Origin of the sequence: Mycobacterium shigaense, from assembly GCF_002356315.1 — a bacterium.
Lineage (GTDB): Bacteria > Actinomycetota > Actinomycetes > Mycobacteriales > Mycobacteriaceae > Mycobacterium > Mycobacterium shigaense.
In genome coordinates, this window is sequence record NZ_AP018164.1 from 1,724,134 (window position 1) to 1,781,804 (window position 57,671).

Genomic DNA, 57,671 nt, shown 5'->3' on the forward strand with positions numbered 1-57,671 from the left:
CGGGCTGGACTGGAAGACCAGCCTGCAGGAGCTGACCGCCGCGCGCGGCCTGGGCGCACCGACCTACGTCGTCACCTCCACCGGCCCGGACCACGACAAGGAATTCACCGCGGTGGTCGTCGTGATGGAAACCGAGTACGGCTCGGGCGTGGGGCGCTCGAAAAAGGAGGCCGAGCAAAAGGCCGCCGCGGAGACGTGGAAGGCGCTGGAAGTGATGGACACCGCGGGGAAAACTTCTGCCTAGATGCCTGAGCTGCCCGAAGTCGAGGTGGTGCGCCGCGGCCTGGCCGCCCACGTGGTGGGCAAGACGATCACCGCGGTGCGCGTCCACCACCCCCGCGCGGTGCGCCGCCACGAGGCCGGGCCCGCCGACCTCACGGCGCGGCTGCTTGGCGAGCGGATCACCGGGACCGACCGGCGCGGCAAGTACCTGTGGCTGCTGCTGGGCCCGGACCCCGAGCCGGCGACCGCGCTCGTCGTCCACCTCGGCATGAGCGGGCAGATGCTGCTCGGCGAGGTGCCGCGAGCCGACCACGTGCGGATCTCCGCGCTGCTCGACGACGGAACCGTGCTCAGCTTCGCCGATCAGCGGACCTTCGGCGGGTGGATGCTGGCCGACCTCGTCGAGGTGGACGGCAGCGTGGTGCCTCAGCCCGTGGCCCACCTGGCGCGCGACCCGCTGGACCCGCGGTTCGACCGCGACGCGGTGGTGAAGGTGTTGCGCGGCAAGCATTCCGAGATCAAACGCCAACTGCTGGACCAGCAGGTGGTGTCGGGTATCGGCAACATCTACGCCGACGAGGCGCTGTGGCGGGCCAAGGTCAACGGCGCCCGGATCGCGGCCATGCTGAGCCGCCGCCGGCTGACCGATGTCCTGGACGCCGCCGCTGCCGTGATGCGCGAGGCGCTCGCCAAGGGCGGGACGTCGTTCGACTCGCTCTATGTCAACGTCAACGGCCAATCGGGCTACTTCGACCGGTCCCTGGATGCCTACGGCCGCGCGGACGAACCCTGCCGGCGCTGCGGCGCGGCCATGCGCCGGGAGAAGTTCATGAACCGGTCGTCGTTCTACTGCCCCAGGTGCCAGCCGCGGCCCCGCCGTTGACTTTCTCAGGAAAAGCCGAGCCTATCCTCAGCGGCGTGAGGTTATCCTTACCAACATGATGAACCTCTGGCTGCAGGGTGGGTGAAGGGCGGGCGATGCGCGGATCTGCGCACAACGGGAACGGCGGTCCGGGTTCGCCGACGGCGCTGGCCGAGCTGGCCCCCGGCCAGCGGGCAACCATCGTGGGCGTGACCTCGGCGACGCCGTCCGTCGTGGCGGGCCGCCTGCGGCAGTTGGGATTTCGGCCGGCCGCCCACATCGAGGTCATTCGCCGGGCCCCGATGGGTGACCCGACCATCTATCGCGTTCAGGACACCGAGCTGTGCCTGCGCCGGCGCGAGGCGCGGCTGATCGAAGTCCATCGGGACGGCCGCGCATGACGTCGTGCCACGAGGAGGGCGGCGGCGCGGTCGCCGTCGCCGGCCGGGCCCGCGTCGCGCTGGTGGGCAGCCCCAACGCCGGCAAGACCTCCGTGTTCAATCACCTGACCGGGCTGCGCGCCAAGACCGGTAACTACCCGGGCGTCACCGTCGGGCGCAGCGTCGGCATCGCCAAGGTGGACGGCGTCGAGGTCGCCATCGAGGACCTGCCCGGCACCTACAGCCTCGACCCCATCAGCCCCGACGAGCAGGTGGTGGCCGACCTGCTGGCCGGCGAGGTCTACGAGGACGGCCGCCCCGATGCGATCGTCATCGTCGCCGACGCCACCACGCTGCACCGCTCAATCATCCTGATAGCCCAGGTGCTGCGGCTGGATCTGCCCTGCCTGCTGGCGCTGACCATGACCGACGAGTTGACGGCGCGCGGCGGCGGCATCTCGGTCGACGCCCTGTCCACGGCGCTGGGGATCCCCGTCGTCGCCGTGGTGGCCAACCGCGGCGTCGGCATCGACACGCTGCGCGCCCGGCTGACCTCCTTCGGCCGGTGGCAGCGGCCCCCGATCCTGCCGCCGGGCGACGACGCCGCCATCGACGCATGGGGCCGCTCGGTGCTCGATGCGGCTGATTACGTTGCGCCCCAACCGGATCGACGCACCCGCGGAATCGACCGGGTGGTGCTGCATCCGCTGTGGGGATCCCTCATCTTCTTCGCGGTGATGTTCTGCTTCTTCCAGGTCGTCTTCACCGTGGCGGCGCCGCTGCAGGACCGGGTGGGCCAGGCGCTGACTTGGCTGGGCGCCCTGGTCAGCGATCACGTGGGCAATTACGTCGTGCGCGGGCTGCTCGGCCAGGGGCTGATCGGCGGCGTGGGCACGGTGCTGCAGTTCATCCCGCAGATCGTGTTGCTGTTCCTGCTGATCGCGCTGCTGGAAAACGTCGGCTACATGGCGCGGGCCGCCTTCTTGATGGACCGGGTGATGGCCGCGACGGGCCTGGAGGGGCGCGCCTTCGTCGCGATGCTCTCGTCGTTCGCCTGCGCGATCCCGGGCATCATGGCCACCCGCACGCTGCCGTCGTCGCGCGACCGGATCGCCACGATCATCACCGCGCCGCTGATGACGTGTTCGGCCCGGCTTCCGGTGTTCACGCTGCTGGTCGGGATGCTGGTGTCGCCGCGGACGCTGTGGGGACCGCTCAGCGCGCAGGGCGTCGCGATGTTCGCGCTGTACATGTGCGGCGGCACCTCGGCCCTGATCGCCGCGACGGTGTTCAAATCGACGATCCTGCGCAGCGATCTGCTTCCGTTCACGATGGAGCTGCCGCCGTACCGCTTCCCGTCGGTCAAGACGGTGCTGATCACGATGTGGGATTCGGCAAAGATGTTCCTGCGCAAAGCCGGAACCATCATCCTGGGCACGTCGGTGGTGCTATGGGTGCTGCTGAACCTGCCCGCGCGCCCCACCGAAACCGCGCAGCTGTCGCCGACCGACACCACCGCCTACGTGATGGATCACAGCTTCGCCGCCGACGTCGGCAAGGCGGTCGGGCCGGTGTTCAAGCCGCTCGGCTTCGATTGGCGCGTCAACATCGCCCTGCTCGGGTCGATGTCGGCGCGCGAAGTGTTCGTGTCCACCCTGGGCCAGGTGGCGGCCGCGACGGACCCCGACAACCCGCGCGAAGCGCTGGCCACGATGACCGACGACGCCGGCCACAAGGTGTTCACGGCGCCGACCGTGATCGCGTTGATGGCGTACTTCATCTTTGCGCTGCAATGCATGTCGACCGTCGCGGTGATGCGCCGCGAAACGAACTCGTGGCGGTGGCCCGCGATCGCGTGGTCCTATATGTTCGCCCTGGCCTGGGTGATGGCGTTCGCGGCCCGGTCGGTCGCGATCGCCGCGGGCGCATGACTCCCCTGCACGCCGTCGCCACCGCGGATCCGCGGCAGCTGCGCTGGGTGGTCGCGGCCGACCGGCTGCCGCCGCGCGGCACCGTCCGGCACGCCCCGGGCCGGTTGGGTGCCCTGCTGGACGCGGGCGTGCTCGACGAGATCGTGGTGGGCGCGACCGACATCGCGATCACCGTCGGCCCGTCCGGCAGCTGGCGCGCGGTGGGCGACGACGTTCGCGACGCGCTCGGCGCGGCACTGCTGGACCCGGCGGGCTGGGTGCTCGACGGCCCGGACCTTAAAACCGTTGCCGCCGAACTGCTTTCCGGCTCGGTCGGCGCGCTGGCGGCCTCGCACGGCGGTTCGATCGAGCTGGTCTCGGTGGCCGGCCACACCGTGACCGTGCGCATGTCGGGAGCCTGCGACGGATGCCCGGCCGCGACCTCTACGCTGCGCGACGTGTTCGAGCGCGAACTGCGACGAACCGATCCGGCGGCGGTCGTGTCCTGTGAAAACGATTCGGCGGCAATATCTCTGGGCAAGAAGCTGCTGTCGTTGATAGTCCGCTGAGGGCGCGGCCGGCGGCCCCGGTAGAAATGAGCCATGACGCAACTGTGGGTCGAGCGCACCGGAACGCGCCGCTACACCGGACACAGCTCGCGCGGCGCGAAGGTGCTGGTGGGCTCCGAGGACATCGACGGAGTGTTCACGCCCGGCGAGCTGCTGAAGATCGCGCTCGCCGCGTGCAGCGGCATGTCGAGTGACCAACCCCTGGCCCGCCGGCTCGGCGACGACTACCAGGCCGTCGTGCGGGTCTCCGGCGACGCCGACCGGGAAGAAGAGGTCTACCCGCTGCTGAGCGAGACGCTCGAGGTCGACCTGTCGGGCTTGTCCGCGGAAGAGGCGGAACGGCTGCTGGTCGTCGTCAACCGCGCGATCGACCTGGTCTGCACGGTGGGGCGCACCCTGAAGTCCGGCACGACGGTCACCTTCGAGGTCGTGTCCAAGGCCCCCGATGCCGGATCCTGACGTTCGGCTGACCGCGTGGGTGCGCGGCGCCGTGCAGGGTGTCGGTTTCCGCTGGTGGACCCGGTGCCGGGCGCTGGAGCTCGGCCTCACCGGCTACGCGGCCAACCTGGCCGACGGCCGGGTGCGGGTGGTCGCGCAGGGACCGCGCGCGGCGGGGGAGAAGCTGCTGGCGCTGCTCGAGGGCGCGCCGTCGTGGCCGGCGCAGCCCGGCCGTGTCGACGACGTCGCCGCCGAGTGGTCGGACCCGGACGGGCAATTCGACGGGTTCGTCGAGCGCTAGCACCCCGCGCTAGCAGGCTCGAGACGGCAGTACGCCCCGGCTTGTCGTGACTGATGTGGCCGCTGTTACTCGTGCGTCGGGCGGTGAACGATAGGCGAATTTCGTGTGCGCCGACACCCCGCGAGGAGCGTGGACCCGGCAATTTCAGCGGTAGTCTGGCTCGCCGTGTACCTCAAGAGTCTGACGCTGAAGGGCTTCAAGTCCTTCGCCTCGCCGACGACTCTGCGTTTCGAGCCGGGCATCACCGCCGTCGTCGGGCCCAACGGTTCGGGCAAATCCAACGTGGTCGACGCCCTGGCGTGGGTGATGGGCGAGCAGGGCGCCAAGACACTGCGCGGCGGGAAGATGGAAGACGTCATCTTCGCCGGCACGTCGTCGCGGGCCCCGCTCGGCCGGGCCGAGGTCACCGTCACCATCGACAACTCCGACAACGCGCTGCCGATCGAATACTCCGAGGTGTCGATCACCCGGCGGATGTTCCGCGACGGCGCCAGTGAATACGAAATCAACGGCGCCAATTGCCGATTGATGGACGTACAGGAGCTGCTCAGCGACTCCGGCATCGGCCGCGAGATGCACGTGATCGTCGGGCAGGGCAAGCTCGACGAGATCTTGCAGTCGCGCCCGGAGGATCGGCGCGCGTTCATCGAGGAAGCCGCGGGCGTGCTCAAGCACCGCAAGCGCAAGGAAAAAGCGCTCCGCAAACTCGACTCGATGCAGGCCAACCTGGCCCGCCTCACCGACCTGACCACCGAACTGCGGCGGCAGCTCAAGCCGCTGGGCCGCCAGGCCGAGGTGGCGCGGCGCGCCCAGACGATCCAGGCGGACCTGCGCGACGCCCGGCTGCGGCTGGCCGCCGACGACCTGGTCAGCCGGCAGGTCGAGCGAGACGCGATCTTCGAGGCCGAGGCGGCGATGCGCCGCGAGCACGACGAGGCCGCCGCCCGCCTGGCGGTCGCGGCCGAGGAGCTGGCGAACCACGAGAACGCGCTCGCCGAGCTGTCGGGCCGCGCAGAGAGCGTCCAGCACACCTGGTTCGGGTTGTCTGCCCTCGCCGAGCGGGTCAGCGCCACCGTGCGCATCGCCAGCGAACGCGCGCAATACCTGGACATCGAGCCGGTCTCGACCGGCGACACCGATCCGGACGCGCTGGAGGCCGAGGCTCAGCAGGTGGCGATCGCCGAGCAGCAGCTGTTCGCCGAGCTCGCCACCGCGCGGTCCCGGCTGGACGCGGCTCGCACCGAATTGGCCGAGCGCGAGCGCGAGGCCGCCGAGGCTGACCGCGCCCACCTGGCCGCGGTGCGGGCCGAGGCGGACCGCCGGGAGGGTCTGGCCCGGCTGGCCGGGCAGGTCGAGACGATGCGGGCGCGCGTGGAGTCGATCGATGACAGCGTCGCGCGGCTGTCCGAGCGCATCGAAGAAGGCGCCGCCCGCGTGCAGCAGACGCGGGCCGAGTTCGAAACCGTGCAGGGCCGCGTCGGCGAGCTGGATCAGGGCGAGGTCGGCCTCGACGAGCACCACGAGCGAACCGTCGCGGCGCTGCGGCTGGCCGACGAGCGCGTTGCCGAGCTGCAGGCCGCCGAGCGGGGCGCCGAGCGTCAGGTGGCGTCGCTGCGCGCGCGCATCGAGGCCCTCTCGGTCAGCCTGGAACGCAAGGACGGCGCGGCCTGGCTTAACCAAAACCACGGTGGCGCAGGGCTTCTCGGGCCGATCGCCAACCTGGTGAAGGTCAGTTCGGGGTATGAGGCGGCGCTGGCCGCGGTACTCGGGCCCGCGGCCGACGCGCTGGCCGCCGAGAGCTTCGGCGCGGCCCGCTCGGCCGTCGCCGCCCTCAAGGAGGCCGACGGTGGCCGCGCGGCGCTGGTGCTGGGCGACTGGCCGGCCGAACCCCCGGCCCGCAGCGAGGTGTTGCCGGGCGGCGCCCTGTGGGCGCTGGACCTGGTCGAGGCACCGCACCGGCTGCGCGGCGCGATGGCGGCCATGCTCTCCGGCGTCGTGGTGGTCGACGACCTGGGTCAGGCGCTGGATCTGGTGGCGGCGCACCCGCGACTGCGCGCGGTCACGCTCGACGGCGATCTGGTGGGGGCCGGCTGGGTGAGCGGCGGCTCGGACCGCAAGGTTTCCACGCTGGAGCTGATCTCCGAGATCGACAAGGCCAGCAGCGAGCTGGCGGCCGCGGAGGTGCAGGTCGCCGAGCTGACCGCGGCGCTGTCCGGCGCGCTGGCCGAGCAGATCTCCCGGCAGGACTCCGCCGAGCAGGCCCTGGCCGCCCTCAACGAGTCGGATACCGAAATCTCCGCGATGTACGAGCAGCTGGGCCGGCTGGGCCAGGAGGCGCGCGGCGCCGAGGACGAATGGAACCGGCTGGTGCGCCAGCGTCAGGAGCTGGAAGCCGGGCGCACGCAGACCCTCGAAGAGGTCACCGAACTCGAGACCCGGCTGCTCAACGCCCAGCAGAACCAGGATGTGGACGGCGCGCAGCCCGACCACGCGGAGGTTCGTCAGCGCATCGCCGCCCAGGCCGAAGCCGCTCGCGGCGTCGAGGTCGAGGCGCGGCTGGCGGTGCGCACCGCCGAGGAGCGGGCCAACGCCGTGCGGGGTCGAGCGGATTCGTTGCGCCGGGCCGCCGCCGCCGAACGTGAGGCACGGCTGCGAGCCCAGCAGGCGCACGCCGCCCGGCTGCGGGCCGCGGCGGTGGCAGCGGCCGTGGCCGACGCCGGCCGGCTGCTGGCCGAGCGGCTGAACGGGGTGGTCGCGGCGGCGTCGCAGATCCGCGACGCGCTGGCCGCCGAACGCCAGGAGCGCACGGCCGCGATGACGGCCGTGCGCGGCGAGGTGAACACGCTGAACGCGCGGGTCACGGCGCTCACGGATTCGCTGCACCGCGACGAGGTGGCCAACACCCAGGCGGCCATGCGCATCGAGCAGCTCGAGCAGATGGTGCTCGAACAGTTCGGCATGGCGCCGGCGGACCTGGTCGCCGAGTACGGGCCCGAGGTGGCGTTGCCGCCGACGGAGCTGGAGATGGCCGAGTACGAGCAGGCCAAGGAGCGCGGCGAGCAGGTGTTCGCGCCCGCGCCGATTCCGTTCGACCGGCTCAGCCAGGAGCGCCGCGCCAAACGGGCCGAGCGGGAGCTGGCCGAACTGGGCCGGGTCAACCCGCTGGCCCTCGAAGAGTTTGCCGCGCTGGAGGAGCGCTACAACTTCCTGTCCACCCAGCTCGAGGATGTCAAGTCGGCCCGCAAGGACCTCCTCGACGTCGTCGCCGAGGTCGACGCCCGCATCCTGCAGGTATTCAGCGACGCGTTTGTCGACGTGGAGCGCGAATTTCAGGAAGTCTTCACCGTGCTGTTCCCGGGCGGCGAGGGTCGGCTGCGGCTGACCAACCCGGACGACATGCTGACCACCGGCATCGAGGTGGAAGCCCGTCCGCCGGGCAAGAAGGTCACCCGGCTGTCTTTGCTGTCCGGCGGCGAAAAGGCGCTGACCGCGGTGGCCATGCTGGTGGCGATCTTCCGCGCCCGCCCGTCGCCGTTCTACATCATGGACGAGGTCGAGGCGGCACTCGACGACACCAACCTGCGCCGGCTGATCTCCCTGTTCGAACTGCTGCGGGCGCGCTCGCAGCTGCTGATCATCACCCACCAGAAGCCGACCATGGAGGTCGCCGACGCGCTCTACGGCGTAACGATGCAGGGCGACGGCATCACGGCGGTGATCTCGCAGCGGATGCGCGGCCAGCAGGTGGAGCAGCTGGTCGGCCAGCCGTCGTGAGGACAGTTGGGATCGGTAGCGGCGCGACGCCGCTGAACTTGCGGTGGGCCCGCTCCGCGGGCAGAAAGGAATCCGCAATGGAGATCAACCGCATCACGGCAGGTGCCGTAGCGGCGGCGGCGCTGGCGGCGACGCTGGTCGGCTGCAGCAGCGCTGGATCGTCGTCGAAGTCAGGCTCGGCCACACCGGCCGGCACCGCCGCGGCCACGACAACCGGGACCTCAGCTCCGACGTCTTCGTCGCAGGCACGGCCGAGCGACTACACCGGGCTGTTGATCCAGACGGCGGACATCGATGCGCCGATTCCCTTCGTGGCCGGCCCGCCGACCACCAACCCCAATGGCCAGCCTGGCGCCACGATCACCTTCAGCAGCCAACCTCACCCCGCAGATCAGGACGGTGTGACGGTCAAGGAGGTCCAGATCCGCGACACCATTCAGGTCCTGCCGGATGCGGGCGCGGCCACGAGCGCGCTGAACGCCGCAAAGGTGGGACGGGGCATCGTTGCGGATCCCAAAGCGGACCCGGCGAATGTCGGCACCGGCGGAACCACATTGACGGGCACATCGCCGGACGGATCCAAGGGGGTGACGGCCTTGCTGTTCACCGAGGGCCGGGCCTTCGTCACGCTGGAGTTTGTCAGCGCGCCTGACTCGCCGCCGCCGCCGCCGGACTTCGTCATCGACATGGGCAAGAAGCAAGACGCGGCAGTCAAGAAGGGGCTCGGCGGCTGACGGCGACGTGATTTCGGCCGGGACTTCGGCACCTCCGTTTTCGGGGCTCCCAGGTGCCCCTGGAAGGATGTCGACGTGCCCCAAGGTCTTTGGATCGCCGTCGCGGTCGTCGCTGCCCTGGTCGTCATCATCGCGCTGGTCTGGGGTCTGGCGCGCTACCGCCGGCGCCAGATCAGCCTGTCGACCCGGCCGGAGCCCACCGGTCTCGACCGTTCGGGCGGCTATACCGCGTCGTCGGGCATCACTTTCAGTCAGACCGCGACGCCGCCCCAGGAGCGGATCGACACCACCGGGCTGCCGGCGGTGGGCGACGATGCGACCATCCCGCGCGACGCGCCGCGGCGCACCATCGCCGACGTCGAGCTCCCGGAGCCCGTCGTCGAGGCCGCGCCCGCACCGGAAACGCCGCCGGCGCCCGGGATCGAGGAGATCGCGCCGACCGAGGGCCGGCTGGAGCGCCTGCGCGGACGGCTGGCCCGCTCGCAGAACGCCTTGGGCCGCAGCGTGCTCGGCCTGATCGGGGGCGGCGACCTGGACGAGGACTCGTGGCAGGACGTCGAGGACACGCTGCTCATCGCCGACCTGGGTCCGGTGGTCACCGAGGCGGTCGTCGCGCAGCTGCGCAGCAGGCTGGCCGGCAGCAAGGTCCGCACCGAGGCCGATGCGCGGGCCGTGCTGCGCGATGTGTTGATCAAGGAGCTGCACCCCGACATGGACCGCACTATCCGGGCGTTACCGCACGCCGATCACCCGGCGGTGCTGCTGGTCGTCGGGGTCAACGGCACCGGGAAGACCACCACCGTCGGCAAGCTGGCGCGCGTGCTGGTCGCCGACGGGCGCCGCGTCGTGCTGGGGGCCGCCGACACGTTTCGGGCCGCGGCGGCCGACCAGTTGCAGACCTGGGCATCCCGGGTGGGCGCGGAGGTGGTGCGCGGCGCGGAAGGCGCCGATCCCGCGTCGGTGGCGTACGACGCCGTCGACAAGGGCATCGAAAATGGCGCCGACGTCGTGCTCATCGACACCGCCGGACGGCTGCACACCAAGGTGGGCCTGATGGACGAGCTCGACAAAGTGAAACGGGTCGTGACCCGGCGGGCAGCCGTCGACGAGGTGCTGCTGGTCCTGGACGCCACCATCGGCCAAAACGGATTGGCCCAAGCGAAAGTCTTCGCCGAGGTCGTCGAGATCACCGGGGCGGTGCTGACCAAGTTGGACGGAACTGCCAAGGGCGGCATCGTTTTCCGCGTCCAACAGGAACTCGGGGTGCCCGTCAAATTGGTCGGGTTGGGCGAAGGCCCCGACGATTTGGCGCCGTTCGAGCCGGCCGCATTCGTGGACGCCCTGCTCGGCTGAAATCGCTTACACGGGGATCGCGACGTTAATACCCCGGAAACACGGCGGCCCCCTCTGCGAAACAACGATTGCGCAAGGTTCTGGATCAAGCCGTCAGGCACATGTCTGATGGCCGTTCAGGCCGACCGGAGGTGAGCGAGTGAGTTTCCCGCAATTGGGCCAACCAGATACGGGTGATACCGCCTGGATGTTGGCGAGTTCCGCGCTGGTGCTTTTGATGACGCCGGGTCTGGCGTTTTTCTACGGCGGCATGGTGCGCACCAGAAGCGTGCTCAACATGATCATGATGAGCATCAGCGCCATGGGCGTGGTCACCGTGCTGTGGGTGCTCTACGGATACTCATTGTCATTCGGCAACAGCAAGGGCGGAGTCGTCGGCAGCCCGGGAGACTACTGGGGGCTGAAGGGGCTCATCGGCGGCAATGCCGTCAAGGCCGATCCGAGCAAGGCACAGGCGGCCGTTGACATCCCGCTCGCCGGCACGATGCCCGCCACCGTGTTCGTGGCCTTCCAGCTGATGTTCGCGATCATCACCGTCGCCCTGATCTCCGGCGCGCTCGCCGACCGGCTGAAGTTCAGCGCCTGGCTGGTGTTCTCCGCATTGTGGGCGACCATCGTCTACTTCCCGGTCGCGCACTGGGTGTTCGCGGCCGACGGGTTCGCCTCCGAGCACGGCGGTTGGATCAACAACAAGCTGCACGCCATCGACTTCGCCGGCGGGACAGCGGTGCATATCAACTCCGGTGCGGCGGGCCTGGCGCTGGCGATCGTGCTGGGTAAGCGCAAGGGTTGGCCTACCACGCTCTTCCGCCCGCACAACCTGCCGTTCGTGATGCTCGGCGCCGGGTTGCTGTGGTTCGGCTGGTTCGGATTCAACGCCGGATCGGCGACCACCTCCAACGGTTCGGCGGGTGCGACGTTCATGACGACGACGATCGCCACCGCCACCGCCATGTTGGCCTGGTTGCTGGTCGAGCGCATCCGGGACGGGCACGCCACCACGCTGGGCGCGGCCTCGGGCATCGTGGCCGGGCTGGTGGCCATCACGCCGTCCTGCTCGTCGGTCAATGTGCTCGGTGCGCTGGTGATCGGCTTTGTTGGCGGTGCGGTGTGTGCGTTGGCGGTGGGACTGAAGTTCAAGTTCGGCTTCGACGACTCGCTGGACGTAGTCGGTGTCCATATGGTCGGCGGTTTGACGGGCACGCTGCTCGTCGGTCTCGTCGCGGCCCCTGAATCAACAGCGATTAACGGGGTTACTGGGGTCTCCAAGGGCCTGTTCTACGGCGGTGGCTGGGCGCAGCTCGAGCGTCAGGCGGTCGGCGCGTTCACCGTTCTCTTCTACTCCTTCATCGTGACGCTTATCCTGGCCCTTATCTTGAAATACACCATCGGGATTAGGCTGAGTGCCGAAGACGAGGCCGGCGGCATCGACGAGTCGGAGCACGCAGAAACCGCTTACGAGTTCGCAGTTGTCGGGGCCTCGTCCATTCCTCACCGGATCGGTGGCGAGGAAAACGCTAACGGACAGGACGACGCAGTCAAGAAAGTGGAGGCAGAGACTTCATGAAGCTAGTCACCGCGATCGTGAAGCCGTTCACCCTCGACGACGTCAAGACCGCCCTTGAGGAGGCGGGCGTCCTGGGGATGACGGTCAGCGAGATCCAGGGCTACGGACGGCAGAAGGGTCACACCGAGGTCTACCGGGGGGCGGAATACTCGGTCGATTTCGTGCCGAAGGTGCGCATCGAGGTCGTCGTCGACGACTCGATCGTCGACAAGGTGGTGGACGCCATCGTCCGGTCGGCGCGCACCGGCAAGATCGGCGACGGCAAGGTCTGGGTCAGCCCCGTGGAAACCATTGTGCGGGTGCGCACCGGTGAACGCGGGACCGATGCCCTCTGAGGCCAGCCGCACAACGCTGAAGCAGGCCGGACGGGCCGGGAGGGTATGACAAACCCACCCGACCCGTCCGGGTCATCTGGAGCAGGAACGCAAAGCGCCAGCGGGGCAGCCGATCTGGCTGCCTCGCGGCGCCAGCTGCTGTCGGAGGGCCGCGAGCTGGGCGCCGCCGAGATGCGCCAGGCCTGGTTGGATCTGCACGAAACCTGGCTCACCGCAAAGGCCGCCGAACTTGGCATCACCGACGACGGCGACTTCGCGCTCGCCGGGGTCGGTGGCCTGGGCCGTCGCGAGTTGTTGCCGTATTCCGATCTGGATCTGGTGCTGTTGCACGACAACGTGTCCGACGACATGCTGCAACGGGTCGCCGACGGGCTCTGGTATCCGTTGTGGGACGCCAATGTTCGCCTCGACCACAGTGTGCGCACGGTCTCCGGGGCGCTGGGCGTCGCGAACGAGGACCTGACGGCCGCCCTGGGCCTGCTGGATGCCCGTCACATCGCCGGTGCGCAGCGGTTATCGGACGAGCTGATCGCCGGGGTTCGCAAGCAGTGGCGCACCGGGATCCGGACCCGGATGGACGAACTCGTCGAGACGACATACGCCCGCTGGCAACGGTGTTGGCGGATCTCGCAGCGTGCCGAGCCGGACCTCAAGTCGGGCCGCGGCGGCCTGCGCGACGTCCAGCTGCTCGACGCGCTGGGCGTCGCGCAGCTGATCGACCGCCGCGGCATGGGCCACGTCGACGCGCCCGGCGGTTCGCTGGACGCCGCGTATCTGACGCTGCTGGATGTGCGCACCGAGCTGCACCTGGTGTCCGGCCGCGGACACGACCAGCTACTGGCGCAGTTCGCCGACGAGGTCAGCGCCGCGCTGGGCGTAGGCGACCGCTTCGCGCTTGCGCGGGTGCTGTCAAATGCCGGGCGTACCATAGCCTTTCACTCCGAGACTGGGCTGCGCACCGCGCAGAACGCGCTGCCGCGACGCGGTATCTCCGCGCTGGTTCGGCGTCCGAAGCGCCGCCCGCTGGACGAGGGCGTGCACGAATACGACGGCGAGATCGTGCTCGCCCGCGAAGCGCAACCGGAAAAGGACCCCGGTCTGGTGCTGCGGATTGCCGCCGCGTCGGCCAGCACCGGTCTGCCCATCGGGGCGGCCACGCTGAGACGGCTGGCCGACAGCGTGCCCGACATGCCTACGCCGTGGCCGCGGGAGGCCCTGGACGATCTGCTGGTGGTGCTGCTGGCCGGCCCCACCCTGGTGGACACCATCGAGGCGCTCGACCGCACCGGCCTATGGGGCCGGCTGCTGCCGGAGTGGGACGCCGTCCGCGATCTGCCGCCGCGCGATGTGTCGCACAAGTGGACCGTTGACCGTCACATCGTCGAAACCGCCGTCAACGCCGCGCCGTTGACCACTAACGTGGCCCGCTCGGACCTGCTCGCGCTGGGGGCCCTGCTGCACGACATCGGCAAGGGCCGCGGCGTCGACCACTGCGTGCTGGGCGCGGATCTGGTGGTGCCGATCTGCGAACGGCTCGGGCTGCCGCCCCAGGACGTCGACACGCTGTCGGACATGGTTCGCCATCACCTGCTGTTGCCCATCACGGCGACCCGCGGCGACCTGAACGACCCGAGCGTCATCGAGGCGGTTTCCGAAGCGCTGGGCGGGGATTCGCAGCTGCTGGAGTTGCTGCACGCGCTGGCCGAGGCGGACTCGAGGGCCACCGGGCCCGGGGTGTGGAGCGATTGGAAGGCCTCCCTGGTGGCCGACCTGGTGCGCCGCTGCCGGCTGGTGATGGCCGGTGAGGCGCTGCCGCAGGCCGAACCGACCACGCCGCACTACCTCTCGCTGGCGGCCGACCACGGGGTACACGTCGACATCACGCCGGGCGAGGGCGAGCGCCACCATGCGGTGATGGTCGCGCCCGACGCACGGGGACTGGTGTCGAAAGCCGCTGCGGTGCTTGCCCTTAACTCGCTGCGGATTCACTCGGCGACGGTCAACGTCCACGAGGGTGTGGCGATCGCTGAATTCGTGGCGTCGCCGCTGTTCGGGTCGCCGCCGGCCGCCGATCTGTTGCGCCAGCAGTTCGTCGGCGCGCTGGCCGGCGATATCGACGTGCTGGGCATGCTGGAACGGCGCGAGACCGAGGCCGCCAACACGGCACAGGCCCGTGCCGGCGAGATCCAGGCGGGCGCGCCGCTGACGCGGTCGACGGCACCGCCGCGCATCCTGTGGCTCGATGCCATCGCGCCCTGTCAGCTGGTGGTCGAGGTGCGCGCGATGGACCGGATCGGGCTGCTCGCCCTGCTGGCGCAGGCGCTGGAGCGGGCCGGCGCCGACATCGCGTGGGCAAAGGTCAACACCTTCGGCTCGACGGCCGCCGACGTGTTCTGCATGGCGATACCCGCGGACTCGGACGCCGTTGCCGCGCAGGCCGAGGTGGAAAAGCAGCTGTTGGGCGTGCTGGGGGTCTCGCAAGAGGCCGTGGTGCACGAGGCCGCCGCCGAATGAGCGTCAGGAACGCTCCGAATTCAATTGGTGCAGAGCAACAATGCGCTCCTTGAGCTGATCGCGGGTGGCCGCGGCGATCGGCGGCCCGCCGCAACGCCGGCGCAGCTCGTTGTGAATCCAGCCGTGTGGTTTGCCGGTGCGGTGATGGGCTATCGACACCAACGTGTTGAGTTCGCGGCGCAGCTCGCGCAGCTGCCCGTGCATGGCCCCGGATGTCGCCGGCGCCGGCGCGGCGTGGCCGGAGGCGGCACGCTTTTGTAGCTGCTCGTCCTGGCGGCGGCCCAGCAGGGCGCGCATCTGGTCGACGTCGAGCAGCCCGGGGATGCCGAGATAGTCGGCCTCCTCTTCACTGCCGGCCGGGGTGGCGGTGCCGAACGAGGACCCGTCGAAGATGACCTGATCCAGCTCGGCGTCGGCGCCCAGGGAGGTGAAACCCTTTTCCTCGTCCGTCTTTTCGGTCTGCTCGCGCACGGCCGGATCGCTGAGCAGCGGGTCGTCGAGCGACTCGCGATGTGGTTGACCCAGCACGTGATTGCGCTGCGCCTCCAGCTCGCTGGCCAGCTGCAGCAGGTTGGGCACCGAGGGAACGAAGATGCTGGCGATCTCGCCGGGGCGGCGCGACCGCACGAATCGCCCGATGGCCTGCGCGAAGAACAGCGGTGTGGAGGCACTGGTGGCGTAGATCCCGACCGACAGGCGCGGCACGTCGACGCCCTCGGAGACCATGCGGACGGCGACCAGCCAGCGGCTGGTGCCATCGGCGAATTGGCTGATGCGCTCGGAAGATCCGGGGTCGTCGGACAGCACGACGGTGGGCGCCTCGCCGGTCAGCTTCGTCAGCAGGGTGGCATACGCGCGGGCCGCGGTTTGGTCGGAGGCGATGATCATGCCGCCGGCATCGGGCACGTGTGTGCGCAGCTGCCGCAGCCGTTGATCGGCGGCCGTGATCACCGCGGGCATCCATTCGCCGGCCGGGTCCAGCGCGGTGCGCCACGCCCGCGCCGTCTGCTCGGCCGACAGTGGCTCGCCGAGGCGGGCGGTGTGTTCCTCGCCGGCGCTGTCACGCCAGCGGGCTTCCCCCGAATAGGCGAGGAACACCACGGGACGGACCACGCCGTCGGCGAGGGCCTCGGAGTAGCCGTAGGTGTGGTCGGCTTCGGATCGCGCAATCCCGTCGGCCCCGCAGGTGTAGGTGACGAACGGGATCGGGCTGTCGTCGCTGCGAAACGGCGTGCCCGTCAGGGCAAGTCGGCGGGTCGCGTCGGAAAACGCTTCGCGGATGGCGTCGCCCCACGTCTTGGCGTCACCGCCGTGGTGAATCTCGTCGAAGATGACCAGCGTGTTGCGCTGCTCGGTGCGCACCCGGTGCAGCGTCGGGCGGGACGCGACCTGGGCGTAGGTCACCATCACGCCGTGGTACTCCGGCGACGTCGCGGCGCTGGTGTTGGAGAACCTCGGGTCCAGCGCCAGGCCGTGACGCTGCGCGGCCTGCGCCCACTGCACCTTCAGGTGCTCGGTGGGCACCACCACGGTGACCTGCTCGACGACGCGCTGCGCGAGCAGCTCGGCGGCCACCCGAAGCGCGAAGGTGGTCTTGCCGGAACCCGGCGTCGCCACGGCCAGGAAGTCGCGGGCCTGTCCGGTGAGGTACTTGACCAACGCGCGGCGCTGCCAACCGCGCAGCGGGCTCCGGCCGGCGGCGTGTCCTTCCAGGGGCGCGTCGGCGGTGCTGACCGGCTGCATCGACTGCGTCCCCCGTAGCTGATCTGGCGCGCCGTCGACGGCCACGCTCCGACAAGTCTTGCGCCCGGCCCGCGATGCTAGCTCGCCGCGGCGACGAGTGTGAAATGTAGCATGGCAACGCTTTTCGGCGGGGCAACGACGCAAACGGATCTGGCGAGGTTATCGCGAGAGCTGGGACGGGCCGGCCAGGTCGCGGCTGCGCAGCCAGGTGTCGATGCGCTCGGCGACGTCGGCCCAGCCCGGTTCCAGCATCATGTTGTGCCCCATGTCGAAGAATTCCGCCTGGGTCGCATACGCGCGCGCCGTGGCGAGTACCGAGCCGACGCTGACGAAGCCGTCGCGCGCCGCGCCGAGCACCAGCATCGGGGTCGTCACGCGTTGCGTCTTGACCCGGCGGAACATCGGGTCGGTCCTCGCCGCGCGGATGCTCTCCGGCCCGGCGCGGTGCCAGCAGGATGCGACGATGTGTTCCGGCGTGTCCTTGCAGAAGAGGTACTGGCGGGCCAGCTTCTGGGTGCGCAGGAATCTGACCAACGTGGGGTCGTTGAACGAGTGCACGGTCATCCACGGGCGGCGGCGCCAGACGCGCAGCGAGGCCCCGAGCACACCCGACGGCGGTAGGGAGCCCACCAGCACCCCGGCCGCGGCGGTCCGGTCTTCCAGGTAGCGCTGGATCGTGTAGCCGCCAAGGGAATGACCGATGAGCACCGGCGAGCCACCCAGGTCGTCGGCGACCGTGCGGACGTCGTCGATGTAGTCCTCGACCGAAACCCGGTGCAGGGGCTTGTCCGTGGGGCTGGTGCCGTGCCCGCGCAGGCTCATCGCGACCGCGCGGTAGCCGGCGTCGGCGAAGTAGTCCAGGAAACCGTCGTCCCAGCACCAGGCGCCGTGCCAGCCGCCGTGCACGAACAGCAGCGGCACCGGATGCGCCTGGGTGGCCGATCCCTTGTCGATCACCTCGAGCATGATGCAGACCTTTGCTGGCGGGCAACCGGCCGTCAAGGTGGCCGGCCAACCAGCGGGACACTGCTGCGACGGTCGTGCCCGCTAGGCTTGCGGGGTGTTTGAATCGCTGTCCGACCGGCTGACCGGTGCCCTCGCGGGTCTGCGCGGCAAGGGTCGACTGACCGACGCCGATATCGATGCCACCACCCGCGAGATCCGGCTGGCGCTGCTGGAAGCCGACGTATCGCTGCCGGTGGTGCGCGCGTTCGTCGGCCGGATCAAGGAGCGCGCGCGGGGCGCGGAGGTGTCCGGCGCGCTCAACCCTGCGCAGCAGGTGGTCAAGATCGTCAACGAGGAACTCATCGGCATCCTCGGCGGCCAGACCCGGCAGCTGGTCTTCGCCAAGACGCCGCCGACGGTGATCATGCTCGCCGGTCTGCAGGGTTCCGGTAAGACCACGCTAGCCGGCAAGCTGGCGTTCTGGCTGCGCAACCAGGGACACACGCCGCTGCTGGTGGCCTGCGACCTGCAACGCCCCGCCGCGGTCAATCAGCTGCAGGTCGTCGGGCAGCGGGCCGGCGTCCCCGTCTTCGCGCCGCATCCAGGCGCTCCGCCTTCTGGCCCGGACACCGGGCCAGAAGGCGACCCGGTCGCCGTCGCGGCCGCCGGCCTGGCCGAGGCGCAGGCCAAGCACCACGACGTCGTCATCGTCGATACCGCCGGACGCCTCGGCATCGACGACGAGCTGATGAGCCAAGCCGCCGCCATCCGCGACGCCATCAACCCCGACGAAGTGATCTTCGTCCTGGACGCGATGATCGGTCAGGATGCGGTCACCACCGCGGAGGCGTTCCGCGAGGGCGTCGGCTTCACCGGCGTGGTGCTGACCAAGCTCGACGGCGACGCCCGGGGTGGCGCCGCGCTGTCGGTCCGCGAAGTCACCGGCGTGCCAATCCTTTTCGCCTCCACCGGCGAGAAGCTGGAAGACTTCGACGTCTTCCACCCCGACCGCATGTCCAGCCGCATCCTGGGCATGGGCGATGTGCTCAGCCTGATCGAGCAGGCCGAGCAGGTCTTCGACGCCGAGCAGGCCGAGGCCGCCGCCGCCAAGATCGGCTCAGGCGAGCTGACGCTGGAGGACTTCCTCGAGCAGATGCTCGCCATCCGCAAGATGGGGCCGATCGGCAACCTGCTGGGCATGCTGCCCGGCGCCGGCCAGATGAGGGACGCGCTGGCCGAGGTCGACGACCGACAGCTCGACCGGCTGCAGGCGATCATCCGCGGCATGACGCCGCAGGAGCGCGCCGACCCCAAGATCATCAATGCGTCGCGGCGGCTGCGGATCGCCAACGGCTCGGGCGTGACGGTGGCCGAGGTCAACCAGCTGGTCGACCGCTTCTTCGAGGCCCGCAAGATGATGTCGTCGATGCTGGGCGGCATGGGCATCCCGGGCATCGGCCGCAAGTCCGCGACCCGAAAGGCCAAGGGCGCGAAAGGCAAGAAGGGCAAGAAGGGCGCGCGCGGCCCCACCCCGCCGAAGGTCAGAAGCCCATTTGGGCCCGGGGCGCCTGGGATGCCGGGCTTGCCGGCCGGGTTCCCCGACATCTCGCAGATGCCCGACGGCCTCAACGAGCTGCCGCCCGGGCTGGCCGACTTCGACCTGTCCAAGCTGAAGTTCCCGGGCAAGAAGTAGCCGCGCGGTGCGGATGCACGTGCGGGGCCGGGGGCTGCCCGACGAGACCGAGCTCGAACTGTGGATCGTCGACGGCCGCATCAGCGTCGAGCCGGTCGCCGGCGCCGTCACGGTATTCGGCTCATCGGGTTTTCAAGGCTGGATCTTGCCCGGGCTGGTCGACGCCCACTGCCACGTCGGCCTCGGCGAGCACGGCGAGATTCCGCTCGACGACGCGATCGCCCAGGCCGAGATCGAGCGCGACGTCGGCGCGCTGCTGTTGCGGGACTGCGGCTCGCCCACCGACACCCGCAGCCTCGACGACCGCGCCGACCTGCCCCGGATCATCAGGGCCGGAAAACATCTGGCACGACCCAAGCGGTACGCGGCCGGCTTCGCGCGCGAGCTGGACGACGAATGGCAGTTGCCGGAGGCGGTGGCCGAGGAGGCCAGGCGCGGCGACGGCTGGATCAAGCTGGTCGGCGACTGGATCGACCGAGAGGTCGGCGATCTCGCGCCGCTGTGGTCCGACGACGTGCTCAAGGCGGCCATCGACACCGCGCACGCGCACGGCGCCCGCGTCACCGCGCACGTCTTCAGCGAGGACGCGCTGCCGCCGCTGATCACGGCCGGCATCGACTGCATCGAACACGGCACCGGGCTCACCGACGACGCCATCGCGCTGATGCTGGAGCACGGAACCGTGTTGGTGCCCACGCTGGTCAACATCGTCGAGAACTTCTCCGGCATCGCCGGGGCCGCCGAGCAGAAGTATCCGAGATATGCCGCGCACATGCGCGACCTGCGCGCCCGGGGCCTGGCGCGCATCGGCGCGGCCCGCGAGGCCGGCGTGCCGATCTACGCCGGCAGCGACGCCGGCACGATGGTCGCGCCGGGGCGCATCGCCGACGAGGTCGAGGCACTCAGGGAAATTGGGATGAGCGCCACCGAGGCACTGGGCGCGGCGTGCTGGGATGCGCGTCACTGGCTGGGCCGGCCTGGCCTCGACCACGGCGCGTCCGCCGACCTGCTGTGCTACTCGCAGGACCCGCGACTGGGACCCGGCGTGCTGAGCCGACCTGATCTGGTGATCCTGCGCGGCAAGACCTTTCGCCCATGAACAGGTCAAGTGCTGGCCGCGCGCGGTGCCGCGCCGGCGGATAGGATCGCGGGATGGCGTTAGCCAGCGGCGCGACGTTCGCCGGTTACGTCGTCGCACGGAGGCTGGGGTCCGGGATGACCGGCGATGTGTACCTGGTCCAAGACCGACGATCGGCGCGCTGGGCTGCGCTGAAGATCCTCGCGCCCGCGTGGTCGTCAGACAGCGAGTTCCGCGGGCGGTTCCACTGGGAGACCCCGCTCGCGGCGAATCTGCGGCACCCGCACGTCGTCGAGGTGCACGACCGCGGCGAGTTCGAGGACCGGCTGTGGATCGCGATGAACTACGTGGAGGGCATCAACGCCGCGCAGCTGATGACCGATCGCTTCCCGGCTGTGTCGCCGCTCGACGAGGTGCTGGCCATCCTGACCGCCGCGGCCGACGCCCTCGACGAGGCGCACCACCGCGGGCTGCTGCATCGCGACGTCAAGCCGGCCAACATCGTGCTGACCGGCCGCGGCGAGGGCGAGCAGCGGATCCTGCTGACCGATTTCGGGATAGCCCGCGGGCCGGACGACGCCACGCCCGGTGACCCCGTCGGCTACACCGCGCCGGAACAGTCGGCGGGGGCGGTGATCGACGGGCGCGCCGACCAGTACGCGTTGGCGGCGTCCGCCTTCCACCTGTTGACCGGTGCGCAGCCGCGGCCCGGCACCGACGCCGCACCGCCGCGGCTCAGCGACCAGCGCCCGGAGCTGGCGGGTCTGGACGCCGTGTTCTCCCGGGCCCTGGCCGCCGATCCCGCCGACCGGTTCCCCAGCTGCCGCGCGTTTGCCGACGCCGCAAGTGAACGCGGCGGTATCGCGCTCGGCGACCACGGCCCCGGCTCCGCGTCCGCCGCCGAGTACCTCACCTGGCCCGACCTGGAGGACCTGGCGGATGTCCGCTCGGCGGCCAAGCCCGCGGCGCGGCAAAAGGAGGCGACCGGCCCGGTCAAGCGGCCCGCGCCCAAAGTGGTGACGCCTCGCCCGACCGACTCGACGGCGGGTCCGGCCGCGTCGGGTCGGCAACCGGGGGAGCGCCGCCCCGCGTCGCCGCGCAGACGCAGCCCGCGCCGGGTCGTGCTGACCGCCGTCGCGGTGCTGCTCGTCGCCGCGCTGTTCGTCGTCGCCTTCCTTGCCGCGCGCCGGATGGATGTGAAAGCCGTCCAGGCCGCCGATGCCACCTCCGGCACGCCGGCACCGACCCCGGCCGCCGCGCCCACTTCCCTGGATCCGCCCGCGCAGCCCGCCCCGCTCGACGGCACGTACCGCCTCGAGGTCGACCGCACCAAGCAGACGTACAACGACATCCCCGACCCGCAACCGCCCGACGTCACCAGCTGGTGGGCGTTGCGCTCCTCGTGCACCCCCAGCGCGTGCAGCGCGGCCGGGGTGCAGATGGACGACGCCGACCGCAGCCGGGTGAAGGCGCTCGACGGGCAACCGGTCATGTTGGATTTCCGCGACGGCAGCTGGGTGTCGCGCCCGACGACCGGCAGGTTTGCCTGCGTCGGGCTCACCGGCGTGCCGTCCAAGCAGGTCTCCACCCAGGTGTTGACGCTGCGGCCGCAGCCGTCCGGGGAGCTCACCGGTGAGATGACGCTCACCGTGCAGAGCAATGCCTGCCGCCAGCAGGGAGCCGTGATCCGCGCCCCCGCGGTCGCCACCCGCACCGGCGATGCGCCGCCCGACATGATGCTGCCGGACCCGGTGACGATCTCCGACACCGCCGCGCCGAGCCCGCAGGGCCCGCACCGCTGAGGCGCTCGAGAAAAAGATTGCGAGCACTTGCTATCTATGTTAGCGTCGGGGCATCGCCAGCCCTGGAGGTAGCAGTGACGTACGACGTGATCATTCGCGATGGATTGTGGTTCGACGGCACCGGCAGCGCGCCGCAGACCCGCACGCTCGGTATCCGCGACGGCGTGGTGGCCACGGTCAGCGCCGGGCGGTTGGACGAGTCCGGCTGTCCCGAGGTGATCGACGCCGCCGGCAAGTGGGTCATGCCGGGCTTCATCGACGTGCACACCCACTACGACGCCGAGGTGCTGCTGGACCCGGGGCTGGGCGAGTCCGTGCGCCACGGCGTCACCACCGTGCTGCTGGGCATGTGCTCGCTGTCGACGGTCTACGCCGACTCCGAGGACGCCGCCGATCTGTTCAGCCGGGTAGAGGCGGTGCCGCGCAAGTTCGTCCTCGGCGCCCTGCAAGCCAATCGGACCTGGACCACCGCCGCGGAATACATCGACGCCATCGACGCGCTGCCACTGGGGCCGAATGTCAGCTCGCTGCTTGGTCATTCGGACCTGCGCAGCACGGTGTTGGGCCTGGATCGCGCCACCGACGCGACGGTCAAGCCCACCGACGCCGAGCTGGAGAAGATGGCCGGGCTGCTCGAGGACGCGCTCGAGGCCGGGATGCTCGGCATGTCCGGCATGGACGCGGCCATCGACAAGCTCGACGGCGAGCGGTTCCGCTCGCGCGCGCTGCCGTCGACCTTCGCGACGTGGCGGGAACGGCGCAGGCTGATCAAGGTGCTGCGCAAGCGCGGCCGGATCCTGCAGAGCGCGCCCGATGTCAACAACGCGATCACCGCGGTGCTTTTCTTCCTGGCCAGCAGTCGAATCTTCAACCGGCGCAAGGGGGTTCGGATGAGCCTGCTGGTCTCTGCCGATGCCAAGTCGAATCCGCTGGCGGTCTACATCTTCGGGCCCGCGGTGCGACTGGCGAACAAGCTGCTGGGCTCGAGCGTCCGGTTCCAGCACCTGCCGGTGCCGTTCGAGTTGTACTCCGACGGGATCGATCTGCCGGTCTTCGAGGAGTTCGGCGCGGGTACCGCCGCCCTGCACCTGCGCGACCAGTTGCAGCGCAACGAGCTGCTGGCCGACACGGAGTATCGCCGCAAGTTCCGGCAGCAGTTCGACAAGATCAAGCTCGGCCCGTCGCTGTGGCACCGCGACTTCCACGACGCGGTCATCATCGAATGCCCCGACAAGTCGTTGATCGGCAAGAGCTTTGGCGCGATCGCCGACGAGCGTGGCCTGCACCCGCTGGACGCCTTTCTCGACGTGCTGGTCGAAAACGGTGAACGCAACGTGCGGTGGACCACCATCGTGGCCAACCACCGGCCCAAGCTGCTCAACGCGCTGGCCAACGAATCCAGTGTGCACATGGGCTTTTCGGATGCCGGTGCGCACCTGCGCAACATGGCCTTCTACAACTTCGGAGTGAAGCTGCTCAAGCGGACCCGCGACGCGGCCCGGGCCGGCGCGCCGTTCATGTCCACCCAGCGTGCGGTGTACCGGCTGACCGGCGAACTGGCGGAGTGGTTCGGGCTGGACGTCGGGACCCTGCGGGAGGGCGACCGCGCCGACTTCGTGGTGATCGACCTGGCCGGCCTCAACGAGGCGGTCGAGGGCTATTACGAGGAAGCGGTGCCCTTCTACGGTGGCCTGCGGCGCATGGTCAACCGCAACGACGACGCCGTGGTCGCAACGGGGGTCAACGGGGCGGTGGTCTTCCGCGCGGGTGAGTTCCGCGACGGGTACGGCCGGACCGTGCAGTCCGGCCGTTACCTGCGGGCCGGCCAACGGCGGCCCGCGGCCGCGAAGATGCCCGCCTGAGATGGCCCGCACCCAGCAACAGCGCCGCGAGGAGACGGTCGGCCGGCTGCTCGAGGCCGCGATCGCCAGCATCGTCGAGGTGGGCTACGCGCGCGCCTCGGCGGCGGTGATCACCAAACGGGCCGGGGTGTCCGTGGGCGCCTTGTTCCGGCATTTCGAGACGATGGGCGACTTCATGGCGGCGACGGCATCGGAGGTGCTGCGCCGCCAGGTGGAGTCGTTCACCAAGCAGGTCGCCGAAATCCCCGCCGACCGGCCGGCTTTGGAGGCGGCGCTGGTGATTCTGCGGGATCTCACCAGCAGCTCCACCAACGCGGTGCTGTACGAGCTGATGGTCGCCGCGCGCACCGACGACAAGCTGGGTGCCCATCTGCGCGACGTGCTGGGGGAGTACGCCACCAAGATCCACGACGCCGCGCGCGCACTGCCCGGCGCGGAAGCCGTCCCGGCCGAGACGTTCCCGGTACTGGTGGCGTTGCTGACCAACGTCTTCGACGGGGCCGCCCTGGTGCGCGGCCTGCTGCCGGACCCCGGTATCGAGGAGGACCGAATCGTGTTGCTGTCGAAGCTGATCGGCGGCCTGGTCCCGGATGAGCAACGCTAGAGCGAGCCGATGCTCGACGACGGGTCGAGGGCGAAACCCCAGTCGAACAGGCTGCCCGCCTGATCCCAGTACGTCGGGCCGCCCGGCTTGAGCAGCCCGTACATCATGGCGACCACCAACCGGCGGCCCCCGCGGGACGCGGCGCCGACGAAGGTCTTGCGGGCCGCGTTGGTGAATCCCGTCTTGCCGCCGATGGCGCCGGGGTAGCGGGTCAGCAGTTCGTCCTGGTTGGTGATCAATTCGTCGCCGTGGTCGCCGGGGAACATCGCCGACGGCTCGGCGGTGATGTGGGCGAACATCGGGTTGGCCATCGCGGCGCGGAAGATCACCGCCAGGTCGTGCGCGGTCGATGCCCCGGAGCCGCCGAGCCCGTCCAGGCCGGACGGCGTCACCGCGTGCGTGTTGACCGCGCCGAGCGAGGCCGCCTTGGCGTTCATCTTGGCGACCGTCGCGTCCGGACCGCCCAGCAGGTGGGCCAGCGTGTTGGCGGCGTCGTTACCCGAGACCAGCAGCAGGCCGTCCAGCAACTGGCGGGCGGTGTAGGTGCGGCCGGGTTTGACGCCGACGCAGTTGCACTCGACCTGGGTGTCGGCCACGTCGGCGACCACGGTGGAGTCCAGGCTGACTTCGTCCAATACCACCTGCGCCAGCAGCGTCTTGATGGTGCTCGCCGGAGGGTGCGGCACGTTCTGGTCGCGGCCGGCCAGCACCTGACCGCTGTCGAGGTCGGCCAGGATCCAGGTCTGGGCCGGGCCGTCTGGGATGGGCACCGAGCCGATCGGTTGCATGCTGTCGGCGGACGCGGTAGCCACCCCGGCGGCCAGAGCGCAGGTTACGACGGCAACCTGGGCTGCGATCGCGGCGATGAGTTTCCGCATGGGGCCAAAGTTTAACGTCCGGCCGACGTCGCGGGCGCCACGGCGGGGCCGTGCACAAGGATTCGGGTCGCGGTGGGCGATGTGCCGTGGGGTGCGGTTTGGTTCGAGTGGTCATGAAGGCCGCCCACGCCTTCCTTGCCGACGCACTCGGTGGTGGTCAATGACGGTCAGTGGAAGCATATTCCGCGCGAAGCTGACGGTCGTCGCATCATTTGCACAGCACTTCTTCCTCGAGAATCTCGCGGTGCGCCGCGACCGTTCAATCCTGGTGACGGTGGTGGCGCACGGCAGCATGGCCGACGACTTCTACATCGACGAAACGCCGGTGTCGCCTATGTGACCAACCATCGCGAGAACACCATCGACCGAGTGCCGTTGGAGCCGGCCGGGCGTCGCCGGGCGCGCGTCGTCGTGGTGGGTGATCCGTTCGATGAGGACTGCATCGGACCGTCGAGCGCCGCGTGGGGACGCGGACCCGACGACTTCGGTCGCCGCGCCTATGTCACCAGCGATGGAGGCACCACCGCGCCGCTCCCCGACGGCACGGTGCGGCCCGCCAAACTTTTGCGGGTCGAATTCTGACCGCTGCCCGGGGTGGCGTTCAATCGAGGCATGTTGAGCCTGGCCGAAATTTCCGACCGTCTAGAGATCCAGCAGCTGATGGTGGATTACTCCACCGCCATCGATCAGCGCCGGTTCGACGATCTGGACAAGGTGTTCACCCCGGACGCCTACATCGACTACACCGCCCTGGGCGGTATCGAGGGGCCCTATCCGGAGGTCAAGAAGTGGCTGTCGGAGGTGCTGCCGACCTTTCCGGTGTACGCGCACATGCTGGGCAATTTCTCGGTGCAGATCGACGGGGACAAGGCGTCGTCGCGGATGATCTGCTTCAACCCGATGGTGCTGCCCGGCGACTCCGACCAGGTGCTGTTCTGCGGGCTCTGGTATGACGACGAGTTCGCCCGCACCCCGCAGGGCTGGCGGATGACGCGGCGGGTCGAGACGAAGATCTACCAGAAGGTGCAGTAGCGATTTCTGTCGGAAGCCGCTGTTCTGGCACAATGGGCGGCTGTCCGCCGTGCGACTCCGGCTGCGCGGCAGGTCATACACGCGAGGCAAAACCGGATCCCGGCATCCCGCCGAGGTCGCTGAATTGCAGCGTGACACCGAGGAGAATTCGCTTAACCATGGCTGTGAAGATCAAGCTGACTCGGCTTGGCAAAATCCGCAATCCCCAGTACCGCATCGCCGTCGCCGACGCGCGCAACCGCCGCGACGGGCGTTCCATCGAGGTCATCGGCCGCTACCACCCGAAGGAAGACCCGAGCCTGATCGAGATCAACTCCGAGCGGGCCCAGTACTGGTTGTCGGTCGGGGCACAGCCCACCGAGCCCGTCCTCAAGCTGCTGAAGATCACCGGCGACTGGCAGAAGTTCAAGGGCCTGCCCGGTGCCGAGGGAAGCCTGATCGTCGCCCCGGCCAAGCCCAGCAAGCTGGAGCTGTTCAACGCCGCGCTGGCCGAGGCCGACGGCGCGCCCACCACCGAGGCCGCCAAGCCGAAGAAGAAGGCCCCGGTCAAGAAGGCGAAGGCCGACGCCGAAGCCGCAGCCCCTGAGGCCGCCGAGGCCCCGGCAGCCGAGGCCGAGGCTGCCCCGGCCGCCGAGCAGGCCGAACCGGCGACCGAAGGCTGACCGCCGCGATGAGTACGGTCGTCGTCGACGCAGTCGAGCATCTGGTCCGCGGGATCGTGGACAACCCGGACGACGTCCGGGTGGACCTGGTTACCAGCCGGCGGGGACGCACCGTCGAGGTGCACGTGCACCCCGACGATCTGGGCAAGGTCATCGGCCGCGGGGGACGCACCGCGACCGCGCTGCGCACGCTGGTCGCCGGCATCGGCGGCCGCGGTATCCGCGTCGACGTGGTGGACACCGACCAGTAGGCCGGGGCGCTCATGGAGCTGCTCGTCGGGCGGGTGGTCAAGGCGCACGGCATCGCCGGCGAGGTGGTGGTGGAGATCCGCACCGACGATCCCGCCGCTCGCTTCGCGCCGGGAGTTACCTTGCGCGCCAAGCCATCTCGCGGCAACGGCCCGCAACGCGACTATGTGGTTGCCGCCGCGCGCGAACACGGCGGGCGGCTGCTGGTGCGATTGACCGGAGTCGACGACCGCGAGGCCGCTGATGCGTTGCGCGGCAACGTGTTCGTAGTGGACTCCGCGGATCTGCCACCCATCGACGAGCCCGACACCTTCTACGACCACCAGCTCGAGGGCCTGCACGTGCGCACCACGGCCGGGCGCGATGTCGGGGTGGTCGCCGAGGTGCTGCACACCGCGGCCGGCGAGCTGTTGGCCGTCAAGCAGGACGCAGACGGCGCAGAAGTGTTGGTGCCCTTCGTCTCGGCCATCGTTACGTCGGTGTCGCTGGGCGACCGCGTCGTCGAGATCGACCCGCCCGAGGGCCTGCTGGAGCTGGCCTAGGCGCATCGACATGAAGATTGACGTGGTCACGATTTTCCCGGCCTACCTGGACCCGCTGCGACAAGCCTTGCCGGGCAAGGCGATCGAGTCGGGCCTGGTCGACCTGCGGGTGCACGATCTGCGGCGCTGGACGCATGACGTGCATCGAACGGTCGACGACGCGCCCTACGGCGGGGGACCCGGGATGGTGATGAAGGCGCCCGTGTGGGGCGACGCGCTGGACGAGATCTGTTCCGGCGAAACCCTGTTGGTGGTGCCCACGCCCGCGGGCGCCCTGTTCGACCAGGCCACCGCGGCGCGCTGGAGCGCCGAGGGCCACCTGGTGTTCGCCTGCGGCCGTTACGAGGGCATCGACCAGCGCGTGGTCGACGACGCCGCCGGCCGGATGCGGGTCGAAGAGGTCTCGATCGGTGACTACGTGCTGCCGGGTGGCGAATCGGCGGCGCTGGTGATGATCGAGGCCGTCGTGCGGTTGCTGGCCGGCGTGCTCGGCAATCCCGCGTCGCACCGCGAGGATTCGCATTCGCCGACGATGGGCGGCCTGCTGGAGGGGCCGAGCTATACCCGGCCGCCGAGCTGGCGTGGCCTCGACGTACCGGACGTGCTGCTGTCGGGTGATCATGCCCGGATCGCCGCCTGGCGCCGGGAGGTCTCGCTGCAGCGCACCCGGGAGCGTCGCCCCGACCTCGAACGCTAGCGGTTAGGCGGAGCCGATCCGGCCGTTGGGGAATATCGTCTTGACGGCGTTGGTGATCGTCTGGCGCGCACTGGCGTCATCGCCGGGTTGCAGCGACTGGACGACCATGATGTAGCGGCGGTCCGGGCCGATCACGCCGGTCGACAGGTGCATCCAGTCGGCGCCGATGCAGCACATCCAGCCCTGCTTGACCGCGACCGGCTCGGCGAACAGGCCGTCGGGGATGCCGAACCGCTGCGGGTAGCCGTCGAGCCCGTTGGGGGTGGACTGGGCCAGGTCGTTGACGATGACCTTGGTCAGCTCCGGCGGCAGCCCGCCCGTCCCGTCGAGCAGCATCTCGTAGTAGTGGATCAGGTCGCCCATCGTGCTCATTGTGTTCCACCAGCGCCCGTCGCTGGGCGGCGTGGTCGATCCCAGCCCGTATCGGCCGGCCACCTGGGTGATGATGTTGTCGCCGCCGTCCTGGCCCCAGAACTTTTCGGCGGCGCCGTCGTCGGACGACCGCAGCATGACGTCGAGGGCCTGCCGGTCGTCGGGGGACAGGGTGGTCCTGCCCTGGGATTGGGCCAGCAGCAGGTCGTCGGCGATGAAGAGTTTGGCCACCGAGGCGGTGCCGACGATCTGGGAATTGCCGCTGGTTACCAGTTCGTGGGTGGTGCGGTCGAGGATGGCGACCGAGAGTGCGGCCCCGTTGGCGGCGGCCTCGTCGGTGGCCTGCTGGATACGGGCCTGTACCCCGCTGAAGCCCGCGCCGGGCAGGCCTTCGGCCGTCGCGACCCCGGCCGGCGACACGCTGTCCAGCAGTTGGGAGATGAGCTGCGGTTGCGGCGGCAGCGACCGCTCGACCACCGCGCGCTTTGCGGTCAGCTTGGCGGGCTCTTTCGCCCCGACCAGCGCCTCGTCGCACCCGGCGACCACCATCGTCACCGCGGCGATCGCGGCGAGCACGGTCAGCGAGCGGGTGCGCATGGCCTCGTTTCCGATCTGTCGGTGTAGGTGGGCTAGCTTGCGGCCGGATCGCCGTTTGCCTGGCGTCCCGTGTGAGTCACGTGTGAGCTGCGTGTTTCGTCACCGTCATATGTACCATTCACCAGGCCCTTCGGGTCGCCACAAACCGCCCGATTTCACGTGATTTTCACAGCACGCGGGGTATCTGGCACAATTGACCAGTTGTCTCGAGCGGTTGTCGGTGGGCCGGTGCGGCCCCCGCATGCCGCGGGATGCACCCAAGAAAGCCCGAACCATCGGCTCGGTGACCGCCGCGCGTCTGCGTGTGGGTCGCGCGGGCCGCGATCCGCAAGGAAGTGTCTTCTCACGATGAATAGGCTGGACTTCGTCGACCAGACGTCGCTGCGCGACGACATCCCGGCCTTCAGCCCGGGCGACACCATCAACGTGCACGTCAAGGTCATCGAGGGTGCCAAGGAGCGCATCCAGGTGTTCAAGGGCGTCGTGATCCGCCGGTCCGGCGGCGGGGTCCGCGAGACGTTCACCGTGCGCAAGGAGAGCTACGGCGTCGGCGTCGAGCGGACCTTCCCGGTGCATTCGCCGACCATCGACCACATCGAGGTGGTGACTCGTGGCGATGTTCGCCGCGCCAAGCTGTACTACCTGCGCGAACTCCGTGGCAAGAAGGCCAAGATCAAGGAGAAGCGCTGAGCCGGTGCGCCCCGGCGCCCCCGGTGGGCCGGTGCGGCGCCGCGCAAGCCCCCACCCTCAGCTGGCTACGCTGATCTCGTGACCGACACGACGGGCGCATCCGAGCCCCAGTCCGAGCCTGGTAGGTCCGAGCCGAAGGTTTCTACCCGGCCTGCGGACGCCGCGCCTTCCGACGAGACGCCGCAGGCGCCCGAGCCGGACGCTGAGGAGACGGCCTCGGCCGAGCCGAAAAAGAAGTCGGCGCTGCGCGAACTGGTGATCCTCGCGGTGATCGCCGTGGTCCTCTACTACGTCATGCTGACGTTTGTGGCGCGGCCCTACCTGATTCCGTCGGAATCCATGGAGCCCACGCTGCACGGCTGCTCGGGGTGCGTCGGTGACCGAATCATGGTGGACAAGCTCAGCTTTCGCTTCGGCACGCCGCAACCCGGGGACGTCATCGTCTTCAAAGGGCCGCCGCCGTGGAACCTGGGCTACAAGTCGATCCGGTCCGCCAATCCCGCACTGCGTGCGGTCCAGAACGCGCTGTCGTTCATCGGGTTCGTGCCGCCGGACGAGAACGACTTGGTCAAGCGGGTGATCGCGGTCGGGGGGCAGACGGTGCAGTGCCGGGCCGACACCGGCCTGACCGTCAACGGCAAGCCGCTCAAGGAGCCCTATCTCAATCCGGCCACGATGATGGCCGACCCGGCGGTGTATCCGTGCCTGGGCAGTGAATTCGGGCCGGTCACCGTCCCGCCGGGGCGGCTGTGGGTGATGGGTGACAACCGGACGCACTCCGCGGACTCGCGCGCCCACTGCACCAGCATTCCGGCCGACGCCCTCAAGGGCATCCTGTGCACCGGCGACCCCATGACGGGAACGGTGCCGGTGTCCAATGTCATCGGCAAGGCCAGGTTCATCGTGTGGCCGCCGTCGCGATGGGGTGGTGTGGGTTCGGTGAACCCCCAACAGGGCCAGTAACCGTGGCTTGGACATGACCCGGACGTGGCCGCCGCGCGCGGTGATCCGCAAAGCGTCAGGATTGCGCACCCTGGAGTCCGCGCTGCACCGCGGCGGTTTGGGCCCGGTGGCCGGGGTCGACGAGGTTGGCCGCGGCGCATGCGCGGGCCCGCTGGTGGTGGCGGCCTGCGTGCTCGGCCCGAACCGTCTGGAAAGTCTTGCGGCCCTTGATGACTCGAAGAAGCTCAACGAAAGGGAACGAGAGCGGCTGTTCCCGCTGATCCGCCGCTACGCGCTGGCCTATCACGTGGTGTTCATCCCGTCGGTCGAGGTGGACCGGCGCGGGGTGCACGTGGCCAATATCGAAGGCATGCGGCGCGCGGTGGCCGGGCTGCCGGTGCGGCCGGGGTATGTGCTCAGCGACGGCTTCCGGGTGCCCGGCTTGCCGATGCCGTCGCTGCCGGTCGTCGGGGGCGACGCGGCCGCCGCCTGCATCGCCGCGGCCAGTGTGCTGGCCAAAGTGAGCCGGGACCGGTTGATGGTCGCCATGGACGCCGACCATCCCGGCTACGGCTTCGCCGACCACAAGGGCTACAGCACCCCCGCGCACAGCAGGGCACTGCAGCAGCTGGGGCCCTGCGCCGAGCACCGGTATTCGTTCATCAACGTCCGGCGCGTGGCTACCCACTCCGCCGGCGGCGCGGGATCGCGGGTGGTGGCCGAGTGCAGACCCGACCCTCCGGGCGAGCACGGCGAATTCCGGTGAGGAAAGATGGGAGGGGACTTTCCGCCCCAGGGCCTCCGAAAGGCGGGGACATTGGCAGGAGAAGGACGTCTGAGCAGATGAGCGCTGAGGATCTCGAAAAGTACGAAACCGAGATGGAGCTCTCGCTGTACCGCGAATACAAGGACATCGTCGGGCAGTTCAGCTACGTCGTGGAGACCGAGCGGCGCTTCTATCTGGCCAACAGCGTGGAGATGGTGCCCCGCAACGCCGACGGCGAGGTCTACTTCGAGCTGCGGCTCTCCGATGCCTGGGTGTGGGACATGTATCGGCCGGCGCGGTTCGTCAAGCAGGTGCGCGTGGTCACCTTCAAGGACGTCAACATCGAAGAGGTGGAGAAGCCGGAGCTGCGGCTTCCCGAATAGCCCTAGCCGGTCAGGGGATTCTCGCCGCCGGACGGCAGTTGGCCGCGCGTTTCGATGACGGCCCGCGCCACGTCGGCCAGCTTGATGTTCAGCGCCTGGGAGTGGTGTCGCAGCAGGTCGAACGCGTCGTCCTCGGTGATGTCGTTCAAGGCCATCAGCATGCCGACCGCCTTGCCGATCTCCCGGTTGCTCAGCAGGCCGCGGCGCAGGCTCGCGGCGTCTTCGCCCTTGGCCACGGCATTGATCGCCACGCTGGCGAAGGCCGCCAGCACCGCCGCCCGCCCTGCCGCCTCGGCGTCGAACAGGTTTGGCGTGTCGCTGAACAGATTGAGCGCGGCGCCCTTGCGCTTGTTGACCAGCAGCCTGAATCCCATGGCCCCGCGCACCGGGGTGTCCGCGACCAGCGCCTTGGCGAGCTTGGGCCACAGGGACGGCGTGGTCAGGTCCGCGTCGATCTGGGGGGTTTCCTCCTCGATCGCGTCGATGCACGGCCCGTCGCCGGTGCGCCGCTCGAACTCGTCGATCTGCCGGGCGAGCTGGTCGCTCGCGCCGACGGTGACGTAGTTGTCGCCCTCGCGCACCAGCAGGCTGGCGTGGTCGCAGCCCTTGACGACCAGGGTCGCGGCGATGCAGATCGCGGCGTACATCTCGTTCGCCGCCGAGCCCTGGTAGATGATCTCCGCGAGGGCCGCGAAGACGGTTCCGGGGTCGGCTTTTTCCCCGCCGGGCAACAAATCGGGCACATCGGCATTCGAGGCGTTCGAGTCGTCTGCCATGGTGTGCCTCTCTTGCTGTGTCGCGGCCGCTCGGGCGTGTTCGGTCACCGTAGATCATCGGTTTTCCGCCGTCAGCCCGACGTCGTCTGATGCCGGCCAGCGCCGGCCGCCCACGCCCCTGGACGTAGCGTAAAGCACGTGGTCGCGGCGTTGGCCATGTTCCGTGCGAACGGGCCGCCGGCGGCGGCCCGAGGTAGTTTGGGTTGGTGGTGTGCGCGCGGGTGGCCGAAGTGATGGCGCAGTGGGGAATGTAACCGCGCGACGGCACGCCCAACATCTCACCGCCGATCGGGCGATCACCCGCCCCGAGACCCTGGCCGTCGAAGAACCGCTGGAAATTCGGGTGGACGGGACGCCGGTCACGGTGACGATGCGCACGCCCGGTTCCGATTTCGAACTCGCGCGAGGCTTTCTGCTGACCGAGGGCGTGATCGCCGATCGCGAGCAGGTGCACGCCATCCGCTACTGCGACGGCCGCGACGACAAGGGCGCCAACACCTACAACGTGCTGGATGTGACGCTGGCCGCCGGGGTCGCGCCGCCGGACCTCGACGTCACCCGGAACTTCTACACCACCTCGTCGTGCGGGGTCTGCGGCAAGGCGTCGCTGGACGCGGTGCGGGTGATCGGCCGTTTTGCGCCGGGTGATGACCCCGTGACGGTGGCCGCGGCCACGCTGCAGGCGATGCCCGGCCAACTTCGGGGGGCGCAAAAGGTTTTCGCGAGCACCGGCGGGCTGCACGCGGCGGCGCTCTTCGCCGCCGACGGCGCGATGCTGGTGGTGCGCGAGGACATCGGCAGGCACAACGCCGTCGACAAGGTCATCGGCTGGGCGCTGGAAAACGGGCGGGTGCCGGTGGCGGGCTCGGTGCTGCTGGTCAGCGGGCGGGCCTCGTTCGAGTTGACGCAGAAGGCCGTGGTGGCCGGTATCCCCGTGCTGGCCGCGGTGTCGGCGCCGTCGTCGTTGGCGGTGTCGCTGGCCGAGGAGTCCGGACTCACGCTGGTGGCGTTCCTGCGGGGGGACTCGATGAACGTGTACACCCGCGCGGATCGCATCCGGTAGGCGGGCGCATGGCGCGGTTCAAGACGGAGATGGCGACCTGTCCGGCCTGCCGGCGGGAGGCCGAGGCCACCGTCGAGTACACCTACGACAGCGACGGCAACGTCATCGGCAGGCGGGTGCGTGAGGTGCATTGCCGATCCGCCGACTGCCCGGGCAGCGACGTACCCCCGCACTGGGGCTGATTATGGTGCAGGGCAGAGACATTCGCCGGCCGTCGGGGTTCGGCTGTGGATGGATGCCCGGCTGGGGATAACCCCGCCGTCGCGCGGTCCTCGGACGGTCGTCGGGCGGCGCATGTCGGCGCCGCCGGGCACGGTAGCCGCATGACGACGTGGAAGGCCTACGAGGCCGAGAAGAGACCGTCCCGGATACAGCTCGGGGCGATGGGCGAGGGCCTGGCCGTGGACCACCTGACCGGGATGGGATTGCGGATCCTGCAGCGCAATTGGCGGTGCCGCCACGGCGAGCTCGACGTGATCGCGTGCGACGACGCCCGCGGCATGGTGGTGTTCGTCGAGGTCAAGACGCGCACCGGCGACGGCTTCGGCGGCCTGCCGTACGCGGTCACCGAGCGTAAGTTCCGGCGGCTGCGCCGGCTGGCGGGGCTGTGGCTGGCCGCTCAGGACCGCCGCTGGGCGGCGGTGCGCCTGGACGTGATCGGGGTGCGGCTGCGGCCGGCTCGCGACCCGGAGATCACCCACCTGCAGGGGATCGGCTGATGGCGCTGGGGCGTGCGTTCTCGGTCGGGGTGCGCGGGCTGGACGGCGAGATCGTGGAGATCGAGGCCGACATCACCTCCGGGCTACCGGGGGTACACCTGGTCGGCCTGCCCGACGCCGCGTTGCAGGAATCCCGCGACCGCGTTCGCGCGGCGGTCACCAACTGCGGCGACGAGTGGCCGATGTCGCGGCTGACCCTGGCGCTGTCGCCGGCGACGCTGCCGAAGATGGGATCGGTCTACGACGTCGCGCTGGCCGCCGCGGTGCTGTCGGCGCAGCGCAAGCACCCGTGGGAACGGCTGGAAAAGACGGTGCTGCTGGGGGAGTTGTCCCTGGACGGCCGCGTGCGGCCGGTACGCGGCGTGCTGCCCGCCGTGCTGGCCGCCAAGCGCGAGGGCTGGCCAGCCGTCGTGGTGCCCGTGGACAACCTGGCCGAGGCCAGCCTGGTCGACGGCGTCAACGTGTGGGGTGTGCGCACCCTCGGGCAACTGCGGGCCTGGTTGTGCGGTTCGGCGCAGTTGCACCACCGGATCAGCGGGGGCAGCACCGAGCCCGAGCCGGCCGCGGATCTGGCCGACGTGGTCGGGCAAGCGCAGGCGCGCTTCGCGGTCGAGGTGGCGGCGGCCGGGGCGCACCACCTGATGCTGACCGGTCCCCCGGGTGTCGGTAAAACCATGCTGGCGCAACGTCTTCCGGGGTTGTTGCCGAAGCTGACGGACGGTGAGGCCCTGGAGGTCACGGCCATCCACTCGGTGGCCGGCCTGCTGTCCGGGGACACGCCGCTGATCACCCGGGCGCCGTTCGTGGCGCCGCACCACAGCTCCAGCGTCGCGGCCCTGGTGGGCGGGGGCTCGGGACTGGCCCGCCCCGGCGCCGTGAGCCGGGCCCACCGCGGGGTGCTCTTCCTCGACGAGTGCGCCGAGATCAGCGTCTCGGCACTCGAGGCGCTGCGAACACCGTTGGAGGACGGGGAGATTCGCCTGGCCCGCCGCGACGGCGTGGCGTGCTATCCGGCCCGGTTCCAGTTGGTGCTGGCCGCCAACCCGTGCCCGTGCGCGCCAGCGGATCCGCGCGATTGCATCTGCGCGGCGGCAACCAAGCGCCGTTACCTTGGCAAGCTGTTCGGGCCACTGCTGGACAGGGTGGACCTGCGGGTGCAGCTGCACCCGGTACGGGCGGGGGCGATTTCGTCCGTCGAGGGCGAATCGACCGCCCAGGTGCGCGCCCGGGTGGCACAGGCGCGCGAGACGGCCGCCGCGCGCTGGCGCCCGCACGGATTCCGCACCAACGCCGAGGTCAGCGGGTCGTTGCTGCGCCGGAGATTCCGCCCCGGCAACGCCGCGATGAATCCGCTGCGCATCGCCCTGGACCGCGGGCTGCTCAGCATCCGCGGGCTGGATCGCTCGCTGCGGGTCGCGTGGAGCCTGGCCGATCTGGCCGGCCGCAGTTCGCCCGGCCTCGACGAGGTCTCCGCGGCGCTCAGCTTCCGGCAACCCGAAGCGCACCGATGACCGCCAACCTCGACGAATCCGTTTGCCGGGCATGGGCTTATCTGTCCCGGGTGGCCGAGCCGCCATGCCCGCAACTTGCCGCCCTGGTGCAATCGGTAGGCCCGGTCGAGGCGGCCGACCGGGTGCGCCGCGGGCTGGTCGACGATGAGCTGGCCCGGCACACCCAAGCCCGGCGCGATATCGACCGGGCCGCGCAGGATGTCGAGCTGCTCGCGCAGCGCGGCGGGCGGCTGATCACACCCGACTGCGATGAGTGGCCGCTGCTCGCGTTCGCGGCATTCGGCTTCGCCGGGGTGCGGCCGAATGCCGTTCCGCCGCTGGTGTTGTGGGCGCAGGGCCCCGCGCGGCTGGACGAGGTGGCGTACCGCGCGGCCGCGGTGGTCGGAACCCGGGCGGCCACCGCGTACGGCGAATACGTCGCCGCAGACCTGGCGGCCGGGCTGGTCGAGCGTGACGTCGCCGTGGTCTCCGGGGGCGCCTACGGCATCGACGGCGCCGCGCACCGCGCGGCCCTGAACTGCGACGGACTGACCGTCGCGGTTCTCGCCGGCGGCATCGATATCCCTTATCCCGCAGGCCATTCCGCCCTGCTGCATCGCATCGCCCGGCGCGGGCTGGTGTTCACCGAATACCCGCCGGGCGTGCGCCCGGCGCGCTACCGGTTCCTGACCCGTAACCGCTTGGTGGCCGCCACCTCCGGGGCGGCGGTCGTGGTCGAGGCCGGCCTGCGCAGCGGCGCGGCGAACACCGCGGCGTGGGCGCGCGGCCTGGGCCGGGTGGTGGCCGCGGTGCCCGGGCCCGTGACGTCGTCGGCCTCGGCGGGGTGCCATGCGCTGCTGCGCAACGGCGCGGAGCTGGTCACCCGGGCCGATGATATCGTCGAACTCGTCGGCCGCGTAGGCGAATTCGCCTCTGAGGAGCCGCATCCCGGCACCGCGCTGGACGGGCTGGGCGAGGCCGAGCGTTTGGTGTACGAGGCGTTGCCCGGCCGCGGCGCGGTCACAGTCGACGAGATCGCGGTCGGGTCGGGCCTGGCGCCCGAACAGGTGCTGGGGCCGCTGGCGATCCTGGAGGTGTCCGGGTTGGCCGAGCGCGACTGCGGCCGGTGGCGAATCGTGCGTGCCCGCGACCGAGAAGAGGAGGTGCGGATTCGAGCTACGTGACTCAGGAAAACGCGTCGACGGTGCACCACGCGCTCTCGGCGGCGCGGGAGGGGTTCGGCTCAGGTGGGTCTTGTCTTCCGACAGATGCAAGCCCGCCGGAGCCAGCACTGTGGCCATCTCACCGAACAGCGTTTCAAACCTCGACAGCGGGAACGTGGCGGTCTCTCACCTCCGCACGGCCAAACAGCGCGGAGTGGCGCTTAATACCATTGAGCCACAACAATATTAGGACAAGTTGCAATGAACCGTCGGTTGATCGAGCCCACTGGGTGTCGACGGGTCACGACCAGCTCGGCGTCGAGCTGCGCTTATCGGTGGCTGCCAGATCATCGGCCTCCACACTTGGGGTGTCCTAGATGACTCCGGCATCGATCAACGAGCTTCCACCGAAACAAGATGGCCTGAGCGATCCCGATCGGGGCCACCCGCGGCGGCCACTAGCCCACCAGCGCAGCGCTCTCCGAAGCACCGACGAATCACCCAGCGCCCTAAGTCACTACTAGGTTTTGGTCACAGGCCCTTACGGATTATTTACGCCGAAGACACTGTCGCTGGGATTGTGCGCCCTACGCAGATCGCATATGATCAGATTGATCACATAGATACTGGGCATAGGTATATTAATCCGCTGCACCTAGGGAGATCCATTGAGTGTCAATCCGTTTGATGACGAGAAGGGCAGTTTCTTCGTCCTAGTCAACGACGAAGACCAACACAGCTTATGGCCGGTGTTTGCTTCTGTTCCAGTTGGCTGGCGAGTCGTCTACGGCGAGGCGGATCGCGTCGCGTGTCTGGACTACATCGAACAGCACTGGCCTGACATACGGCCGAGAAGTTTGCGTGAGAGGTTGGCAAGTGCGCAGCCTGACGGAGGGCTTCCGCAGTAACAGGTTGCCTCAATGTGAGGCTACAGCCGGTCAACTGGGCAACCGAGTACGCAAGTCCACTTTGTATTAGGGCGTCCAGTGGCGGGGTTTTGCCACGGTTGGCAGCGCGTTTCTGACGATGTGCGATAAGCCATTTCAACGATAAGCGGCGTTGAGAGTCTGGCGTAATGGCTTTAACTGGGGGGGTTGCTTTCTTATGCTAAATTTCGGTACGCAATCGGATGTCCTGGGACCTCTAACTGCTGCGCAGCGATCGATGTGGGCTGCCCAACAACTGCAGCCCGGCGTTCCCTATAACTTTGCTGGCTATTTTGCGATCGACCACTTTGTCGACGTCGAGAGACTGTCGGTTGCCTGCCGAGCCGCCGCGGCGCGGTTTGGCACGCCATGCGCGCGGTTGGCCCTGGGCGACGACGGCGAACCAGTTTTCATGGTGGACCGCTCGTTCCGACAGACTGCACGCAGTATCGATTTTCGCGCTGAGTGTGATCCCGTAGCTGCTGCTCATCGCTGGATGAACAATGAATACCGGCAGCCTGTTGATCTGTTTCGTGACCGACTCACCGACTTCGCGCTGCTGCGGATCAGCGATGAGATGTCCTATTTCTACCTACGTATTCACCATGTTCTCTGTGACGGGTACGGTGCCCTTAACATTGTCCGGCATATTGCGGCCGTCTACTCGGGGTCAGTTGAGGCGACCACCGAAGTTGACTTTTCCGAGTTTGCTTTGCTCCGCGAGGCAGATCGGAAGTACCAGGAATCTTCGCGCAGTGCCATCGATTCCGAGTACTGGAAGTCTGTGGTACGCGGGCCTGTTGACGTCACTGATCTGACAGGGGTAAGTAGGTTAGTCGAACCACGCCATCCGACGGTACGTGAATTGGCGTTTCGGCATCGACTACCGAACAACCAGGGTGATCAACTCCATGTCGCAAGGGTGGTTGCGACGCTCGCGGTGTTCATTGCGAAAACCACTGGGCGCCAGAATATTTGGATGTCTCTGCCGGTTTCTGCGCGTACAACCGCGGCGCTAAAAAAGTGTGCGGGCATGGTGTCTAATTTGGTGCCACTGCACATCTGCGTCGATGAACGCGACACTATTGGTGCACTGACTGATCAGGTCGCCACAGCGTTGATCGGTGCGTTGCGGCATCAACAGTTCCGGCGTTGGCCGGACTTGGTCACGGATGCAACTCGTCTTGGCATGAACGTCGAGTTCGGTCCGATTATCAACATTCTGGACTTCAATGTCCCGGTTCGTTTCGGCTCTTCGGAAGCGACGGGCCAGGTATTGTCTACGTTCCCTGTACAAGATATCTCGGTCAACGTCTATCCAACGCTGAGTGACGGCGTGCCCCGGATTGACTTCGCATGGAATCCGGATCGCTACAGCGACGATGAGATCGCCGCGCACGTAGCGCGTCTGGAACTAGCTTTTGACAGCCTTGTGACGGCTGATCCTGGTGTCCGGGTGTCCTCGATTGAGGTGCTCGATGGTGGTGAGCGGGCGCGGTGGGAGCAGTGGAGTAACCGGGAAGTGCTGGACTTGCCGGTGGTGTCGGCGGTGTCGGTGCCTGCGGTGTTTGCTCAGCAGGTGGCTCGCCTTGGTGATGCGGTGGCGGTCGGTTTCGCGGGTGTGTCGTTGACGTATCGGCAACTGGATGAGGCCTCGAATCGGGTGGCGCAGTGGTTGGTTGGTCGTGGTGTGGGGGCTGGGTCGTGTGTGGCGTTGGTGATGCCGCGTTCGCTTGAGGCGATTACTGCGATTGTGGGGGTGCTCAAGTCGGGGGCGGCTTATGTGCCGATCGATCCCGCGGTGCCCGATACCCGTATCGAGTTCGTGCTCACGGATGCGGCTCCGGTCGCGGTGATCACCACCGCGGGACTTGTTGAGCGCCTTGCTGGCCTTGTTGGTCATGGTTTGTGGGTGATTGATGTTGATGACCCGGCGATCGCGGCTTAACCTGCTACTGCGGTGTTATCGGGTCCTGCTCCTGACGATATTGCGTATGTCATTTACACCTCGGGTACTACGGGCACTCCTAAAGGTGTTGGGATTCCTCATCACAACGTCACTGAGTTGATCGACTCGCTGGGTGTCCGTTTGGAGTTGTCGGCGGGGCAGGTGTGGACGCAGTTCCATTCGTTGGCGTTCGACTTTTCGGTGTGGGAGATCTTTGGGGCGTTGTTGCGTGGTGGGCGTGTGGTGGTGGTGCCCGAGGCGGTGGTGTCTTCTCCGCAGGATTTCCATGCGTTGCTAGTCGCGGAGCAGGTCAGTGTGTTGAGTCAGACTCCGTCGGCGTTTTATGCGTTGCAAAGTGTGGATGGGGTGCGTTTGGAGTTGGGTCGTCAGCTCAAGCTTGAGGCGGTGGTGTTCGGTGGGGAGGCGTTAGATCCGCAGCGTTTGGCGGGTTGGGTTGATCATCATTCGGGGTTGCCGCGGTTGATCAATATGTATGGCATTACTGAGACGACGGTGCATGCGTCGTTTCGTGAGGTCACGCTCAGCGATGTCGACAGCAGTATTTCCCCGGTTGGTGTGCCGTTGGGGCATTTGGCGTTTTTCGTGCTGGATGGGTGGTTGCGTCCGGTGCCTGTGGGTGTGGTGGGTGAGTTGTATGTGGCTGGTCGTGGTGTGGGTGTGGGGTATGTGGGTCGGTCGGGGTTGACTGGTTCGCGGTTTGTGGCGTGCCCGTTTGGGGGTGTGGGTGCGCGGATGTATCGGACTGGGGATTTGGTGTGTTGGGGCGCTGATGGTCAGTTGCGGTATGTGGGGCGTGTTGATGAGCAGGTCAAGATTCGTGGGTATCGCATCGAGTTGGGTGAGGTGCGTGCTGCTTTAGCGGCGGTGCCGGGTGTGGATCAGGCGGTGGTGATCGCGCGTGAGGACCAGCCGGGGGTGAAGCGGTTGGTGGGGTATGTGACCGAATCGGTGGCCGGGGTGGTTGATCCTGCTGCGGTGCGTGAGCAGTTGGGGCAGCGGTTGCCGTCGTATATGGTGCCCGCGGCCGTGGTGGTGGTTGAGGTGTTGCCGTTGACGGTGAACGGCAAGTTGGATGTGCGGGCGTTGCCGGCTCCGGAATATGGGGATGCGCAACAATATCGGGCTCCGGGTACTGCGGCTGAAGAGATTGTGGCGGGGATTTTCGCTCAGGTGTTGGGTGTGCAGCGGGTTGGGGTTGATGACTCGTTCTTCGATCTGGGTGGGGATTCGTTGTCGGCGATGCGGGTGGTTGCCGCGGTGAATTCTGTGTTGGGTGTGGGTCTTTCGGTGCGTGTGCTGTTTGAGGCGCCGACGGTGGCGGGGGTGGTGGCGCGGCTGGATGCAGCCGATGGTCAGGGTGTGGTGGAGCCGTTGGTGGCTCGGCCGCGGCCTGCGGTGGTGCCGTTGTCGTTTGCGCAGTCGCGGTTGTGGTTCCTAGATCAGTTGCAGGGGCCGTCGCCGGTGTACAACATGCCGACGGTGTTGCGGATCAGTGGGGTGTTGGATGCGGCGGTGTTGGGGGCCGCGCTTGCTGATGTGGTGGCCCGTCATGAGAGTTTGCGCACGGTGTTTGCGGTGGTTGACGGGGTCCCGCGCCAGGTAGTGGTGGCCGCCGAAGATGCGGTGTTTGGGTGGGAAGTGGTCGATACCGCGGGGTGGGCGCCCGGTGAGCTTGAGCAGGCCATTGAGGCGGTGGCGTTGCATTGTTTTGATTTAGCTCATGAGATTCCGTTGCGGGCGAAGCTTTTCCGGGTCAGTGATGTAGAGCATGTGTTGGTGGCGGTGGCCCACCATATTGCTGCTGATGGGTTGTCGATTGCGCCGTTGGTGGCTGATCTGGGTACGGCGTATACCGCGCGGTGTAGCGGGCAGGCTCCGGGGTGGGCGCCGTTGGCGGTGCAGTATGTGGATTACACGTTGTGGCAGCACGCTCAGTTCGGTGATGTCACGGATAGTGGTAGTCGTATCGCGGGGCAGCTGCGGTATTGGCGGGAGGCCTTAGCGGGGATTCCTGAGCGGTTGGTGTTGCCGACGGATCGGCCGTATCCGGTGGTCGCTGATCAGCGTGGAGCCAGTGTGCCCGTGGTGTGGCCGGTGTCGTTGCAGCAGCGGATCGCTGCGGTGGCGCGGGCGCATAACGCGACGAGTTTCATGGTGGTCCAGGCCGGGTTGGCGGTGTTGTTGTCGCAGCTGGGTGCCAGTTCTGATGTGGCGGTCGGGTTCCCGATCGCGGGGCGTCGTGATGCGGCGTTGGAGCCGTTGATCGGGTTTTTCGTCAACACGTTGGTGTTACGGGTGGATCTGGGCAGGGATCTCACTGTGGAGGAGTTGTTGGCGCAGGTCCGTGCTCGCAGTTTGGAAGCGTTCGAGCATCAGGATGTGCCGTTTGAGGTCCTTGTTGAGCATCTGAATCCGGTGCGCTCGATGGCCCATCATCCGTTGATTCAGGTGATGTTGGCGTGGCAGAACCTGCCTGGTTTGGGTGCTGATGATGCGGTGGGGGGGTTGGCGTTAGGTGATCTGACGTTGATTCCGGTGCCGGTGGCGACCCGGACCGCGCGGATGGATTTGTCGTTCTCGTTGGCAGAACGTTGGACTGCCACGGGTGAACCCGCCGGGATTGAGGGGTCGGTGGAGTTCCGCACTGATGTGTTCGACTCCGCCACGATCGAAACGCTGATCGCGCGGTGGGTGCAGGTGTTGGAGGTGATGACGGCTGATCCTGGTGTCCGGGTGTCCTCGATTGAGGTGCTCGATGGTGGTGAGCGGGCGCGGTGGGAGCAGTGGAGTAACCGGGAAGTGCTGGACTTGCCGGTGGTGTCGGCGGTGTCGGTGCCTGCGGTGTTTGCTCAGCAGGTGGCTCGCCTTGGTGATGCGGTGGCGGTCGGTTTCGCGGGTGTGTCGTTGACGTATCGGCAACTGGATGAGGCCTCGAATCGGGTGGCGCAGTGGTTGGTTGGTCGTGGTGTGGGGGCTGGGTCGTGTGTGGCGTTGGTGATGCCGCGTTCGCTTGAGGCGATTACTGCGATTGTGGGGGTGCTCAAGTCGGGGGCGGCTTATGTGCCGATCGATCCCGCGGTGCCCGATACCCGTATCGAGTTCGTGCTCACGGATGCGGCTCCGGTCGCGGTGATCACCACCGCGGGACTTGTTGAGCGCCTTGCTGGCCTTGTTGGTCATGGTTTGTGGGTGATTGATGTTGATGACCCGGCGATCGCGGCTTAACCTGCTACTGCGGTGTTATCGGGTCCTGCTCCTGACGATATTGCGTATGTCATTTACACCTCGGGTACTACGGGCACTCCTAAAGGTGTTGGGATTCCTCATCACAACGTCACTGAGTTGATCGACTCGCTGGGTGTCCGTTTGGAGTTGTCGGCGGGGCAGGTGTGGACGCAGTTCCATTCGTTGGCGTTCGACTTTTCGGTGTGGGAGATCTTTGGTGCCCTGCTGTGTGGTGGGCGCTTGGTGGTGGTGCCCGAGGAGGTGGTTGCCTCGCCGCAGGATTTCCACGCGTTGTTGGTCGATGAGCAAGTCACGGTGTTGAGCCAGACCCCGTCGGCGGTCGCGGCGTTGTCGCCGCAGGGTTTGGAATCGGTGGCGTTGGTGGTTGCTGGTGAGGCCTGCTCGCCTGAATTGGTGGAGCGGTGGGCGACCGACCGGGTGATGATCAACGGCTACGGCCCCACCGAAACCACGGTATTTGCCACGTTGAGTGCGCCGTTGGTACCGGGTGCGGGGGTGCCCCCGATTGGTGCGCCGGTGTCGGGGGCGGCGTTGTTGGTGCTGGATGGGTGGTTGCGTCCGGTGCCTGTGGGTGTGGTGGGTGAGTTGTATGTGGCGGGTCGTGGTGTGGGTGTGGGGTATGTGGGTCGGTCGGGGTTGACTGGTTCGCGGTTTGTGGCGTGCCCGTTTGGGGGTGTGGGTGCGCGGATGTATCGGACTGGGGATTTGGTGTGTTGGGGCGCTGATGGTCAGTTGCGGTATGTGGGGCGTGTTGATGAGCAGGTCAAGATTCGTGGGTATCGCATCGAGTTGGGTGAGGTGCGTGCTGCTTTAGCGGCGGTGCCGGGTGTGGATCAGGCGGTGGTGATCGCGCGTGAGGACCAGCCGGGGGTGAAGCGGTTGGTGGGGTATGTGACCGAATCGGTGGCCGGGGTGGTTGATCCTGCTGCGGTGCGTGAGCAGTTGGGGCAGCGGTTGCCGTCGTATATGGTGCCCGCGGCCGTGGTGGTGGTTGAGGTGTTGCCGTTGACGGTGAACGGCAAGTTGGATGTGCGGGCGTTGCCGGCTCCGGAATATGGGGATGCGCAACGGTATCGGGCTCCGCAGAGTGTCGCTGAGGAGATCCTGGCGGGGATTTTCGCTCAGGTGTTGGGTGTGCAGCGGGTTGGGGTTGATGACTCGTTCTTCGATCTGGGTGGGGATTCGTTGTCGGCGATGCGGGTGATTGCCGCGGTCAACAAAGCCTTCGGCACCAACCTGGCTGTACGCACGATCTTCGGCGCGCCGTCTGTGAGCAGCTTGAACCAGCAGGTGCAGAACTACACCAGCGCCCAGGACGCGGTGTCGGAGCTCTATGCGGCCGTACACGGCCGCGGCGCCACCGAGGTGCACGCCAGCGATCTGACCCTGGACAAATTCATCGATGCCGAGACATTGGCCGGTGCCACCGCGGTGCCGGGTCCGGTCACCGAGGCGCGGACCGTTCTGCTCACCGGAGCTACCGGATTCTTGGGACGCTACCTGGTATTGGAATGGCTCGAACAGGTGGACCGGGTCGACGGCAAACTGGTCTGCCTGGTGCGGGCGAAGTCCGATGAGGATGCTCGTCAACGTTTGGAGGAGACTTTCGACAGCGGTGACGCGCAGTTGCTGCATCATTTCAAGTATTTGGCCGCCGATCATTTGGAGGTTCTTGCCGGCGATAAGGGCGAAGCCAACATGGGCTTAGATGAGCAAACCTGGCAGCGGCTGGCCGAGACTGTCGATCTGATTGTCGATTGCGCAGCCCAGGTCAACGCTGTGCTGCCCTACAGCGAATTGTTTACGCCCAACGTCGTGGGCACTGCCGAGCTGATCCGACTCGCACTCACCACCAGGCTCAAGTCCTTCACGTATGTGTCGACCGCTGATGTGGGTCGCCAGATCGAGCCGGCCTCGTTTACTGAGGACGCCGATATCCGGCGTATCAGCCCGACCCGGGTCGTCGACAACAGCCCCGTCAATGGTTACGGCAATAGCAAATGGGCTGGTGAGGTGTTACTACGGGAAGCTAACGACCTCTGTGGGCTACCGGTTGCGGTATTTCGTTCCGGAATGATCCTTGCCGACACCACGTATGCGGGCCAGCTCCACATGTCGGACATGGTCACCCGGACGGTGCTCAGCGTGGTGGCCACCGGGCTGGCACCGACCTCGTTCTACCAACTCGACGACGCGGGTAATCGGCAGCCCACGCACTTCAACGGGCTACCCGTCGAGTTTGTTGCCGAGGCGATCACCACGCTGGGCGCCCAAGTAACCGACGGGTTTGAGACCTATCACGTCATGAATTCTCACAACGACGACGGCATCGGACCCGATCAGTACGTCGACTGGGTCATTGAAGCCGGCTACCCGATCGAACGTGTCGATGACTTCGGGGAGTGGTTACAGCGGTTTGAGACTCGCTTGCGTGCCTTAACGGAATTACAGCGTCGGCACTCACTGTTGGAGATGTTGCTGCAGCGTGATTCCAATGATCTCAAAGCCCCACCGCCGCCTCGTGAACGCACACCATCAACCGACCGATTCCGTGCAGCGGTGCAGCAAGCTCACATCGGCCCCACCAACGACATCCCCCATGTGTCGGCGCCGATCATCATCCAATACATCACCAACCTGCAACTGCTTGGACTGCTCTAATGCCTCGAATCGTTAGGGGCTCTCCGAATAACTCTGGATTCAGAGCAAGGCGTCTGCTGCTCCGGGGGGTGATGGTGTGACCTGTCCCAGGGTTGTGGAATCAAAAAATCGCCGGCTCGCATTATGGGTGATGAGCGTCGGCTGCTTTGTGATCGGGTTTGATGCGAGCGCAGTGGTGGTCGTAATACCGATCATGCTCACCAAATTTCCACATAAGCGTTGCTCAGGCCGGGTGGGTTTCGAGTGGATACCTAGTTTCGTATGTTGTCTTGGTTCTCCCCGGTGGGCGATTAGGTGCCCGGTTCGGGGAGCGCAACATCTATCTTGCAGGGCTTCTGGTATTCGTATTGGCTTCATTGGGTTGTGGTCTCTCCGGCACGTTCACGGCTCTGATCGTGGCTCGTGTCATTCAAGGTGTCGGTGCTGCGTTGATGGCGCCGCAACCTATGGCGGTCGTGACGCACATCTTTCCAGCGGAGAATCGCGGACCTGCAATTGCATTGTGGTCAATGGTCGGGGGGGTAGCCGGGTTTTGTGGTCCGATCGTTGGGGGCGGTATTATCACCAATCTGGGGTGGCAGTGGATCTTCCTGATCAACCTGCCGATCGGAATCATTGCATTCGCGCTAGCCGCCGCTTATGTTCCTGTTCTGCCGAATTCGTCTCAGAATCTCGACGTGCTGGGAACGGTCTTCAGTGGAGTCGCGATCGCGCTTGCAGTCTTCGGAATCCAATACGGCCCGCAGTATCACTGGGCTCGCATCGCTGGCTCTTACATCACCGTGAGTGAAGTTCTCGCTCTGAGTTTGCTCTTCGCTGCTGTCTTCATCCTTCATCAGTGGAAGTACGCTACGGAACCCCTGATCTCATCACGGATTTTCAGAAATCGGAATTTCTCCGCTGGACTTGCAGCCAATATAATTGGAACATTTGGATTAGCTTCGTTGGCTCTGCCATTGATGCTCTATGCACAGAATGTGCGGGGCATGTCGCCCGTCGGCGCCGCGCTATTCTTTGTGCCGCTGGGTGTTGCCAGCATTCTGATGGCTCCAGTGGCGGGTTGGCTTACATCCAAGATACAACCACGGATCCTCGCGTTGAGTGGATTTATCGTGATGCTGACGGTGCTGACACTATTGGTAACTGAGTTCGAGCCCACAACTCCGATGTGGGTAATTGGCTTACTTACTGCAGTAATGGGTGGCGGTGCTTCGCTGGCCGGCACAGCTGTCGGGACCGTGACCTTACGAAATCTGTCACCAGACCTCGCTGGTACGGGTTCTGGATTGCTGACCGCGGCGGGTTTGTTTTCTGCCGTGTTGGCCAGCGCGTGCATGGCGTCGATCCTTGATGTCATGCTTGGGAGCCAATCCGGGTTTAGCAGTGGCGATCTCATGCTCGCGGCTGCGCGCATGAGATACGCGCACGGGATTGCGCAGTCGGTCATGTTACCAACGGTCGCCACGTTTTTCGGCGCCCTGGTATGCCTCAAAATGAACGATTTTCCTGAATTACCAAGGTCTTTCCGATGGACTCGTCGCCTCGGGGTGACGAGTCCATCGGAAAGACCTGTCGCGGTGAGCGACGTGTATTCACCCGAAGTCGTAGCGGTCAGCCGCAAGGAGGAATGCTAGACGGTCATCACGCATGGATCCTGCCACCGCAGAACACGTGCGTGCGATGGTCAGCGATGGCCGATTTAGCGTTAACCGTACCGACGGGTCTGCTGCACCGTCGACGTCGGATACCCGGTTCGGGCGCGCATCGCGCCGAGCGTCAGCTCGGGCTCGGACAACGTGAAGGCATCCATGATGCCGCGAATCTTCGCCAGCACCAGCAACGGCTTCACGCCGCCGCACAGCGTCCGCGACGGCGCCTACGGCGGAATTGTCGAGACCCCTCGCTCAGCCCCCATGGTCACGGTATTGGCGGCCATTACGGTGCATTTGCGCACCGCGGTGGCGCCCGACCTGCGGCGACGCCCCGGCTCGTATAGTCGGCTGGGTTCGCTCTAAAGGAGGACTAGTGGCGGGTCGACCTCTTCAGCGCTTCACGGTCGTCGCAACGCGGCACATCGCACCCCATATGGTCCGGGTGCTGCTTGAGGGCAGCGATTTCGGCACCTTCGTGCCCAGCAGTTTCACCGACTCCTACGTCAAGCTGGTGTTCGTCGCCGATGACATCGACGTGGCGGCGTTGCCGCACCCCCTGACCCAGGACAGCTTCTCCGTCCTGCCACCCGAGAAAAGGCCGTCGGTCCGGACCATCACCGTGCGCAAGGTCGACGCCGCGGCCCGCCAGATCGCGCTCGACATCGTGGTGCACGGGGAGCACGGTGTGGCCGGTGCCTGGGCGGCCACCGCCGAGCCGGGTCAGGTCATCTACCTGATGGGGCCCGGCGGCGCCTACACACCCGACCCGGCGGCCGACTGGCATCTGCTGGCCGGCGACGAATCCGCGCTGCCCGCCATCGCCACCGCGCTGGAAGCGTTGCCCCCCAACGCGATCGGCAAGGCCTTCATCGAGGTGGCCGGTCCCGACGACCAGCTCGAGTTGATCGCGCCGGAGGGCGTGCAGGTGAACTGGATCTACCGCGGCGGCCGCGCCGACCTGGTGTCTGACGACCGCGCCGGCGATTTCGCCCCGCTGATCGAGGCCGTCACCACCACGCTGTGGCTGCCGGGCCAGGTGCACGTCTTCATCCACGGCGAGGCGCAGGCCGTCATGCACAACCTGCGGCCCTACATCCGCAAAGAGCGTGGTGTGGACGCGAAATGGGCGTCGTCCATCTCGGGCTACTGGCGGCGCGGCCGCACCGAAGAGACGTTCCGCCAGTGGAAGAGGGAACTGGCTGAGGCCGAAGCCGGTGCCCGCTGAGGGCTCTTCCGCCGGGCTGGCATCCTCTGCTCTATGGCATTCGGTGACTACCAGAACGAGATCTACTTCAAGGGCCTCGGCGGGGTGGCGCCCGCGCTGCCGATGGCCTTCGCGGAGTTGGAGGCGCGGGCCGAGCGGGCCATGTCGCCGTCGGTGTGGTCCTACGTCACCGGCGGCGCTGGCGACGAGCGCACGCAGCGGGCCAACCGGGAGGCGTTCGATCGCTGGGGCCTTATCCCACGCATGTTCGTCGGAGCCAAAGAACGCGACCTGACCGTCGAGGCGTTCGGCCTGACCCTGCCGTCGCCGGTGTTCATGGCACCGATCGGTGTCATCGGCATCTGTGCCCAGGACGGCCACGGCGACCTGGCCACCGCGCAGGCGGCCGCGGCCACCGGTGTCCCCATGGTCGTGTCCACTCTGACCGCCGACCCCATGGAAGACGTCGCCGCGGAGTTCGGCGACACCCCCGGCTTCTTCCAGCTCTACACGCCCAAGGATCGGGACCTGGCCGCCAGCCTCGTGCAGCGCGCCGAAGCCGCCGGGTTCAAGGGCATCGTCGTCACCCTCGACACGTGGATTCCGGGGTGGCGCCCGCGCGACCTCGGCACGGCCAACTTCCCCCAGCTGCGCGGCCACTGCCTGAGCAACTACACCAGCGACCCGGTCTTCCGCGCCAGCCTGCCGCGGCCGCCGGAGGAGGACCCGCAGGCCACCGTACTGCAGTGGATCACGACCTTTGGGAACCCGTTGACCTGGGACGATCTGCCGTGGCTGCGGTCGCTGACCGACCTGCCGCTGATCATCAAGGGCATCTGCCACCCCGACGACGCCCGGCGGGCCAAGGACGGTGGCGTCGACGGCATCTACTGCTCCACCCACGGCGGGCGACAGGCCAATGGCGGTCTGCCCGCGCTGGACTGCCTGCCGGGCGTGGTCGAGGCCGCCGACGGTCTGCCGGTGCTGTTCGACTCGGGCATCCGCAACGGTGCCGACGTCGTCAAGGCGCTGGCCTTGGGCGCGACGGCCGTCGGCGTCGGTCGCCCGTACGCCTACGGCCTGGCGCTCGGCGGCGTCGACGGGATCGTGCACGTGCTGCGCTCGCTGCTGGCCGAGGCGGACCTGATCATGGCCGTCGACGGCTATCCGACCCGGAAAGATCTCACCCCGGACACGCTTCGGCGCGTCGGCTGAGGCGGCGAGCCGGGGCCTGCGACGGTGGGGGAATGCAGGCGATCCTCGACGAGTTCGACGAGTACCTCGACCTGCAGTGCGGCCGCTCGGCCCACACCCGTCGCGCCTATCTCGGCGACCTGCGCTCGCTGTTCGCCTACCTCGATGAGCGCGGCGCCGGCCTGGACGGGCTCAATCTGCCGCTGCTGCGCTCCTGGCTGGCCAGCGGCGCCACCACCGGGGCCGCCCGCACGACGCTGGCCCGCCGCACCTCGTCGGTCAAGGCATTCACGGCCTGGGCGGCGCGGCGGGGCCTGCTGACCGCCGACCCGGCCGCGCGGCTGCAAGTGCCCAAGGCGCATCGCACGCTGCCGGCGGTGCTGCGCCAGGATCAGGCGCTGGACGTCATGGCCGCCGCGAAATCGGGTGCCGAGCAGGGCGATCCGCTGGCGCTGCGGGACCGGCTGATCGTCGAGATGCTGTACGCCACCGGCATCCGGGTCAGCGAGCTGTGCGGGCTGGACGTCGATGACGTGGACACCCACCACCGGCTGGTGCAGGTCCTGGGCAAGGGCAACAAGCAGCGCAGCGCGCCGTTCGGGTTGCCCGCCGCCGACGCCCTCGACGCCTGGCTGCGCGACGGGCGTCCCGCCCTGGCCACCGGGCAGTCCGGGCCGGCGCTGCTGCTGGGCGCGCGCGGACGGCGGCTCGACGTGCGCCAGGCGCGCACGGTCGTGCACCAGACCATCGCGGCGGTGGGCGGCGCCCCCGACATGGGCCCGCACGGTCTGCGGCACAGCGCCGCCACCCATCTGCTCGAGGGCGGGGCCGACCTGCGGGTGGTACAGGAGTTACTGGGCCATTCCAGCCTGGCGACCACACAGCTGTACACCCACGTCGCGGTGTCCCGGTTGCGGGCGGTGCACGATCAGGCCCACCCGCGCGCCTAGCGGTCGAGCGGCTTGAGCCGGACGCGCGTGTCCCTCAGCAGACCCAGCGGGTCGACGTAGTGGGCGCCGGACGCCGGGCCCCACATCGCACCCCAGTGCAGGCACGCCGGGGCGGGGCAGCCGCCGTGCCCGGCCAGCAGCTCGCCGAGCACGGTCTGCGCGGTCACCGGCTGACCGGCGCGGACCGCCGCCCGGACCGGCTCGTAGCTGGTGCGCAGGCCGCCCGGGTGGGCCAGCGACACCACCGGCCGCCCGGCCAGCATCCCGGCGAACACCACGATGGCCGGCCCGGCAGCGTATACCTGCTGGCCAGGGCGCCCCGGCAGGTCCACGCCGCGGTGCCCGGGCTGCCAGTCCGGGGAGGGCGCATCGAAGCCGCGGACTCTGCCGTCCAGGGCCGGCGCCGGTCGCAGCGGCCAGTCCAGGCGGACGTCGTCGGGGTCGGCGGCCGCCGGGGTGGCGCCGACCAGGGCCACGCACGCCAGCAGCGCTACCCACCGCACATCTCGAGTTCACCGCCGCGCCCACACCAGGGCCAATCGTCGCCGTCGATCTGTGCATGAATACCCAGGTGTGGAAGACACATGGGAAAAAGCACCAGCTGAGTCGGTGTAAACTGCTCGTCGCGGCCCGTTAGCGGGCTGACTTCGCGCGTCTGCATGGCGGCTCCCGTCCCACTAGGAGTTCGCATCGCCTGCCGGGAGGTCCCGCAAGGGTCCGGCATCGCAGCAGTCGCCAGGGCCCGGCCTCAACCCGATGCTGGGCGACAACCGAAACAAAGGAATGGCATCACCATGGCCGTCGTGACCATGAAACAGCTGCTGGACAGCGGCACCCACTTCGGGCACCAGACCCGTCGCTGGAACCCCAAGATGAAGCGGTTCATCTTCACCGACCGCAACGGCATCTACATCATCGACCTGCAGCAGACGCTGACCTACATCGACAAGGCGTACGAGTTCGTCAAGGAAACCGTCGCCCACGGTGGCAGCGTCATGTTCGTCGGCACCAAGAAGCAGGCGCAGGAGTCGGTCGCAGCCGAAGCGACCCGCGTCGGCATGCCCTACGTGAACCAGCGCTGGCTGGGCGGCATGCTCACCAACTTCTCCACGGTGCACAAGCGTCTGCAACGCCTCAAGGAACTCGAGGCCATGGAGCAGACCGGTGGCTTCGAGGGCCGCACCAAGAAGGAAATCTTGATGCTGACCCGTGAGAAGAACAAGCTCGAGCGCAGCCTCGGCGGTATCCGCGACATGGCCAAGGTGCCGTCGGCGATCTGGGTCGTCGACACCAACAAGGAGCACATCGCCGTCGGCGAGGCCCGCAAGCTCGGTATCCCGGTCATCGCGATCCTGGACACCAACTGCGACCCCGACGAGGTCGACTACCCGATCCCGGGCAACGACGACGCGATTCGCTCGGCGGCGCTGCTGACCAAGGTGATCGCCTCCGCGGTCGCCGAGGGCCTGCAGGCGCGCGCCGGCGTGGGCCGCGGCGACGGCAAGCCCGAGGCGGATGCGGCCGAGCCGCTCGCCGAATGGGAGCAGGAGCTGCTCGCCTCCGCGACCGCGACCGCGACGACTACAGCCACCACCGACGCCGCTGGAGGCGCACCCGAACCCACCCTCACGGAAGGCTGATATGGCGAACTTCACCGCTGCCGACGTCAAGCGTCTTCGCGAGCTCACCGGTGCCGGCATGCTCGACTGCAAGAACGCGCTGGCCGAAAGCGACGGCGACTTCGACAAGGCCGTCGAGGCACTTCGCATCAAGGGCGCCAAGGACGTCGGCAAGCGCGCCGAGCGGGCCACGGCCGAAGGCCTGGTCGCAGCCAAGGACGGCGCGCTGATCGAGCTCAACAGCGAGACCGACTTCGTTGCCAAAAACGACGAGTTCCAGAAGGTGGCGAGCGAAATCGTCGCGGCGGCAGCCGGATCGAAGGCCACCGACGTCGACGCCCTCAAGAGCGCTTCTATTTCTTCGGGGTCGGCGACTACCACGGTCGAGCAGGCCATCGCCGATCTGTCCGCCAAGATCGGGGAGAAGCTCGAGCTGCGTCGCGTCGCGTTCTTCGACGGCACGGTCGAGACCTACCTGCACAAGCGGGCCGCGGACCTGCCGCCGGCCGTCGGCGTGCTGGTGGAATACCTCGGCTCGGACCCGGACACAAGCTCAGCGGCCGCGCACGCCGTGGCGCTGCAGATCGCCGCGCTCAAGGCTCGCTACCTGACGCGGGAGGACGTCCCCGAGGACGTCGTCGCCAGCGAGCGGCGCATCGCCGAGGAGACAGCCAAGGCGGAGGGCAAGCCGGAGCAGGCACTGCCCAAGATCGTCGAGGGCCGGCTGAACGGCTTCTTCAAGGATTCCGTGCTGCTCGAGCAGCCGGCGGTGTCCGACAACAAGAAGACGGTCAAGGCGCTGCTCGACGAGGCGGGCGTGACGGTGACGCGGTTCGTCCGCTTCGAGGTGGGCCAGGCCTAGCCGGCGCACCCGAGGCGATAGCGTCAGTGTGATGAGACGCGTGCACGCTTTCGCCGATGATGCCCTCGGTGACCTCGACGCCGTGGGCCTCGGCGAGGCCATCCGCGTCGGCCGGATCGGCCGGCCCGAGGTCGTCGAGGCGGCCATCGCCCGGGCCGAAGCGGTCAACCCCGCGCTGAATGCCCTGGTGTACAGGGCGTTCGAGCATGCGCGCAAGACCGCGGCGGCCAACCCGTCCACCGGGTTCTTCAGCGGCGTCCCCACGTTCATCAAGGACAACGTGGACGTCGCCGGCCAGCCGACCATGCAGGGCGCCGATGCCTGGCAGCCGTTCGACGCCGCCGCCGACGGCGAGTTCACCCAGCTGTATCTGTCCACCGGGCTGACGTCGCTGGGCAAGACGCAGATGTCCGAATTCGGGTTCAGCGCGTCCGCCGAGCACCCCCGGCTGGGACCGGTCCGCAATCCGTGGGACACCGACTACACGGCCGCGGCATCGTCGTCGGGTTCGGCGGCCTTTGTCGCCGCCGGCGTGGTGCCGATCGCACATGCGAACGACGGCGGGGGATCGATTCGAATCCCGGCCGCCTGCAACGGGATCGTAGGCCTCAAGCCGTCGCGGGGCCGGTTGCCGCTGGACGCTGGGCTGCGCCGGATGCCGGTCGGCATCGTCGCCAATGGCGTGCTAACCCGGTCGGTCCGCGACACCGCGGCGTTCTACCGGGAGGTCGAACGCCTCTGGCGCAATCCCAAGCTGGCGCCCGTCGGCGACGTCACGGGACCGGGCCGGCAGCGATTGCGCATCGCCGTGGCGACGCGGTCGATCCGGCGCGAGTGCAGCCCCGAGTTGCGTGAGCTCACGCTGAAGACGGCCGCGCTGCTCGAGGAGCTCGGCCATCGCGTCGAACACCTCGATCTGCACCCGATTCCGGACAGCTTCGTCGACGACTTCGTGCTGTATTGGGGGTTTCTGGCGCTGGCCGAGGTGCGGACTGGGCGCCGCGTGTTCGGCGACACCTTCGACCGCGCCAAGCTCGACGCCCTGACGCTCGGCCTGGTACGGCACGCCGGCCGCAATCTGCGCCGGATTCCGACGGCGATCCTGCGGCTTCGGACGATGCGGCGGCGCAGCGCCGAGTTGTACCGCACCTACGATGCGCTGCTGACTCCGACGCTCGCCGACCCGACACCGCGGATCGGTTACCTGGCGCCCACCGACTACGAACAGGTGATGGGCCGGTTGATCGATTGGGTGACGTTTACCCCGCTGCAGAACGTTACCGGGGATCCGGCGATTTCGCTGCCGCTGGCCCAGGCCGCCGACGGCATGCCGGTGGGGATGATGTTCGCCGCCGACATCGGTCAGGAGGCGCTGTTGCTCGAACTGGCCTACGAGTTGGAAGCGGCCCGGCCCTGGGCCCGGATCCAGGCGTCCGGATAACTGCGCGGGCGATCCGCTTCGCCGCGCTCGCGATCGCCGCTGGTCAGTCCGACCCGAGCCGTTCCAGCATGCGCTTGAACTCGCGCCGCTGGGGCGCCGTCAGCTTCTCCAGGATGCGGTCGTCGGCGATCCGCACCGCGGCCTCCGCCCGTTTCAGCAGCGTGCGGCCCTGAGCGGTCAGCGTGGCCGGCAGCGCCCGCCCCGACGACACCGACGCCGGTCGCGCGACGGCGCCGACCTCTTCCAGCCTGCGCAGCACCGTGTTCATGGCCTGCGGTGTCACGTTCGAGTTACGCGACAATTCGGCGCTCGACAGGCCTGGGGTCGTGGAAAGCATTCGCAGGCAGACGAATTCGGGAAGCGTCAGGCCCAGCGGGCCCAGCACGGCGGAAACCTCGGGCCGCAGCACGGCCGCCACCCGGTACAGGAGGTAGCCCAGGGGAGCATCGTCGGTCGCAGCCACGCCAACGATATTGACATATCGACTCGCCGGCCGGACGCCTCGTGGCCGCCGTTGCCGAGCACCCTGCGTCGTTCCGACGCCAAGGCACAACGAACGTTCGCCAAGGCGCACGATTCGGCGGCCGACGAATACGGCAGCGAGGAGCGCGCCAACCGGGTGGCCTACGCCGCCGTCAAACGCAGTTTCGAAAAGGTCGGCGACCACTGGGAGCCCAAGGAGAAGAAGGGGCCCTCGGACGAACGCGCCTAACGCGGCGGCCTGCGAAACACCGCGCCCTCGGCCGAGGGCGTCGACGCCAACGCCAGCAAGAAGCATCTGCTTGACATCGCCCGGCGCCTGGACGTGCACGGGCGCTCGACGATGACCAAATCCGAGCTGGTTGACGCGATCAAGAAGCACAACCGCAAGGTGCGGAGCAAGTAGCCGACTTTTGCCAAAGCGGCTGTCCAACCATAACTTTCGCCACGGAATCGCTGGTCGCCGGACGGCCGAGCGAGCCGGCCGAAATCGCGAATCATGTTGTATTCCAAACCATTTGTCATTCGCGCGGCAATAGACGTCGAGCCGGCCGCGATGCCCCCGTGAACCGAGTTGGCGATGAGGCTTTTGAGACTGGATGAGATCTCTGAGGTATTTGCGGGCGATTGTGGCGCAATGACATTAATCGGGTGCATAGCGAATTGACCTGCATCCGAATGTCTGCCGTGTTACCGCAGTTCGGGAGCGGGATGTTTGAATCCCGTTTCGACCGGCTATGCGGATTGAGTTGCGGTGATAGGCCTCCGCGCTGGGGGCCAATCATCGTGGTGTTGGAAATGATTCGGACTGAAAGGTATTCAGCATGAAGTCCACTGCAATGAAATCGGTGATCGGGGCCGCCGGTATCGTCGCTGTCGGTGTTTTCACCGCAGCGACCACATCGGCTGCGCCACCCAACATCCAGGGATTCGGCACCAGCGAGCAGCTGGTGGACGGGCCGCTGATCACCAACTACACCGTGAGCAACCTGCAGCCGAGCAACGCGGCGATTCCCGGGTACACGCCGAAAGGCACGTTGTACCAGGCCGATGTCACCGCGCGGGCCGACGGCGGGCTGGTCACCCCGATGGTCAACGACTTCATCGCCCGCGGGCCCAACGGCCAGAATTACCGGGTGATCGACAAGGTCCAGGCCCCGGGCAGCCTTAACCCGGCGCCGATCGCGCAGGGCAACGAGTCCACCGGCACCCTCTACTTCGACGTGACCGGCGCGCCGCCCAACGGCGTCGTCTACAACGACGGAATGCAAGACATTCTGATCTGGACGTCAAACGTGCCGGGCGGATCGGGTCCCGGCGTAACGCCGAACACCACGCCGGCGCCGGGTGCGCCTCCGGGACCGGCTCCCGCGCACACCTAGGCCGCGGGCCCGCCCGAGCCTGAAAAGGTTTCAGAACTCCCCGCGCCACCGCCGGTGGCGTGGGGAGTTCTGCGTCAGCACCCCCGCCATGTCACCGAAATACGAAGAATCGGATCCGGCGCGGATGGGTACCCGTCCACCATGAGTAACACCGATCACAGGCCCGCACAGTTGCGAGCCCAGTCACAGAAACATGCCGAACAGGCGCGGGCGAAAATGGCGGAGCGACGCAACGGCCGGGACGGCGGAGTGAGCGGCTGGGTGGCGGAGCGCGCCGGCCGGTGGGATCTCAGCGGGCAGGACGAAACCACCCTGCAGCGCCAGAGGTTTTTCTGGAACGTGTTGGTCGACTATTGGTTTCGCATGGAAATCGACGGC

General features: G+C 67.9%; 50 protein-coding genes and 4 pseudogenes (2 of these 54 only partly in view). 46 read left to right on the forward strand and 8 right to left on the reverse strand.

Annotated elements, in window-relative coordinates; translation table 11 throughout:
* The 13 genes from rnc to MSG_RS08135 all read left to right on the forward strand — a co-directional run.
* A protein-coding gene (gene rnc / locus MSG_RS08075) for a ribonuclease III (protein ID WP_096438615.1) crosses the window boundary here: on the forward strand, positions 1-244 show its 3' portion. Its footprint begins 470 nt before the window's first position; only the last 244 of its 714 coding nucleotides appear in the window; the start codon falls outside the window, past its left edge; the stop codon is at positions 242-244.
* Positions 245-1,105, forward strand: coding sequence for a bifunctional DNA-formamidopyrimidine glycosylase/DNA-(apurinic or apyrimidinic site) lyase (gene mutM / locus MSG_RS08080; RefSeq protein WP_096438617.1), 861 nt, complete (start codon positions 245-247; stop codon positions 1,103-1,105).
* Positions 1,106-1,200: 95 nt separating this feature from the next.
* Complete coding sequence (locus tag MSG_RS08085; protein WP_096438619.1) at positions 1,201-1,485, forward strand: FeoA family protein; 285 nt, start codon at positions 1,201-1,203, stop codon at positions 1,483-1,485.
* Positions 1,482-3,395 carry a ferrous iron transporter B gene (gene feoB, locus MSG_RS08090; protein ID WP_096438621.1) on the forward strand — a complete coding sequence of 638 codons (1,914 nt, stop codon included), beginning with the start codon at positions 1,482-1,484 and terminating at the stop codon, positions 3,393-3,395. Before MSG_RS08085 ends, feoB begins: the two co-directional genes overlap by 4 nt.
* Entirely contained in the window at positions 3,392-3,943 is a 552-nt protein-coding gene (locus MSG_RS08095) for a NifU family protein (RefSeq protein ID WP_096438623.1), read from the forward strand. The genes feoB and MSG_RS08095 overlap by 4 nt, the downstream gene beginning before the upstream one ends.
* Before the next feature lie 33 nt (positions 3,944-3,976).
* Positions 3,977-4,402 carry an OsmC family protein gene (locus MSG_RS08100; RefSeq protein ID WP_096438625.1) on the forward strand — a complete coding sequence of 142 codons (426 nt, stop codon included), beginning with the start codon at positions 3,977-3,979 and terminating at the stop codon, positions 4,400-4,402.
* Positions 4,389-4,682, forward strand: a complete 294-nt coding sequence (locus MSG_RS08105; RefSeq protein WP_096438627.1) for an acylphosphatase — start codon at positions 4,389-4,391, stop codon at positions 4,680-4,682. The genes MSG_RS08100 and MSG_RS08105 overlap by 14 nt, the downstream gene beginning before the upstream one ends.
* Positions 4,683-4,847: 165 nt before the next feature.
* The gene (gene smc / locus MSG_RS08110; protein ID WP_096438629.1) at positions 4,848-8,456 is read left to right on the forward strand and encodes a chromosome segregation protein SMC; all 3,609 of its coding nucleotides are present in this window, start codon (positions 4,848-4,850) and stop codon (positions 8,454-8,456) included.
* A gap of 77 nt (positions 8,457-8,533) precedes the next feature.
* Positions 8,534-9,190 (forward strand): hypothetical protein, encoded by a 657-nt coding sequence (locus MSG_RS08115; protein ID WP_096438631.1) that lies wholly within the window; start codon positions 8,534-8,536, stop codon positions 9,188-9,190.
* A 75-nt stretch (positions 9,191-9,265) separates the two neighbouring features.
* Entirely contained in the window at positions 9,266-10,543 is a 1,278-nt protein-coding gene (ftsY, locus tag MSG_RS08120; RefSeq protein ID WP_096438632.1) for a signal recognition particle-docking protein FtsY, read from the forward strand.
* A 187-nt stretch (positions 10,544-10,730) separates the two neighbouring features.
* Positions 10,731-12,110: an ammonium transporter gene (locus MSG_RS08125; protein WP_096438634.1), complete on the forward strand. Its 1,380-nt coding sequence runs from the start codon at positions 10,731-10,733 to the stop codon at positions 12,108-12,110.
* The gene (locus MSG_RS08130) at positions 12,107-12,445 is read left to right on the forward strand and encodes a P-II family nitrogen regulator (protein WP_096438636.1); all 339 of its coding nucleotides are present in this window, start codon (positions 12,107-12,109) and stop codon (positions 12,443-12,445) included. Before MSG_RS08125 ends, MSG_RS08130 begins: the two co-directional genes overlap by 4 nt.
* Positions 12,446-12,490: 45 nt before the next feature.
* A complete protein-coding gene (locus MSG_RS08135) occupies positions 12,491-14,959 on the forward strand; it encodes a [protein-PII] uridylyltransferase (protein ID WP_096438638.1) in 2,469 nt (822 codons plus the stop codon).
* Positions 14,960-14,962: 3 nt separating this feature from the next.
* On the opposite strand, the gene MSG_RS08140 is transcribed toward MSG_RS08135, so the two are convergent.
* A complete protein-coding gene (locus tag MSG_RS08140; protein ID WP_096438640.1) occupies positions 14,963-16,702 on the reverse strand; it encodes a DEAD/DEAH box helicase in 1,740 nt (579 codons plus the stop codon).
* Positions 16,703-16,861: 159 nt separating this feature from the next.
* Positions 16,862-17,668 carry an alpha/beta hydrolase gene (locus tag MSG_RS08145; RefSeq protein WP_096438642.1) on the reverse strand — a complete coding sequence of 269 codons (807 nt, stop codon included), beginning with the start codon at positions 17,666-17,668 and terminating at the stop codon, positions 16,862-16,864.
* Between the two features lie 94 nt (positions 17,669-17,762).
* Between MSG_RS08145 and ffh the strand changes: the two genes are divergently transcribed.
* The 5 genes from ffh (at position 17,763) to MSG_RS08170 (ending at position 24,686) form a co-directional block, all read left to right on the forward strand.
* Positions 17,763-19,340, forward strand: coding sequence for a signal recognition particle protein (ffh, locus tag MSG_RS08150; protein WP_096438644.1), 1,578 nt, complete (start codon positions 17,763-17,765; stop codon positions 19,338-19,340).
* A gap of 13 nt (positions 19,341-19,353) precedes the next feature.
* The gene (locus tag MSG_RS08155) at positions 19,354-20,439 is read left to right on the forward strand and encodes a metal-dependent hydrolase family protein (RefSeq protein WP_096438646.1); all 1,086 of its coding nucleotides are present in this window, start codon (positions 19,354-19,356) and stop codon (positions 20,437-20,439) included.
* A gap of 53 nt (positions 20,440-20,492) precedes the next feature.
* On the forward strand, positions 20,493-22,220 hold the full coding sequence (locus MSG_RS08160; RefSeq protein WP_096438648.1) for a serine/threonine-protein kinase: 1,728 nt from the start codon (positions 20,493-20,495) through the stop codon (positions 22,218-22,220).
* Positions 22,221-22,282: 62 nt separating this feature from the next.
* Positions 22,283-24,082: an N-acyl-D-amino-acid deacylase family protein gene (locus tag MSG_RS08165; RefSeq protein ID WP_373421142.1), complete on the forward strand. Its 1,800-nt coding sequence runs from the start codon at positions 22,283-22,285 to the stop codon at positions 24,080-24,082.
* A 1-nt stretch (position 24,083) separates the two neighbouring features.
* Positions 24,084-24,686, forward strand: a complete 603-nt coding sequence (locus MSG_RS08170; protein ID WP_096438652.1) for a TetR/AcrR family transcriptional regulator — start codon at positions 24,084-24,086, stop codon at positions 24,684-24,686.
* Here the strand turns inward: MSG_RS08170 and MSG_RS08175 are convergent.
* Positions 24,683-25,564, reverse strand: coding sequence for a D-alanyl-D-alanine carboxypeptidase family protein (locus MSG_RS08175; RefSeq protein WP_096438654.1), 882 nt, complete (start codon positions 25,562-25,564; stop codon positions 24,683-24,685). The genes MSG_RS08170 and MSG_RS08175 overlap by 4 nt on opposite strands.
* 160 nt (positions 25,565-25,724) lie before the next feature.
* Between MSG_RS08175 and MSG_RS08180 the strand changes: the two genes are divergently transcribed.
* The 7 genes from MSG_RS08180 (at position 25,725) to trmD (ending at position 28,746) form a co-directional block, all read left to right on the forward strand.
* The gene (locus MSG_RS08180; protein ID WP_096438656.1) at positions 25,725-25,904 is read left to right on the forward strand and encodes a hypothetical protein; all 180 of its coding nucleotides are present in this window, start codon (positions 25,725-25,727) and stop codon (positions 25,902-25,904) included.
* A complete protein-coding gene (locus tag MSG_RS08185) occupies positions 25,901-26,146 on the forward strand; it encodes a hypothetical protein (protein ID WP_096438658.1) in 246 nt (81 codons plus the stop codon). Before MSG_RS08180 ends, MSG_RS08185 begins: the two co-directional genes overlap by 4 nt.
* 30 nt (positions 26,147-26,176) lie before the next feature.
* Positions 26,177-26,596, forward strand: a complete 420-nt coding sequence (locus tag MSG_RS08190; RefSeq protein ID WP_096444224.1) for a nuclear transport factor 2 family protein — start codon at positions 26,177-26,179, stop codon at positions 26,594-26,596.
* A gap of 158 nt (positions 26,597-26,754) precedes the next feature.
* Positions 26,755-27,258: a 30S ribosomal protein S16 gene (gene rpsP, locus MSG_RS08195; protein ID WP_096438660.1), complete on the forward strand. Its 504-nt coding sequence runs from the start codon at positions 26,755-26,757 to the stop codon at positions 27,256-27,258.
* 8 nt (positions 27,259-27,266) lie between these two features.
* Positions 27,267-27,509 carry an RNA-binding protein gene (locus MSG_RS08200; RefSeq protein WP_036354608.1) on the forward strand — a complete coding sequence of 81 codons (243 nt, stop codon included), beginning with the start codon at positions 27,267-27,269 and terminating at the stop codon, positions 27,507-27,509.
* A gap of 12 nt (positions 27,510-27,521) precedes the next feature.
* Positions 27,522-28,049 carry a ribosome maturation factor RimM gene (gene rimM / locus MSG_RS08205; protein ID WP_096438662.1) on the forward strand — a complete coding sequence of 176 codons (528 nt, stop codon included), beginning with the start codon at positions 27,522-27,524 and terminating at the stop codon, positions 28,047-28,049.
* 10 nt (positions 28,050-28,059) lie between these two features.
* Entirely contained in the window at positions 28,060-28,746 is a 687-nt protein-coding gene (gene trmD, locus MSG_RS08210) for a tRNA (guanosine(37)-N1)-methyltransferase TrmD (protein ID WP_096438664.1), read from the forward strand.
* A 3-nt stretch (positions 28,747-28,749) separates the two neighbouring features.
* Here trmD and MSG_RS08215 read toward each other — a convergent pair whose 3' ends face one another.
* Positions 28,750-29,715, reverse strand: a complete 966-nt coding sequence (locus MSG_RS08215) for a serine hydrolase (RefSeq protein ID WP_096438666.1) — start codon at positions 29,713-29,715, stop codon at positions 28,750-28,752.
* 348 nt (positions 29,716-30,063) lie between these two features.
* On the opposite strand from MSG_RS08215, the gene rplS reads away from it, so the two are divergent.
* The 4 genes and pseudogenes from rplS (at position 30,064) to MSG_RS08235 (ending at position 32,496) form a co-directional block, all read left to right on the forward strand.
* Positions 30,064-30,405 carry a 50S ribosomal protein L19 gene (rplS, locus tag MSG_RS08220; protein ID WP_096438668.1) on the forward strand — a complete coding sequence of 114 codons (342 nt, stop codon included), beginning with the start codon at positions 30,064-30,066 and terminating at the stop codon, positions 30,403-30,405.
* Between the two features lie 78 nt (positions 30,406-30,483).
* A complete protein-coding gene (gene lepB, locus MSG_RS08225; RefSeq protein WP_096438670.1) occupies positions 30,484-31,368 on the forward strand; it encodes a signal peptidase I in 885 nt (294 codons plus the stop codon).
* A 13-nt stretch (positions 31,369-31,381) separates the two neighbouring features.
* Positions 31,382-32,186, forward strand: a pseudogene (locus tag MSG_RS08230) (ribonuclease HII).
* A gap of 4 nt (positions 32,187-32,190) precedes the next feature.
* Entirely contained in the window at positions 32,191-32,496 is a 306-nt protein-coding gene (locus MSG_RS08235) for a DUF2469 domain-containing protein (RefSeq protein ID WP_007171389.1), read from the forward strand.
* Positions 32,497-32,498: 2 nt separating this feature from the next.
* On the opposite strand, the gene MSG_RS08240 is transcribed toward MSG_RS08235, so the two are convergent.
* Positions 32,499-33,272, reverse strand: coding sequence for a GAF and ANTAR domain-containing protein (locus MSG_RS08240; RefSeq protein ID WP_096444228.1), 774 nt, complete (start codon positions 33,270-33,272; stop codon positions 32,499-32,501).
* A gap of 241 nt (positions 33,273-33,513) precedes the next feature.
* On the opposite strand from MSG_RS08240, the gene fdhD reads away from it, so the two are divergent.
* The 8 genes and pseudogenes from fdhD (at position 33,514) to MSG_RS08285 (ending at position 48,143) form a co-directional block, all read left to right on the forward strand.
* Entirely contained in the window at positions 33,514-34,335 is an 822-nt protein-coding gene (gene fdhD / locus MSG_RS08245; protein ID WP_096438671.1) for a formate dehydrogenase accessory sulfurtransferase FdhD, read from the forward strand.
* An 8-nt stretch (positions 34,336-34,343) separates the two neighbouring features.
* Positions 34,344-34,517, forward strand: a complete 174-nt coding sequence (locus MSG_RS08250) for a 5'-phosphate oxidase (protein ID WP_096438673.1) — start codon at positions 34,344-34,346, stop codon at positions 34,515-34,517.
* Between the two features lie 141 nt (positions 34,518-34,658).
* Complete coding sequence (locus MSG_RS08255; protein ID WP_096438675.1) at positions 34,659-35,054, forward strand: YraN family protein; 396 nt, start codon at positions 34,659-34,661, stop codon at positions 35,052-35,054.
* Positions 35,054-36,565, forward strand: coding sequence for a YifB family Mg chelatase-like AAA ATPase (locus tag MSG_RS08260; RefSeq protein WP_096438677.1), 1,512 nt, complete (start codon positions 35,054-35,056; stop codon positions 36,563-36,565). The genes MSG_RS08255 and MSG_RS08260 overlap by 1 nt, the downstream gene beginning before the upstream one ends.
* The gene (gene dprA, locus MSG_RS08265; RefSeq protein ID WP_096438679.1) at positions 36,562-37,728 is read left to right on the forward strand and encodes a DNA-processing protein DprA; all 1,167 of its coding nucleotides are present in this window, start codon (positions 36,562-36,564) and stop codon (positions 37,726-37,728) included. The genes MSG_RS08260 and dprA overlap by 4 nt, the downstream gene beginning before the upstream one ends.
* Before the next feature lie 647 nt (positions 37,729-38,375).
* Positions 38,376-38,615, forward strand: coding sequence for an MbtH family protein (locus tag MSG_RS08270; RefSeq protein WP_096438681.1), 240 nt, complete (start codon positions 38,376-38,378; stop codon positions 38,613-38,615).
* 196 nt (positions 38,616-38,811) lie between these two features.
* Positions 38,812-46,509, forward strand: a pseudogene (locus MSG_RS25525) (amino acid adenylation domain-containing protein).
* A gap of 212 nt (positions 46,510-46,721) precedes the next feature.
* Complete coding sequence (locus MSG_RS08285) at positions 46,722-48,143, forward strand: MFS transporter (protein ID WP_096438685.1); 1,422 nt, start codon at positions 46,722-46,724, stop codon at positions 48,141-48,143.
* 71 nt (positions 48,144-48,214) lie between these two features.
* On the opposite strand, the gene MSG_RS25130 is transcribed toward MSG_RS08285, so the two are convergent.
* Positions 48,215-48,358, reverse strand: a complete 144-nt coding sequence (locus MSG_RS25130) for a hypothetical protein (RefSeq protein WP_162899174.1) — start codon at positions 48,356-48,358, stop codon at positions 48,215-48,217.
* Positions 48,359-48,534: 176 nt separating this feature from the next.
* Here MSG_RS25130 and MSG_RS08290 point away from each other — a divergent pair, with 176 nt between their 5' ends.
* Genes MSG_RS08290 through MSG_RS08300 form a run of 3 tightly spaced genes read left to right on the forward strand, consistent with a single transcriptional unit; the run spans position 48,535 to position 51,509 of the window.
* On the forward strand, positions 48,535-49,386 hold the full coding sequence (locus MSG_RS08290) for a siderophore-interacting protein (protein ID WP_096438687.1): 852 nt from the start codon (positions 48,535-48,537) through the stop codon (positions 49,384-49,386).
* A gap of 33 nt (positions 49,387-49,419) precedes the next feature.
* Positions 49,420-50,580, forward strand: coding sequence for a lactate 2-monooxygenase (locus MSG_RS08295; protein ID WP_096438689.1), 1,161 nt, complete (start codon positions 49,420-49,422; stop codon positions 50,578-50,580).
* A gap of 32 nt (positions 50,581-50,612) precedes the next feature.
* The gene (locus tag MSG_RS08300; RefSeq protein ID WP_096438691.1) at positions 50,613-51,509 is read left to right on the forward strand and encodes a tyrosine recombinase XerC; all 897 of its coding nucleotides are present in this window, start codon (positions 50,613-50,615) and stop codon (positions 51,507-51,509) included.
* 5 nt (positions 51,510-51,514) lie between these two features.
* On the opposite strand, the pseudogene MSG_RS08305 reads toward MSG_RS08300, so the two are convergent.
* Positions 51,515-51,982: pseudogene (locus tag MSG_RS08305) on the reverse strand (M23 family metallopeptidase); the annotation flags it as partial.
* Positions 51,983-52,303: 321 nt separating this feature from the next.
* On the opposite strand from MSG_RS08305, the gene rpsB reads away from it, so the two are divergent.
* Genes rpsB through MSG_RS08320 form a run of 3 tightly spaced genes read left to right on the forward strand, consistent with a single transcriptional unit; the run spans position 52,304 to position 55,431 of the window.
* The gene (rpsB, locus tag MSG_RS08310) at positions 52,304-53,149 is read left to right on the forward strand and encodes a 30S ribosomal protein S2 (RefSeq protein WP_096438695.1); all 846 of its coding nucleotides are present in this window, start codon (positions 52,304-52,306) and stop codon (positions 53,147-53,149) included.
* Position 53,150: 1 nt separating this feature from the next.
* Entirely contained in the window at positions 53,151-53,990 is an 840-nt protein-coding gene (gene tsf / locus MSG_RS08315; RefSeq protein WP_096438697.1) for a translation elongation factor Ts, read from the forward strand.
* Between the two features lie 31 nt (positions 53,991-54,021).
* The gene (locus MSG_RS08320) at positions 54,022-55,431 is read left to right on the forward strand and encodes an amidase (protein ID WP_096438699.1); all 1,410 of its coding nucleotides are present in this window, start codon (positions 54,022-54,024) and stop codon (positions 55,429-55,431) included.
* 43 nt (positions 55,432-55,474) lie between these two features.
* Here the strand turns inward: MSG_RS08320 and MSG_RS08325 are convergent, their stop codons facing one another.
* Positions 55,475-55,894: a MarR family winged helix-turn-helix transcriptional regulator gene (locus tag MSG_RS08325; protein ID WP_096438701.1), complete on the reverse strand. Its 420-nt coding sequence runs from the start codon at positions 55,892-55,894 to the stop codon at positions 55,475-55,477.
* A 9-nt stretch (positions 55,895-55,903) separates the two neighbouring features.
* Here MSG_RS08325 and MSG_RS08330 point away from each other — a divergent pair.
* The 3 genes and pseudogenes from MSG_RS08330 to MSG_RS08340 all read left to right on the forward strand — a co-directional run.
* Positions 55,904-56,317: pseudogene (locus MSG_RS08330) on the forward strand (ChaB family protein).
* 418 nt (positions 56,318-56,735) lie between these two features.
* On the forward strand, positions 56,736-57,293 hold the full coding sequence (locus MSG_RS08335) for an MPT63 family protein (protein WP_096438703.1): 558 nt from the start codon (positions 56,736-56,738) through the stop codon (positions 57,291-57,293).
* 141 nt (positions 57,294-57,434) lie between these two features.
* Positions 57,435-57,671 carry the beginning of a lysophospholipid acyltransferase family protein gene (locus tag MSG_RS08340; protein WP_096438705.1) on the forward strand. Its footprint extends 699 nt past the window's final position, so the window shows 237 of its 936 coding nt (coding positions 1-237); the start codon lies at positions 57,435-57,437; its stop codon lies off the right edge, out of view.

Excerpts from the sequence above, each read along its gene's own strand:
- mutM (WP_096438617.1), top strand. The coding sequence starts at position 245 with ATGCCTGAGCTGCCCGAAGTCGAGGTGGTGCGCCGCGGCCTGGCCGCC.
- MSG_RS08085 (WP_096438619.1), top strand. The coding sequence starts at position 1,201 with ATGCGCGGATCTGCGCACAACGGGAACGGCGGTCCGGGTTCGCCGACG.
- feoB (WP_096438621.1), top strand. The coding sequence starts at position 1,482 with ATGACGTCGTGCCACGAGGAGGGCGGCGGCGCGGTCGCCGTCGCCGGC.
- MSG_RS08095 (WP_096438623.1), top strand. The coding sequence starts at position 3,392 with ATGACTCCCCTGCACGCCGTCGCCACCGCGGATCCGCGGCAGCTGCGC.
- MSG_RS08100 (WP_096438625.1), top strand. The coding sequence starts at position 3,977 with ATGACGCAACTGTGGGTCGAGCGCACCGGAACGCGCCGCTACACCGGA.
- MSG_RS08105 (WP_096438627.1), top strand. The coding sequence starts at position 4,389 with ATGCCGGATCCTGACGTTCGGCTGACCGCGTGGGTGCGCGGCGCCGTG.
- MSG_RS08115 (WP_096438631.1), top strand. The coding sequence starts at position 8,534 with ATGGAGATCAACCGCATCACGGCAGGTGCCGTAGCGGCGGCGGCGCTG.
- MSG_RS08125 (WP_096438634.1), top strand. The coding sequence starts at position 10,731 with ATGTTGGCGAGTTCCGCGCTGGTGCTTTTGATGACGCCGGGTCTGGCG.
- MSG_RS08130 (WP_096438636.1), top strand. The coding sequence starts at position 12,107 with ATGAAGCTAGTCACCGCGATCGTGAAGCCGTTCACCCTCGACGACGTC.
- MSG_RS08135 (WP_096438638.1), top strand. The coding sequence starts at position 12,491 with ATGACAAACCCACCCGACCCGTCCGGGTCATCTGGAGCAGGAACGCAA.
- MSG_RS08140 (WP_096438640.1), bottom strand. The coding sequence starts at position 16,702 with ATGCAGCCGGTCAGCACCGCCGACGCGCCCCTGGAAGGACACGCCGCC.
- MSG_RS08145 (WP_096438642.1), bottom strand. The coding sequence starts at position 17,668 with ATGCTCGAGGTGATCGACAAGGGATCGGCCACCCAGGCGCATCCGGTG.
- MSG_RS08155 (WP_096438646.1), top strand. The coding sequence starts at position 19,354 with ATGCACGTGCGGGGCCGGGGGCTGCCCGACGAGACCGAGCTCGAACTG.
- MSG_RS08160 (WP_096438648.1), top strand. The coding sequence starts at position 20,493 with ATGGCGTTAGCCAGCGGCGCGACGTTCGCCGGTTACGTCGTCGCACGG.
- MSG_RS08170 (WP_096438652.1), top strand. The coding sequence starts at position 24,084 with ATGGCCCGCACCCAGCAACAGCGCCGCGAGGAGACGGTCGGCCGGCTG.
- MSG_RS08175 (WP_096438654.1), bottom strand. The coding sequence starts at position 25,564 with ATGCGGAAACTCATCGCCGCGATCGCAGCCCAGGTTGCCGTCGTAACC.
- MSG_RS08180 (WP_096438656.1), top strand. The coding sequence starts at position 25,725 with ATGACGGTCAGTGGAAGCATATTCCGCGCGAAGCTGACGGTCGTCGCA.
- MSG_RS08190 (WP_096444224.1), top strand. The coding sequence starts at position 26,177 with ATGTTGAGCCTGGCCGAAATTTCCGACCGTCTAGAGATCCAGCAGCTG.
- rpsP (WP_096438660.1), top strand. The coding sequence starts at position 26,755 with ATGGCTGTGAAGATCAAGCTGACTCGGCTTGGCAAAATCCGCAATCCC.
- MSG_RS08200 (WP_036354608.1), top strand. The coding sequence starts at position 27,267 with ATGAGTACGGTCGTCGTCGACGCAGTCGAGCATCTGGTCCGCGGGATC.
- rimM (WP_096438662.1), top strand. The coding sequence starts at position 27,522 with ATGGAGCTGCTCGTCGGGCGGGTGGTCAAGGCGCACGGCATCGCCGGC.
- trmD (WP_096438664.1), top strand. The coding sequence starts at position 28,060 with ATGAAGATTGACGTGGTCACGATTTTCCCGGCCTACCTGGACCCGCTG.
- MSG_RS08215 (WP_096438666.1), bottom strand. The coding sequence starts at position 29,715 with ATGCGCACCCGCTCGCTGACCGTGCTCGCCGCGATCGCCGCGGTGACG.
- rplS (WP_096438668.1), top strand. The coding sequence starts at position 30,064 with ATGAATAGGCTGGACTTCGTCGACCAGACGTCGCTGCGCGACGACATC.
- MSG_RS08235 (WP_007171389.1), top strand. The coding sequence starts at position 32,191 with ATGAGCGCTGAGGATCTCGAAAAGTACGAAACCGAGATGGAGCTCTCG.
- MSG_RS08240 (WP_096444228.1), bottom strand. The coding sequence starts at position 33,272 with ATGGCAGACGACTCGAACGCCTCGAATGCCGATGTGCCCGATTTGTTG.
- MSG_RS08250 (WP_096438673.1), top strand. The coding sequence starts at position 34,344 with ATGGCGCGGTTCAAGACGGAGATGGCGACCTGTCCGGCCTGCCGGCGG.
- MSG_RS08255 (WP_096438675.1), top strand. The coding sequence starts at position 34,659 with ATGACGACGTGGAAGGCCTACGAGGCCGAGAAGAGACCGTCCCGGATA.
- MSG_RS08260 (WP_096438677.1), top strand. The coding sequence starts at position 35,054 with ATGGCGCTGGGGCGTGCGTTCTCGGTCGGGGTGCGCGGGCTGGACGGC.
- dprA (WP_096438679.1), top strand. The coding sequence starts at position 36,562 with ATGACCGCCAACCTCGACGAATCCGTTTGCCGGGCATGGGCTTATCTG.
- MSG_RS08295 (WP_096438689.1), top strand. The coding sequence starts at position 49,420 with ATGGCATTCGGTGACTACCAGAACGAGATCTACTTCAAGGGCCTCGGC.
- MSG_RS08300 (WP_096438691.1), top strand. The coding sequence starts at position 50,613 with ATGCAGGCGATCCTCGACGAGTTCGACGAGTACCTCGACCTGCAGTGC.
- rpsB (WP_096438695.1), top strand. The coding sequence starts at position 52,304 with ATGGCCGTCGTGACCATGAAACAGCTGCTGGACAGCGGCACCCACTTC.
- tsf (WP_096438697.1), top strand. The coding sequence starts at position 53,151 with ATGGCGAACTTCACCGCTGCCGACGTCAAGCGTCTTCGCGAGCTCACC.
- MSG_RS08320 (WP_096438699.1), top strand. The coding sequence starts at position 54,022 with ATGAGACGCGTGCACGCTTTCGCCGATGATGCCCTCGGTGACCTCGAC.
- MSG_RS08335 (WP_096438703.1), top strand. The coding sequence starts at position 56,736 with ATGAAGTCCACTGCAATGAAATCGGTGATCGGGGCCGCCGGTATCGTC.